This window comes from Meiothermus sp., assembly GCF_037443965.1.
Taxonomy (GTDB): domain Bacteria; phylum Deinococcota; class Deinococci; order Deinococcales; family Thermaceae; genus Meiothermus.
The window spans coordinates 1-57,671 of the sequence record NZ_JBBINI010000020.1 but is presented as its reverse complement, the minus strand read 5'-3'; the positions used below and the strand labels follow the sequence as shown (position 1 = coordinate 57,671).

Genomic DNA, 57,671 nt, shown 5'->3' with positions numbered 1-57,671 from the left:
TGGCACTCCTCTTTGTCGTCAGCTTCCAGCGGATGCGCGGTAAGCCTTTTAGCGTCAGCAGTCTCTCGAGCCAGTTGCTCGAGCGCAAGCTGCTCTTTTTTGGCTCGATCCCCTTTCACTGGGGCATTCTGATCATTCTGCTGGGGCACTTGCTGGCCGTTCTGGTACCACAGGGCCTCCTGTGGTGGAATGCCGTGCCCATCCGACTCTTTCTGCTAGAAATCACCGGCCTGGCCCTGGCCTTGTGGACGCTGGGGGGGCTGCTGGTGCTGCTCTACCGCCGGCTCTCCAACCGGCGCATCCTGGCCGTAACCCGCCCCTCCGATGTAATCGTGCTGCTGCTGCTACTGGTCTCGGTGGTTACGGGTGTTCTCACCGCCGTGCTGTACCGCTACGGCTCCTACTGGTTCCCCTCGGTCTTCACCCCTTACCTGTGGTCCATTCTCACCCTGCGCCCCCGGCCCGAGCTGGTAGCCGACCTGCCCTTCTGGATCCAGCTCCACGTCTTCAACTTCTGGGTCTTGCTGGCGCTGTTCCCCTTTACCCGACTGATTCACATCATCACCGTACCGCTGGGCTACTTGTGGCGGCCCTGGCAGTTGGCGATCTGGGTACGCAAACACCGCCGCCCCGCCGTACCCACCGCTGCCCGCCCATCTGCCCAGCCTCAAACTGCCGAAAAAGGGGGTGCTTATGGTACAGACTAACCCCCATGCCAATTCTTCCGAGCGCAAGCAGCGCCTGGAAGTGCTCACCTTCTCTACGTTGGGTTTCACCCTAATGTTTGCCGTCTGGTTGATGTTCGGGGTGCTGGGCATCCCCATCCGCAAGGAGTTCGGCCTGACCGACGTACAGCTTAGCTGGCTCTCGGCGGTGGCCATTCTGAACGGCTCCATCTGGCGGCTTGTGGCGGGCATCCTCACCGACCGCTACGGGGGCAAGGTGGTCTTTACCGCCATGCTGCTCTTCACTGCCATCCCGGCCTACCTGGTCTCCCAGGCCAGCAGCTTCGAAGCACTCCTGCTCTATGCCTTCCTGGTCGGCTTTGCGGGTAACGCCTTTAGTGTGGGCATCGCCTGGAACGCAGCCTGGTTCCCCAGGGAGCAGCAGGGGTTTGCCCTGGGGGTGTTCGGGGCCGGTAATGTGGGGGCCAGCGTCACCAAGTTCATCGGCCCGGCCATCATCGCTTCGGTACCGGCAGCAGGCTACCTAGGTGGGCTGGTACCGGGCGGCTGGCGTTTTGTGCCCTTTCTATACGCGGTGTTGCTGGTCTTGATGGCCCTGGCCATGTGGGTTTTTACACCCCGCATAGATCGCAAGCCCGGTCAGGGTCGGCCCCTCCTGGAGATGCTGCGCCCCCTCAAGAACATCCGGGTCTGGCGCTTTAGCCTTTACTATGTGGTGGTCTTTGGGGCCTACGTGGCACTCTCGGCCTGGCTCCCCAAGTATTACGTAGATGTTTTCGGGCTACCCCTCTACCAGGCCGCCCTGCTCACCGCCCTGTTTATCTTCCCGGCCAGTCTGTTGCGCCCGGTGGGGGGCTACTTCTCCGACCGCTACGGGGCCCGGCGGGTGATGTACTGGACCTTTGGCACCATGCTTTTTGCCACCTGGCTCCTGTCCATGCCCGACGGGCACATCGTGTTGTATCTGCCCAGCCGGATCGAGCCCGACGGCATGCGCGAGGTCATGCACTACACCATGACGGTCTGGCCCTTTACCCTTCTGATTTTCCTGGTCGGGGTAGCCATGGGCATCGGCAAGGCTGCGGTGTACAAGCACATCCCCGAGTACTTCCCCAAAGATGTGGGGGCGGTAGGCGGTCTGGTCGGCATGCTGGGTGCGCTGGGTGGGTTCTTCCTGCCCCCGCTCTTCGCCTACGCCCAGGCCTGGACTGGGTTGCCCCAGATGACCTTCGTGGTGCTGTTCATCCTCACCGCCATCAGCGCCATCTGGATGCACCTTACGGTTATCGCCATGCTCAATCAGGCTGCACCGCACCTCCGGGGCAAAATCGAGCACCACCCCGAGGGGCACTGAGGGCACGGGTCAGAAGATGCACAAGGCACTACGGGACGTACGGAGATAGCCAATGTTACCTGAACCCATCGAAATCTTGCTGCAAAGCCACAACCAAGGCCAGTTTTTCCCGCCCTTCGACCACCCCGTCCTGGCCGTGGTGACCTGTATGGACTTTCGCATCCACCTGCACATGCCCGAAAACTTCGCTTTCGTGTTGCGCACCGGGGGGGCCAACCCCGCACCCGTAGAGCCCTACCTGGCCTTCTCGGTAGCCCGCATGGGCATTGGGGCCATCGCCCTGATTGGGCACACCGACTGCGCGATGCAGTACCCCGACCCCTATGTGCTCAACCACCTACCCACCCACGAACACTATATCCAGCGCTACCGCGCCCAGATTGCCGCGCTGGCTATTGGCGAGGTAGAACCCTTTACCCGGCGCCAAGCCCGCAAACTGACCGCACGGCTGGGGCTTCCGGTCGTACCGCTTCTGTACCGCGTGGAAGACCACCGCCTGGTCGTTTTGGATGCCCATACCCCAGCACATGAGGCTGCTTGGGTGGGCCTCGAGAGGAACCCATGAACCCTTCCAAACCCCTTCCCACCACCTGGCTAACCCGATGGGAGCCCGAAGACCCCCAGTTTTGGGAAACCCAGGGTAAAGCCTTGGCCTGGCGTACCCTCTGGATTACCACCTTCAACCTAACCCTGGCCTTTATTACCTGGTTTGTGGTGAGCGCCCTGGTCGTGCGCCTACCCAACGTGGGTTTTCAGCTCAGCACATCGCAGCTTTTCTGGCTGGCCGCCATGCCGGGGCTGGCCGGGGGCACCCTGCGCATCATCTGGACCTTTTTGCCGCCCATCCTGGGAACCCGCCACCTGGTCACCTACTCCACGCTGCTACTGCTGGTGCCCTTACTGGGCTGGGCCTGGGCCGTGCAAAACACCGCTACTCCGTTCTGGGTTTTGATGGTGCTGGCTTTTCTGGCCGGGATTGGCGGGGGCAACTTCTCGGGCTTTATGCCCAGCACCAGCTACTTCTTCCCCAAAAAGCTACAGGGCACAGCCCTGGGGATTCAGGCTGGGGTGGGCAATTTTGGGGTTTCGGTGGTGCAGTTTGTGACCCCCTGGATTATCGGCTTTGCCCTATTGGGCTCGTTGCTGGGCGACCCGCAAACCTTCACCAAGGGCGAGGTCGGCAAACCCATCTGGCTACAAAACGCCACGCTGGTGTACGTGCCGCTGGTGCTGATGGGAGCAGCATTGGCCTGGCTCTGGCTAAAAAGCGTGCCGGTGCGGGCCAACTTCCGCGAGCAGTTTGATATCTTTGGCGACAAGCACACCTGGATCATGACCAGCCTCTACATCATGACCTTCGGCTCCTTCTCGGGTTTCTCGGCCACCTTCCCCCTGCTTATACGCACCGTGTACGGCAAGTTTGAAGGAGCCCCCGACCCCCTGGCCTTTGCTTTTCTGGGGCCGCTGGTGGGCTCGCTTATCCGGGTACTGATGGGCCCCCTCACCGACCGCTACGGCGGGGCCATCTGGACACAAGTAAGTGGCATTGGCTTGCTTATCTCGGCCATTGGCGTCACCTTCTTTCTGCGGCCCGTTTCCCTCGAGCAGTTCCCTTGGTTCGTGCTCTTTATGTTGCTGGTCTTCCTGTTTGCCGGCATTGGCAACGCCAGCACCTTCAAGCAGATGCCCATGATCTTCGAACCGCGCAAGGCCGGCGGGGTGATCGGCTGGACCGCCGCCATCGCCGCCTATGGCCCCTTCGTGTTCTCCTCCCTGATTGGGGCCATTATTGGCAGCACCGGCTCTGCTGTCGGCTTTTTCTATGGAGCTGCGGTTTTCTATGCCCTAAACGTGTTGCTCAACTGGTATTACTACACCCGCAGGGGCGCTGAAAAACCTTGTTAAGCTCCCCCTTCTATGCAAGCGGGTTCACACAAATCTGTTACCTAGAGGCCTCGTAGCAAGGCCTCTTTCACTTTGCGTACCCGGCCAGTGCGAATACCAACTCTGCGCGTATGTGCCACTAGGTGCGCACGAGGGTCTTTTCCTCAAGTCCCTTGCAGGAATCCTCGAGCTCCCATCACCCAACACCGGTCATTCCGACGAAGGAGGAATCTGATACGGCACGGACACGACCGATTTCCTTGACCACACCCCAACAGATTCCTCGGCCAGCTTTGCCTCGGAATGTGTGTTTTCCTCGTAAATCAGACTTGCCAGTAAAGCGCCAAAAACCGACAAAGATACTTGATTTATATTCTATAGCTTGCTAGCTTTGGGGATACGCGGCCCCAGGGCGGCCTGCTTGCGCTACGCACATGGTCTATGGTCTGTCCAAACCCATCCCCAAACCCCTGCTGGCAGTAGCGTTGCTGGTGGGCGCGGCGGTGCTGTTGCCGCTCCTATACCTGGTACTGCGGGCGGCCCAGGCCGAACCCCAGCAGCTTGCCGAAATTGTGCTGCGGGAGCGTAACCTGCAACTCTTGGGCAACACCCTGGCGCTGCTGGTGGGGGTGATTGCCCTCACCACGGCCCTGGCCCTCCCGCTGGCCTGGGTGACCAGCCGTACCAACCTGCGGGGCAAACGCTTCTGGACAGTTTTGTTGGTCTTGCCGCTGGCGGTGCCGGGGTACGTGGGGGTGTTTGGCTTCTTTGGGGCTACTGGGGCCGGCGGCTGGCTCGAGCACCTCCTGGGCTTCCCCTGGCCCCGGCCCACCGGCTACCTGGGGGCCTTGGGGGTGCTGACCCTTTTTACCTATCCCTATCTGTTTTTGAACCTGCGGGCGGCGCTTCTGGGGCTGGACGCGGGCCTCGAGGAGTCGGCCCGCAGCCTGGGGTATAGGGGCCTCGAGGTCTTCTGGCGGGTGGTGCTACCCCAGCTCAGGCCGGCCTTGTTTGCCGGCTGGCTCCTGATTGGCCTGCACGTGCTGGGCGACTTTGGGGTGGTCAGCCTGGTGCGCTTTGAGACCTTCAGTTACGCCATCTACTTGCAGTACTCGGCCTCCTTCGACCGGGTCTACGCGGCCTGGCTCTCGCTGATGCTCATTCTGCTCACCGGAAGCCTGCTCTGGCTCGAGGCCCGCCTGCTCAAAAACCTCTCCCTGAGCCGGGTGGGTCTGGGCAGCGCCCGAAAACCCCAACCGGTACGCCTGGGGTTCTGGCTGCTGCCCTCGCTGGGCCTGATGGCGGTGCCCATTGTGGGGGCCCTGGTGGTACCGCTCACCTCCATTGGGTACTGGCTGGCGCAGCACCCCAGCACCTATGTCAATGGCCTGGGGGGTATTCTGGAAGCCCTGCGCAACTCCGTGCAGGCCGCGGCTCCAGCCGCATTTTTGGCGGCCTGTCTGGCGCTGCCGCTGGCCTACCTGGGGGTGCGTTACCCAGGCCGGCTCTCGAGGCTCCTGGAGCGCGCTGCCTACATCGGCTATGCCACCCCCCCGCTGGCTTTTGCCCTGGCCCTGATCTTCTTCAGCCTGCGCGGGGTACCTTTTCTCTACCAGACCCTGGCCTTGCTGATTCTGGCCTATGCACTGCACTTCCTGGCCGAGGCCATCGGCCCCATCCGCAGCGCGCTCTACCAGGCTCCGCCCCGGCTCGAGGAGGCCGCCCGCAGCCTGGGCTATAAACCCTTGCAGGCTTTTTTGCGGGCCACCTTTCCCCTGCTGCGGCGGGGCCTGCTAGCCAGCATGGCCCTGGTTTTTTTGTCGGCGGTAAAGGAACTGCCCCTCACCTTCTTGCTGGCCCCGGTAGGATACTCCACCCTTTCAACCCGCATCTGGGGCTACACTTCAGAAGCGATGTTCGCAGAGGCCGCCCCCTATGCCCTCCTGATCGTGCTATTCTCGGCTGGACTGGTGGGCCTGCTGCTTTCCCAGGAACGACGATGAACACCCAACACGCCCTACGCCCCACCACTCCTACCCAAGCCCACACCCCCATCCTGCGGGTGCAGGGCCTGACCAAGCGCTTCCACCCCGACTTTCCCCCGGTAGTAGAGGACGTGGGTTTTACGGTGGAGCAGGGCGAGGTGTTTGCCCTGCTGGGCCCCTCGGGTTGCGGCAAGACCACCACCCTGCGGCTCATCGCCGGTTTCGAGCAGCCGAACAGCGGCCAGATCTGGCTGGAAGGGCGGGAAATTACTAGACTGCCCCCAGAGGAGCGGGGCATCGGCTTTGTGTTTCAGGACTATGCCCTATTTCCGCACCTGAGCGTGTTTGAGAACGTGGCCTTTGGTCTGCGTCGCCTGCGGGGCCCAGCGCGGCAGGCCCGCGTCCTGGAGGTGCTGGGTCTGGTAGGCCTTAACGTCTTCAAAGACCGCAAGCCCGGCGAGCTTTCCGGGGGCCAGCAGCAGCGTGTGGCCCTGGCCCGCGCCATCGCCCCCGGCCCCAAACTGGTACTGCTCGACGAGCCCTTCAGCAGCCTGGACGCCGCCCTGCGCCAGTCTACCCGCGACGAGGTGCGCGCACTCCTGAAGCAGGCGGGCATTGGGGCCATCCTGGTCACCCACGACCAGGAAGAAGCCCTCTCCATTGCCGACCGGCTGGCGGTCATGCGCAGCGGACAGCTCGAGCAGATCGGCACCCCCGAAGAGGTCTATCACCACCCCCGCACCCCCTTCGTAGCCCAGTTTCTAGGGCGCACCAACCTCATTCCGGGCGAAGCCAGGGGCCTCGAGGCCGAGACCCCACTGGGGCGTATCCTCCTCTCGGAGGAGGCCCAGGGCGCGGTGCTGCTCTCGCTGCGCCCAGAAGGGCTGAGCCTGGCAGCCCCGCTCGGACACCTGGGCATTTCCGCCAAGCAGTTGGAGGGCACCGTACTGGCTCGAGAGTTCAAGGGCCACGACATGACCTACCGCGTCCAGCTCGGCAGCCGCGAGTTGATTGTGCAGGAAAGCCCGGAAAGCCGCTTCTACCCCGGCGATAAGGTGCGGGTGCTGGTACGGGCCAAGGCCGTGGTGGTAGGGCGGGGTAGGTAGAACGCCCATGAAGCGTTGCCGATACAATGTCAATCGCTTTGGAAGACCTCGAGCTACCCAACCCCTCACTCAGGCGCATCCTGCTCACCCTCGAGTACGACGGAACCCATTTCGCCGGGCTTCAGACCCAGGCCCAGGGCGAGCGCACAGTGCAACAGGAACTCGAGGCCGCCCTTAGCAAAATTCCCGGTGCAAGGCCCAAAATATGGCCCTGTGGCCGCACCGATGCCGGGGTGCACGCCCTGGCCATGCCGGTGCATTACGACACCCTGGACAACATCCCCACCGAAAAAATCCCCTACGCCCTCAATTCCCTCCTGCCCCCCGATATCCGGGCCCTTGCCGCAGAGGAAGTCCCAACCGATTTTCACGCCCGCAAAAGCTGCCACTGGCGCGAGTACCGTTACCGCATCCTGCAGCGCCGCATGCCCCCCGCCTTAGACCGCCACCGGGTCTGGTGGATTCCGCATTCGCTCAACCTAATTCCCATGCGGCATGCGCTGGAATTCCTGGTAGGCACCCGCGACTTTCGGGCCTTCGCTGTAAAGGAAGAGCGCGCCACCATCCGGCAAATCTACCGTACCCATCTGGAAGTGTGGCCTACCGAGGGTGGGCGGGAAATCTGGATTGAGTTTGTGGGGTCGGGCTTTTTACGTGGCCAAGTGCGCAGCATGGTGGGCACGCTGGTAGAGATTGGGCTGGGCAAGCGCGACTCGAGCTCCATTGCCACCCTGCTCGAGGGTGGTACCCGCAAGGATGCAGGCACCACCGCTCCCGCCCACGGCCTCTACTTTGTACGTGCTGGCTACCAGCCCTACCACTAATGAGTGTGTTTGTTATCGGCCTTGCCAGTAAAGCCGAAGATACAGCCGCAACGCCTCTACAGGAGCCCTGGAGAGGTCTACGCCCAGACGCAACTGGTTATTCCAACTATAGGCAGCCCCGATCAGCAGTTTGCGCGGCTCTTGCAACCAGGCCTGAAACCGATCCTCGGGCAGAAAGGGGCTGTTCTCGCCCAGGTAGTCCCATTCAGGGTTCCACCATAAGAGCCCTTCAACCCGGCTTTTATCCAGGGCCTCCACCCAAGCTTGGGTATCGGCATCGCAAGGGCACTGCAGCACCAGAGCCAGCGCCTGGCCCAAGAGGAGCGGCAGGGATAGGGTGCTCCACAAACCCCGGTCCCACTGCCAAAAGAGCTCCACTTCCCGACCTTGCAGACCCAGGCGGGGAATGAGGCGGATGGAGGGCTCCTGTTCTCCCAAACCATTGGGTACCTGCACAACTTCAACAAATGTACCCACCTGGAAAATATCCGCCCTTCCCCCCACAAAACCCTGTCCCCCAGCCCACCCCGCGTTGGGCAAGTAGGCCAGCTCGAGACCCAGCCAGGGTGCCTCGGTGGGGTTGTAGCGGGTAAACACCCCCCAGCGTCCGTCCCGCCCCAGCAGGGTATCGTCCCAGGGACCGCTGTAGTCGCGGCGCTTGCCCAGGCTTAGCCCAAACTCCCCCCAATGCATCTCTGCAAAGGCCTCCAGGACGCCAAACTGCACCGATGTCTCGTACCACAGGCCGAGGTCGGCCTGGTAACGCACGCCCTCCCACCGGGTCTGGGCTTGCAGACGCGCACCCAGCGCCAGCCCCATATCGCCTGACCTCGACTGAATCGAGTAGCTCAGCCCCCACTGCACAAGCCCGGAGGGCCGCAGGCAGACCACCTTTTCTTCTGGAACCACGCAGTCCCACGAAACCCTGAACTCGGAACCATCCTGGGCAAAAACAAGCTGCGAAAAAGCCAAAAAACTTGCCAAGAACACAATACGCATTCCCCTACAATACAGCCCACCCGACCCAAACCCAGGCCGAAATCCACACCTAGCCAGCGGATAGCTTTAACCACGAGGCCTCCTGGCCTCCCGAATTCAGAACCCACCAGTTTACAACCTGCTGCGCGGGTCGAGGGCATCCCGTAGTCCGTCGCCCAGGTAGTTGAAGGCCAGCACCGTCAGGAAGATCATGAAGCCCGGCGCCAGGGCCAGCCAGGGTGCAGTGAAGATGTACTCCTGGGCTTTGGTGAGCATGTTGCCCCAGGTTGCTACGGGTGGTTGAATCCCAAACCCCAGGAACGAAAGCGCCGCTTCGGTCAGAATAGCTCCCCCGATTGCCAGGGTAGCGTTCACAATCAGCGGCGCCAGGGTATTGGGTACCAGGTGACGGAACATGATGCGGGCTTCCCCAGCCCCCAGGGCCTGGGCCGCCGTGGTAAACTCCTGCTCTCGCAGGCTCAATACCGCGCCCCGGATCAGCCGCCCCGTCCCGATCCAGCCAAACAAGACGATGATGGTGATGATGATAAAGACCGAGGCCGACTCCCCAAACACACCCTGTGCCCACTGCCCCACTACCCCTTGGGTGTCCCGCAAGAGTGCCGAGAGCACCAGTAGCAGGGGAAGCTCGGGGATGGTCAGCATGAAATCCATGAAGCGCGAGATAGCGACGTCCAAGTCGAGCTTACTCTGACCCAAAAGCCCCCAGCCCGCAATGAACAGAGCGACACCCCACACCAGGGCCAAACCCAGCAGCGAAAGCACGTTGTTGAGGGTGAGGGTACCCGAAAACAGCGCCTGGACGTTCGAACCCGACAATACCCAGGCCAGATCGGCGGCCAGGAACAATAACCCGTACAGAAGCACCCACGAAGCTACCCTCCACACCGCAAAAGGCCACGGCCTCCAGCCACCCGCAGCCTTGGCCAGGGGCCCCATGTAAAAACGAAGGGGACGACCCGAAAAGTAGCCGGCAATAACCCCCAGGGTAGTACCCAGCAAAGCCGCGGCAAAGGCAGCCACAAAGCCCACCAAGAGCGATATGCGAGCACCATAGATGATGCGGGAAAGCACATCGCGGCCTAGCTCATCGGTGCCCAACCAGTGCTCTCGAGTGGGACCCAGGAAGTAGTAGTCGGCCAGGTTTTCGCCCGAAGGTTGAGCCGTGGGACTGTAAGGCGCAATCCAGGGAGCAAAAATCGCCATCAGCACCAAAGCGATTACAACCCCCAGGGAAAACATTGCGGCCTTGTGCTTGCGGAAGCGGCGCCAGGCCAGCGCCCACGTGGACTGGGATTTTTGTTGAGAAGCGGTTGCAACAGCAGCCATAAAGCCCCCTAGCTATAGCGGATGCGGGGGTCTACCACCGCATACATCAAGTCGGCCAACAGGTTAAAGGTAGCCGTCAGCAAGGCCAGAAAAGCCAAAGCCGCCATTGCCACGTTGTAGTCTTTCTCCACCAGGGAGTCGAAAATGGCCCGCCCCATGCCGGGGTACGAGAAGATCGTCTCGGTGATAACTGCACCCCCAAAAACACCCGGAATCGCCAAACCCACCAGCGTCACGATGGGGATAAGGGCGTTGCGCAGGGCGTGTTTGTAGAGCACGATACGCTCACCCAAGCCTTTGGCTCGAGCCGTGCGCACATAGTCTTGGTTCAAGACCTCGAGCAAACTCGCCCGCATGTAGCGCGTCCAGGAGGCCATCTGGATGGTGGAGAGGGCCAGCACCGGCAGCACTAGCTTGAAAGCCCAGTCGCCGATGAACTGGAAGAAGGTGATCTCGCCGTTGAGCACCTGCGACCACTGGAAGTCGGAGATGCTCTGCACCGGGAACTTGGGGAACCACGGTACCCGCTCCGGCAACCACACTGCAAAAATGAACAGCAGCAAGATGCCCAGGAAGAAAATTGGCATCGAGAAGCCCACGAACGAGAAGAAGGTGATTATGTAGTCGGCTCGGCTGTACTGCCTCACCGCCGAGAAAATACCCACCGGAATGGCTACCAGCAAGGCCAGGGTGAGGGCCGCACCCGACAGGACGAGCGTGCGCGGCAGACGCTGACCAAAAATAATCTGTCCAGCCGGCGAGGCGTAGGTGCGCGACTGACCAAAGTCGCCCTGAAGGGCCCGCCCCAGCCATTTGAAATAGCGCACGTAAATGGGCTGATCCAGACCGTAGGCACGACGCAACTGCTCGAGCTGCTCGGCAGTGATCCGTGGGTTCTGCTGGCGCAACTCATCCAGTGGGTCTCCCGGCTGTAAGGCCAGCAGCGTGAAAATAACTACAGAAGCTGCAAACAATAACGGAATCATTTGCAGCAGTCGGCGAATCGTGTAAGCAAACACGCCCTATATTACCGCCCCATGACCCTTTTTGTATCTATCTGGCCTTTATACCCGTTATCCTCCAAATGGTTGATACCGTTTCCGCTTGAATCCTTCACCTGTGACTCCGTCCAACGGTGAAGGATTCAAGCCGACCGAAGGGAGTAGAAAAGCATTTCGGTAGTATCGTTTAGGCTTGCCGAAGTGAACGATACTGCCGAAATGCGTATGATTGGTGGTAGCCGTAGCACAAGCCCCCTCCATCTGGAGGGGGCTGGAGAAAAACCGGTGGGTGGACTTATTTGATGGGTTGGCCATATTTGGCCTGGTCATAGACCTTTTGGGCCCCTCGAGACTGCCAGCCAATCAGCCAGGGCTCGATGGTGGGGTAGGCCGAGTTGGCAAAGGTAGAAGAGACGTAGTTCAGCAATCCCACCCGGAAAACCCGCGCATCGGACTGGAAGTACATGGGAATCATGGCGACCTCGTTGGCCCAGATTTCCTGCATACGGGCGAACAACTGCTTACGCCGGTTTACATCGAACTCGGTAACCGCCTGGTTGCGCAAGCGGTCGAATTCCTCGTTGCACCAGCCCCCAAAGTTGAGGCCGCGGAAGCCGTTTTCACGGGTGGGCACATAGACCACCTTACCCTCCTCGTCGCGGCAGGCCGAGCGCACACCATCGTCGGCCTGGCCCATACTGAAGGCAAAGTGCAGGAAGCCTGTCCAGGTTCCTTCCTGGGCCCTCGAGCGGTACTGCGCTCCGAGTACAACTGCGCTGGGCGCGTTGTTGATGCGAACCGCAATACCCACCTGACGGTAGTTCTCGGCCACAAACTGCTGGATGCGCTCGCGCACCTGGTTACCGGCGGTGGTGGCCCACTCGATCTCGAAGCGCACCGTGCGGCCATCTACGGTGCGTTGCAGGATCCCATCGGGGCCGGGACGCCAGCCCAACTCGGCCAGCAGTTGGCGAGCGCGGTCGGGGTTGTAGGGGTATTTAGTCACATTTGGGTTGAACATGGGGTTTTGCGGGGCGACCCAGGTGTGCGAAACCGTGTACAGCCCTTCGAAGAAAGCCCGAGTGACGCCCTCGCGGTTCATGGCGTAAATCAGGGCCTGACGGGTCTTCACATTGTCGAGTTGGAGGTCTTTGACCCGCTGCACGTTGGTGAACTGGTTGATCTCTAGGTGCTCGAAGAAGGGGGTGGGCACCGACCAGATTTCGAAGCGGCCCGGTGCGCGGCTGGTGAGCTGCTTGCTGCGACCCTGGTCGAAGGAGATCGAGACGCTCGAGGCCGCATCAATCCCACCCCCCAGAATGGCCACCAGGAGCGAGTTGGTGTTCTGGATGATACGGTAGGTAACCCGCTGCACATACTTGTCTTCGCCACCTGGGGGCTTGATCCAGAAGCGCGGGTTGCGCTGCATCTCAATCGTGCTGCCCGGCACCCACCGAACCAGGGTAAAGGGCCCCGAGTAAACCATCCGGCCACTATTAAGGTACTGCGGGGTGGAAAACTGGGTAAAGAAGTTGCGGAAAATCTCGGCCTGCCGCGCGGCATCGGTGGTCTGGGCTGCCGCAGCTTTGGCCCTATCCCACTCCGAGCGCATGATGTGATTGGGGGCGTAGTAGACCTGGTTGATGTCCAGGTCGTAGAAGTAAGCCGGCTCGAGGCTCACCGTAAAGTTGCGGGCATCCCGCACCCGCAAAGTAGCTCGGTCGAAAAAGTCCACGTTGGTGGAGGGCACACCCCTGGTCTTGCCCATCTCGAAGTACAAGGCCACGTCCTCAGTGCTGATGGGCCGCCCGTCCGACCAGATCGCATCAGGCCGGATGGTGTAGTCGAGCTCGAGGCGACGCACCCCTGGACGCACGTTAACAAAGCGCAGGCGGTTGTTCTGCGCGGTCGGAACCTCCGTCACCACCACCGGGATCACATCCAGGTCGCGGTTGGTCTGCACAATAGGGGCAAACAAAAAGTTTTCGATCTCGAACTTGATGGACTGGTTCGAGATGGCATTCACCACATCTCCCGCCAGTACGCGGGGCTCCTGAGCTGCCCCGATTATCAGGCTGTTATCCTGGGGGCCTGCCAAAGCCAATCCACCCAGAACCATCAGCGCAATGAGCTTACGTTTCATCGCTCCTCCTCGTTAGCCAGTCTTTGGCTGGGCCTGATTGTATTGCCCCTTGGACGATTTGTGTACCCACTTGACAATCGGTCTTTATACGTGTATGCAGCTAGCTATTCAGCTTACGATCGCAGCCTTAATAAAGAGCAAAACCAGGGGACGTCCCCTGGTTTTGCGGTCTTTGAGTGAATTTTACTTGATGGCAATACCGCCGGCCTGGGCTTGGTCGTGGCGCTTAACCGCCCCACGGCTTGCCCAGCCAATCTCCCAGGAGTTCCAGCCGGGGTAACCGTTGCCGCCCGAGTAGGTCGAGGCCACGTAGTTGACCAGACCGGTACGGGTTACCAGGAAGTTGGAGCGGAAGCGCAAGGGCAGGGCGGGCAGTTCCTCGGCCCAGATCTCCTGCGCACGGGCAAAGAGCTGCTTGCGGCGGGCTTCGTCGAACTCGAGCACGCCCTGGCTGGTCAGACGGTCGAACTCGTCGTTGCGCCAGTTGCCGATGTTCTGTCCCGCGTAGTTGTTGTCCTTGCTGGGAATCTGCACAGCGCCGGTGTTGAGGTTCTTGTTCTGGAAGAGGCTACCATCTTCAGCCAGGCTGCTCACCCAGGCGAACATGAAGAACACCCACTTTCCTTCCTCGGCCCGCTGGATAAAGTCGTCGGCGAAGACCACCGCACTGGGGGCGTTGGCGGTTTTTACAGCAATGCCCACCTGGCGCCACTGCTCGATAAAGAGCTGCTGGGTACGCTCGCGGATGGCGTTACCGGCCGTGGTCACCCAGTCCAGCTCAAAGCGCACCGTACGACCATCCACGGTCCGTTGCAGGATACCGTCGGGACCGGGACGCCAGCCCACCTGGGCCAGCAGTTCACGGGCGCGGGCCGGGTTGTACTCGTACTTCTTCACATTGGGGTTAAAGAGCGGGTTGGAAGGCGCCACCCAGGTGTGCGAAACCGGCTCGGCCCCGTTGAAGAAGGCCTGCACCCAGGCGTCACGGTTGATGGCGTGCAACAGGGCCTGGCGGGTGCGCTTATCGTCCAGGGTCAGGTCGCGCACGCGCTGAACGTTGGTGAACTTGTTGATATCAATGTGCTCCCAGATGGCACCCGGGATGGCCCAGATATCGAAGCGACCGGGGGCGCGGGTGGTGAGCTGCTTGCTGCTAGCCTGGTCGGCCGAGATGCCCACGGTGGAGGTCGCGTCAATGCCACCACCCAGAATGGCCACCAGGAGCGAGTTGGTGTTCTGGATGATACGGTAGATTACACGCTGCACGTACTTATCGGCACCGCCCTGGGGCACGATGGCATTGAAATTGGGGTTGCGCGCCAGCTCGATGGAGCTGTTGGAAACCCAGCGCTGCACCCGGAAGGGGCCGCTGTAGACCATGCGCCCGGCGTTGATGGCTTGGTTCGAGCTGAACTGCTGGAAAAAGTTGCGGTACAGCTCGTTCAGGCGCTGGGCATCACGGTCGGGGTTGAGGGCAGCAGCCGCCGCCTTGACCCTCTCCCACTCGGGGCCCATCTTGTGCACCGGCGCGTACCCGATGGGCGAGCCATAGGTATCGTAGTAGTAAGCCGGCTCAAAGATGACGGTCATGTTCTGCTTATCGCGCACCCGCAGGTTGACCCGCTCCCAGTAGTCGGGGTTGGTGAGGGCCATCCCCTTGGCCTTGCCCACCTCGAAATAGAAGGCGAAGTCGTCGGTGTCCAGTGGATCACCATCCGACCAGCGCAGGTTGGGCTTGAGGGTGATGTCGATCTCCAGGCGGCGCTTGCCCCCGCCGATATCGGTCACCCGCAAGCGACGGTTAGCCAGCGTCGGCACCTCGGTGGCCAGCACCGCCTCGTTTTCAGCGCGCAGGTTCTGTACGATCAGGGGTGCAAAAAGGTAGTTTTCGATCTCAACCTTGATGGACTGGTTGGAGATCACACTCAGGAAGTCACCTCCCAGCACCCGCGGTTCTTGGGAAGCCCCAATCACCAGGCTATTGTCGGCTGGACCTGCCAGCGCTGCACCGGCCACCAAAGTTAGACCAAGTGCAACAATCTTGCTACAACGGTTCATCTAGCCTCCTTTGGGATTCTGCGCGGCAGAATCTTTTTTGCAATGGCATTTTGCCGCTACCATTATAGCCATCCAGGGACACCCGTCAAACCAGGGTTGATGAGTGGCCTCCGCCGATGGCTTGAGGTGTTTTTTAGGCCCGGGACGCAAATTCGACCGTACAAATGAAAACCATCCACCAAATGGCGGATGGTTGAGCCCATCAGAATATTGACTTGTAGTTTAAGTTACATTCGTTGAGGTTTTTTGAGTTGCCCGCTAGAAATTATGCCGGTGACAATCAAGACATGTATTACCTGTGAGCACGATAAATAAAAGCTTGGCAATGTGAATTAGCTGCTGCAGCAACCACCGCTGCCTTCGCCATCGGGTGCCTTGGCTCCATCGGTACGGAAGGAGTGCCCGCAGCCACAAGAAGAGGTGGCCTGGGGATTATTGACGCTGAAGCCACCACCCATCAGGTTTTCCACCCAATCCACCTGAGAACCCGCCAGCAACGGCAAGGACATCCGATCCACCACCAACCGCACACCCAGCATTTCTACAGTGGTATCACCCTCGAGCACCCGTTCATCTACCGCCATGCCGTACTGATAACCACTGCAGCCACCGGACTTGATAAACACCCGGATGGCCGCATCGGGCTTGTTGTACCGATTCAAAATCTCCTTGGCGCGCTCGGCCGCCAAGGGGGTAATGGAAAGCGCAGTCTGTTCCTGAACCACTATAAACCTCCTACCTCAAGATTAGCACGGCAACAAAGTCAAAACGTAAGCAGGTACACCCCCATCCATGGGTAGTATGTACGCATGGACATTGCCAAAGTTCAGCAAGCCCTGCAAGAAGCCCGCATCCCCGGTTGGTTACTCTACAGTTTTCAAGGCAGCAACGTATTGGCAATGGAAGCGCTGGGGCTACAGGGCCGGATGCTCAGCCGCCGCTTTGCTTATCTAATTCCGGCCCAGGGGGAGCCGGTGTTTATCGTCCATGCCATCGAGAAAACCAGTTTTCCTGACCTACCGGGCCGGTGGGTGGTCTTTTCGAGCTGGGAACAATTCGCCCAGGCCCTGCAAACCCATGTGGCTTCGCTGGGCCGCATTGCTATGGAATATCACCCCGGCGGGGGCATTCCTTACCTCTCACGCATTGACGCCGGAACCCTGGAGCTGCTGCGGGGTATGGGGCTCGAGGTGGTCTCTTCGGCGGAAATCCTGTTGCAGTTCCAAACCTGGACGCCCGCCGACCTGGCCGCTCACAAGCGCGCAGCCGCAGGGATCGAGGCAGCCCTTGAACACGCCCTGGGTTTTGTACGGGCCCGGCTCGACACCCCCCCCAGCGAGCTCGAGGTACAGGCTGAAATCAGCAAGGTGTTTGCCTCCAGAGAACTGATATTCGACCACCCTCCCATGGTGGCCTACGGCCCCAACGCCGCCAACCCCCACCACACCGTGGGGGAAAGCCGGCTCGAGCGGGGCCAGGTGATGCTGATTGACCTGTGGTGCAAAGAACCCGGCGGCCCCTATGCCGACGTAACCTGGATGGCCGGCTGGGATGTGTCCGATGAAATTCACCGAGCCTGGACGGTGGTGCGCACTGCGCGGGACACCGCGCTCGAGTTCTGCCGACAGGCCTATGCCTCCGGGCGGCAGCCCAGGGGGTTCGAACTCGACCGTGCAGCCCGGCAGGTGATCGAGCAGGCCAGTATGGGGGCCCACGTACTGCACCGCACCGGCCACCACCTGGGTTTTACTGCAACCCACGGCAACGGCACCCATCTCGACGACCTCGAGACCCACGACACCCGCCCCCTGATTCGCGGCCTGGCCTTTACCATCGAGCCCGGCGTCTATCCCGGCCCATTCGGTATCCGCAGTGAAATTAACGTCTTCCTGCACGAAACCGGCCCCGAGGTCACCACCCGCCTTCAAACCGAGATAGAGCGTCTGTAGAAGGTACTTGGCATGGATATCTTGGCCTTTGGTACCTAGCTTATGGCGTTGTATGCTTTCAACCGATGGAACGACCCTTGATGGTTTTTAGTGGGCAGTCCAACCTGCCTTTAGCGCAAGAGATCGCCGACAACTTGGGGGTTCCCCTGGGTAGAAGCACCACAGAGCGCTTCGCCAACGACTGCTTGTTTGTGCGCTATGAACAAAGCCTCCGCGAAGGCGATATATTCATCATCCAGTCGCTCACCCCACCGGTTCAAGACCACCTGGTGGAACTGCTAATGATGATAGATGCCGCCAAAAGCAGCAGCGCTGCGCGGGTTACGGCGGTGATTCCCTACTACGCCTACGCCCGCAGCGACAAGAAAGATGCCCCGCGCATCTCCATCGCGGCCCGACTGGTGGCCGATCTGATTCAGGCCGCCGGGGCCGACCGGGCGCTCACCATGACGCTCCACTCGGCCCAGGTACACGGCTTCTTCAAGGTTCCGGTAGACCACCTTTCGGCTGAGCCGGTGATTGCCAACTATTTCGCGACCCAGGTGGACAAGCTCGAGAACGCCGTGGTGGTAGCTCCCGACGCCGGCGATATCAAGCGGGCCAGCTCGCTGGCCCGGCGCTTGGCTTTGCCGATCGCCTTCATAGACAAACAACGCCTCTCCGACACCGAGGTGACCTCGAGGGGATTGGTGGGCGATGTGCGCGGTAAAACAGCCCTGGTAGTAGACGATGAAGTCTCGACAGCCGGCACCCTGGTACAGGCCGCCGAGTCGCTCACCCAAAACGGGGCCCAGGCGGTCTACGCCGCTTTCACCCACGGGGTATATGTGGGGCCGGCCATTGACCGTATCGAGAAAGGCCCCATCGTGGAAGTGGCCGCCACCAACACCTGTACCTACAAGGCACGGCCCAGCAGCAAAATCAAGCAACTCAGCGTGGGGCCGCTGTTCGCCGAAGCGATTTGGCGAATTCACCGGGGGGAGTCGGTCTCGAGCCTATTTACCTAAACCTTCAGTGGTACAGGCTCGCACCTGCGGTCTCGAGCTCATCTACCCAGCCTTCTCGGCCTCGCGAGGCCGGATGGCTTCGGCAATAAAAGCCCACAATATGCCGACCAGCAGCCCCAAGACCCCTGCAATGACAGTGAACAGCAGGGGCCTTGGAAAGCTAGGGCGAAGCGGTTCGGCTGGAGGTACGAGCACCTGCACCAGCAGAGCCTGGCTGACCAACTGGCCGATTGCTTGGGGTTGCTGTAAAAAGTCGGTCAGGGTGCCGATGCGGGCCTCGAGCTGGGCAATTTGCGAGCGCAGGCGCGACTCGTCGAGGCTCAGGCTGGTGTAGGCGGGGTTGGCCGCCCGCGCCGCCTGGGGATCGTTGCCCCGGGCCTCGAGGCCCGCGGCTACAGTTGCGTTGGAGGCAGCACGGTCGGGGGCCAAGCGCAACTGGGTCTGAATGCCCTTGAGTCCATCCTGCGCAGCCCGCAGGTCGAGTTGGGCCTGGGTTTGGGCCGCCCGAATATTGGCGCGGGCTCCTTCAACTAGACTATCTTCCAGATACTTACGGGCCACACTAAGGATACGTTCCGCTCGAGCCCCAGCCTCAGCAGACGTGCGGCCCTGCGCAGTGAGAAAAAGCAGTCCGCGCCTGTCATCGAAGCGGGCGCTGTAAAAACGGGTGGGGTCGGAGACCTCGAGCTGCTCCGCTAGCAAGCGAGTGTTTTGCAAGTCCACGAATCCCTGGGCTAGCCCTGGTAGGGAGGGTAGGTTGTTGAGGAGGCCCTGGCTGGACTGGTTGGCCAAACTGAGGCTCACTACCACCTGGCTGGTGTAGGTTTTGGGCCAGAGAAGGCTCCAAAGCAAAGTAACTAAAGCCAAGGCTACCCCTAGGCCTAGTATTTGCCACACCCGCCGTTTGAGAACCAGATAGATGTCGCGTAGAGATATGTCGTCGGAGGTTTCGGGCACTTGCTGTCTCACTGCATCATATTATCAGCCTTTTTGGGTTGGGTACATCAACATAACTCTCACCACGGTGGCTCCGGGAGGAGCAATACAAAACTTCTCTACAGTAACGTTGCCTAAATCTCGAAATCACCTACTATAAATATATGCAGGTTCTGGAATCCCTAAACTTCCCTGACACCAACAAGCTGATCTCTATAATTATGCCTGTGCACAATGGGGAAAAATACATTAGGGAGGCAGTTGAGTCCGTATTTTCCCAAAGTTATACAAACTGGCACTTAATCATCGTTAATGATATGTCAACCGACAATACTCGATACATACTTGAGGAATTTGCTTCATCTTCCTTTAAAAACAGAATTGAAATTATAGAGAATAAAGAAAACCTAGGCGTAGCTCTTTCAAGAAATAGAGCCATTTCTCAAGCTAGTGGAGATTGGATAGCCTTTCTTGATGCCGACGATGTCTGGCATCCCAACAAACTTAGAGAACAAATACATATAGCAAGGTTAAACAGTTCCTTGGTGGTTTTCTCTCCCTACTATGTAATGAACGAGGAGGGAGTCGTAAATGGGATAGTTCATAACAAGCCCATTATTGAATTGAAAGACATGCTGCACTTTAATCCGATTGGAAATCTAACTGGGATGTACAAAAGCTCAATACTGGGAAAGTTTTTACAAAAAAAGATTAAACATGAGGACTATATCATGTGGTTCGAGGTTATAAAAAAGGCTGTTCGAGCCTACTCGACCCCAAATCCATTGGCCTTTTATCGCAAGACTTATCGTAGTGTATCTGCATCAAAAACCAAGGTAATTAGATGGCAATGGAATATATACCGAGAAGAGTTTCAATACGATTTTTTTTCAAGCTTACTCAGTTTGATGATCTACGCGGGTCATAATTTTACCAAGGTGAAATCCTTGAAGCAGTCTCTACACTACAAGTGTTATTTTACAAAAGGACTTGTTGAGATATGACGGTGTTGCTAAGCGTTTTCGGCTTGACACTTTTGATCTGCTTTGCGCTTAGCTTGGCACTAAGCATCAGGCTATTTGGCATAGCATCCACACCTTCGCTCTTCCTATATTCGCTAGCCCTCTTTCAAGTCATTCCAGTTTTGTACGGGCTATACACTGGATACTACCAATATGACCTAACCAGGCAAATAAACATGCTCTCCATGGGCATCGTTGCCTTTACCATCGGTTATTTGCCTTTTGGGTTAGCCCGGCGCAAATCGCTGAAAAAGAAATCGTCCGATTTATCCCCAAAGGAATCTCGCACTGTTTTCAAGGTAGCGCTGTATTTTAGCTTGCTACTTTTCCCAATAACCGCAACGCTCGCTGTACAGTTTTTTTTGAGTCGCCGAGGGGGACAATATGGGCTCACCGAGCCTATTAGCAGTTTAGAGCAGCTTTTTTTCTATGCAGCGCTAAGCTTTTTTTGTTTAGCGCTCAGCGTGAACTTAAAACACATTCCACTCAAGTGGATTTTGCTTTTGGTAGTTATAGTTTTACTTCCACGTCTGCTTATCTCCTTGGTTTACAGCCGGATCTTTATCTTTTTAGCCCTAGTACCGCTCTTATATTCTTTGTATTTTAGTCGCTTGAACTATAAATTGTCTCCCTCAAAAGCTACGGTGGCTTTTGGTGTGCTGACTTTATTCATAATCTTGCCTGCACTGACAAGGGATACCAGCATAATGGCTTCACCGCAGCGTTTTGAGGCTCTCATTATGAATGGTTCGTCCATACCTATTCTTGAAAAATACGAGCGATACGATATACAACGTGATCAGTCGTATGTATTCGCTTCCGTAGTTCTAAAAGCCATTCCCTTTTCAATACCACTCCCAGAGAACTATCGCGTGAATGTGTGGGGCATTGAGGGGGCTGTGGCCACCCTGGATAGAGTTCTGAGCAGTTACGAGAATCAAGCGCGAGAAGATGTGTTTTTTGGCACGGGATCGAACTATTTACATGAGCTATACATAGACTTTGGCTGGCTTGGGGTGATTATTGGCAGTATACTTGTGGCGCTGGTGGCTTCCTATATGGAATACAAAGGGGTTCAGTCACTTTTTTTTAGGTTTATTTGGCTGAATGTGCTTACCAGCTTTCTTTTCCTACCCCGTAGCAACGTGGGTTACTTTTTAGAAAAGCTACCCTTATACATCGCCTTTTATGTGCTCGCCTGGCTTGCCATTAAGCTTCTCAAGGAATCTACTGAGGCCACAAAAGCGACTTATGCAAAAACCCAAAGTAATCATCACCTCCAGTAAAAAGACGGGGGGTGTTCAAACCTTCTCCCAAGCCTTGGCATCAGCCCTGAGCCATCTTGGTTATGAGTGTACGTTAGTTGATTCAATCCAAGAACTGCTCAAACCCGCTATGCTGCATCAGTTGAGACAACCAGGAGTCGTGCTTATATCGTCATTAGGTTTCGGGGTCTTCAATTTATTTGCTCGTAGCTCAATATACGTGCTGCACGGTTTTCCTCGTTTGGATGACGCTGGCTTGTTTGGTTTTATCGAAGTAGCTCTTGCTACAAAGATTTTTGCACGCTGGGCCACACGGGTTACAGCTATTAGTCAACTTACGTATTTAGCTAATGCTGCCTTCTTTGGAATCCGTAGCCATCGGGTTATTGGAAACCCTTTTATCTTACAGGCAGGCCTCGCTCGTAAAGAGGCCAAGGACAAGATCATCAGGGTTCTCTATGTGGGACGGTTGGTGGGTGTAAAGCGGGTCGAGCAAGTCGTCCGCGGGTTTCTCCTAGCCGTCCAGCAAGAGCCAAGGCTGCATCTTGAAATTGTCGGCTCTGGGCCAGAAGAACATTCCTTGAAGAAGTTAGCCGATCACCCTTGCATCTCTTTTACCGGCTCCATGCCCAATGCTGAAGCCTTAGCCAAGATGAGCCAGAGTGATATCTTCATCTCCCTGGCCGAGGGCGAGCCCTTTGGAATCACATTTCTAGAAGCACTAGCATCCGGCTGCTACCTGGTTTGCCCTACCTCGGGCGGGCATTTGGACTGGGTGGTGGACTATTCACAGGTTGCCTATGTCAAAAACATTTTTGACCCCACAGAGGTCGCACAAGCCATACTGGAGGCAGTTAAGAAGCTCAACTGTCCAAGGAAGCCCTTTGATGCAGATTGGAACCTGAACGTTGCGCGGAAATATGACGCGCTGATCCTCGAGGCCGTGAATGAAAAGGCTCGAAAAAATACTTCGTAGCAACATTGATATTTTATTTTTTCAGATATCCAACTTTGCTTTTAGCCCTCTGCTCTATTTCTTGCTTGGAAGCGGGCGCTTGGAAAATGGGTTGGATTTGCTCAAGACCATCTATCTTATAGAGGTTTATCTTGCTGTACCTGCAGTTATTTTTTACTTTAACCAGCGTAAAATCTCGGCTTTGGTAGATATTTTCGGAAAGCCGCTATACGATGCAATTGCCGTCGTAAAAATATTACTCAGTGTGGCTACAGGTCTTGTAATGGTTTTTGTTTCAAAAGCCATTGAGCTCCAATTACTATCTGTATTCATTTTGTGCCTGGTAGGAAACGCCATTACGCCTCATTGGCTATTGAGCCAGTATAGCTACACGCGTTTCACACTGGCCGCATTTATCTTCCGTTTGGGTGTCCTTGCCGCTACCTTTTTTGGTTTCGAGCAGCTTCTGTTGCCCCTATACACAGTTAGCTTGTTGGCACCCGGCCTCTTTGCTTACGCGTACTTTCGAAACAAGATTTCTAAGGGCTCTGGAGCCCCTGTCTGGCCTGTTGTTGCCAGCATTGGAGCCTCTGGATCAATTAGTTTAGTGCGAACCTTCGCTACTTCTACATTGCTTTTCTCAATAATAGGCCTTGTTTCACCAAACACACTATCCATATACGCGACCTTGGAGCGAGTAATTCGTTCGGGCTTTTCATTTATGGTGCCTTACATTTTACGTCTGAATCTGCGAAGGGGTATCCATATGAAAACCCAGCTTTTGCCCATTTTGCTACTCGTAGCAGGGGCTCTGACCATTTATTTTTTTCATGCTCACTCTTATTTACTTTTATTACTGCTGGCCGTTATGATTCTTTCTCTTGACCTTATAGCCTTTATATTTAGTGAGCAGGTAGGTTCGAATCTGGCCTCGAGGTCATATTATATCGTCATCATCGGGCTTTTCGTGGTCTCGTTTTTTGGATTCTATTCTTTTTTGGTCCTGCTTGCTCTTCTGGCTTTGCTACCTTTTCTGGTTCGTTCAAGTGAGCACATGGCATGAGATGGCTCTTGGTTACAGCAACTACCATAGGTGTGTTTTTACCTCACCTATGGTCGGTACTGGTTATTCTAAGGGCCGTTCCACTTATTCGAGCGGCTACTTCGAGGCTCGAGCCTCTTCTGTTACCCGCCATTTTTGCTCTTTTTCGCCTTGTGGAGAATTTGGGCAGAGACCCTTGGTTTGGCCTTGGCGAGATGGTGTACGTTTTAGTGGTTGGTTTTTCTCTCCTAGTGGTGCTCCACAATTACACAGTTTATGATAGAAACGCCCTCCTGAAAGGCATACTTTTGGGCAGCACCATTCTCGCGGTTTTTTCAACACTCAACTTTTTTGATCAAATCTATTTGATAAAACCCTGGACGGTATATCCTTCCGAAGCACGTATTTTGAAAAGAAATGCCTTTGAAGCCCTTAGCTCAAACGCGATTGTGACTAAAGATTTGGGTTATGTGGGCCCCGGTGTCCTCAAAGCTTCCATGCGTTTGCGTCATATAGATACCAACAACCGAGAACTGAAACTTCCCGTATCATTTGTACGAGAAAGCAGTCCTATTACTCCTAGTGCATTTTGTACAGTCACTACAAAAGAAACAACCTGCACAATTAATGTGAAACTTGAGAGGCGCGAAAGAACAGTGCTATGGCTTGGAGGGTGGGATAGCTGGCAAAGTAAGAATTCCTCGATACTCGAAGCATCAGCCTTAAGGCTTTTTTATCTGGAACCTCCACCTATAGCGCAAATTCTATTCAACAGTGGACGTAGCGCCGGATTCACATTCAATCCAAACGCTTTAGGTTTGGCTTCGTTGGTCTGTATTTTGTTAGTGGCTTTGCTCAATAGAGCACCTTGGCATACGGTTATCTTGAGTTGTATTCCGCTCTTTGTCTTGCTGCTACAGTCCGGTAGCCGTGCCAGTCTGGCTGGATTGGTTCTGTTTATTTTGATACTGCTGATTAGGCACCCTGCATTGAAAAGGTCTGTGGGCTACATGACCCCCATCATCATCTTGTTGGTGATATTTTGGGGGTTCCGCTCCACTCCCGAACCAACTATTACACTACCTCGGATTCTCAATCCCTTTGAGGACGTCTATCGTGAGTCGAGGGTATCGTTATACGTCGCGGTAATTGAACGGATAGGCCTGAGCTTTATTGGCACCAGGGATATTGGGTCGTTACTACATGATATACAAAGTGATCTCGGGCTAGGAACGCTCGAGCATACTCACAGCTTGTGGCTCCAAATATATATAGCCAGCGGTATTCTCGGTTTATTAATCTTCCTGGCTGGGTTCATTTTGGTAGAGTACCGCCTAAGCCAGAAACAGCTACACGTAGCTCAGGCAGCATTTTTTTCTTTATACTGCGTTTCTTTTTTTGACTATTTCGCTTTTTATCCGCCTTATTATATTCTTCTGTTTGGGCTCGGATACCTGGCCCTGTCGCCGAAAGCTGGTTCCGTTCATTATGACTAAGTCATTTACAAAGTCTCTCAGCCATTGGGAGTCGCCACCCATCATAGCTCTGACTCTTTACTTTGCTCTTTGCATAGCAAGCCTAATAACGCTGGGGCACATCAGGCTCTGGGAGGTATTTACTTATCCTTCGTATGGAGGATTGATTGTACTCCTCGTTATTGCTGGTTTATGTTCTCTCTGGCTTTCAAGCAGGTGGAGTCGGCATCCACACACCAGTGGCTTGCTGGCCAGTGTATGGGCCATGGTTATACCATTTCTAGCACTGGCCGCTGCTTTTTTTATCTTTGGCTGGTGGTATTCTCGCCCATTCTATTTGGCATTTTTTTTGGTACTCTTTGTTATTAATTTCATTAGTTTATTAATTAAATCACGGCGAATGATCAAAGTGGCTGTCACATCTCCTGATGTCGCTGAAACCATTAAGTCGGCAGGTGAAAAAAATATTGAGGTTTTATACATCAACGATTCTCAGAAAGCCGATATAATTGTTACAGATCTGCAGCACAGTTTCTCGGATTCTTCGAGACAAACTTATAGTAACTTTGCAGCCCAGGGTAAAGAAATTATAGATATTGCTACGTTCCTGGAGGAGATCACAGGAAAAGTAGATATATCCTCTCTGTCTAAAGAAGCTGAGATTTTACTCAGGCCCAAAGACTATATTGGTATCAAGCGCGTCTGGGAAACAGCTCTGGTTCTTTTGACCTTTCCCATTTGGGTGTCTTTGGCAGTACTCACAGCTCTGCTGGTACGGCTCGACTCCAAAGGCCCCTTACTATTTAAGCAGCGACGTATCGGTTTGTATGGGCAACCTTTCGAAATGTACAAATTTCGTAGTATGTACGCCGACTCCGAATCAAATGAGCCCAGATTCGCTCAAGTTGGAGATGCTCGAGTTACAAGGGTTGGGGCTATATTGAGGAAATTTCGACTCGATGAAATCCCACAACTATGGAATGTAATAAAGGGCGATATGAGTCTTATCGGACCCCGCCCAGAGCAAGAAGCGTTTGCAAAACAATTCGCTGAAGAGATACCCTTTTTTGAAACGAGACATTTCGTTCGTCCAGGTCTAACTGGATGGGCACAGGTTGTGTACGGCTATACGTCTGATCAAAGCGGAGCTAAAGAAAAACTGGCATATGACCTTTACTATGTAAAAAATTTTTCGTTCTGGCTTGACTTACTAATCATAATAAAAACACTTTCAGTAATTTTCCGTGGGTTTGGTGCCAGATAGCTACAGAAAGCAATAAGCGCGAATCAGGATTAGTCAAAGGTTTGACGGGCTAATTACAACCAGCCCAAACGTTATTTGCTCATTCACACCTCACCTCTGACAACCCTGGCTCGAGGCGAGGCTCCCCTCGCAAGGCCTCGGCCAGGATAGCCCATAAGAGGGCCGAGAAGAATCTCAGGGTAATAGCCCAGAATCCCAATTAGCAATCAAGCCACGCCAGCGGCCTATGTCCAGCGATACGTCCTCGGGCAGCACCACCAAGGCTTCCTGGCGGCGGGCTGGCTGAACATCGGGACGGGTGCGCAGGGCCAGCTCGTATGCCGACTTGCGCTCGGTGGCGATGTGGAGGGTGGAGTGGGGGATGCGATGGAGGTTCCGAAGGGCCAGGGCAATCTGCGGGGCGATGACCTCGAGGTAGTCCTGGCTGGTGAAGAGATCGGTATAGGCAGTGGGATACGGCCAGGGCGAAGGGCGGAAAGAGGTGCGGATAATCAGGTGATCCGGGAGCAGTCGCACCAGCTCCTCGGCTACCAGCTTGGAAAGCGCGTAGTAGTTGCGCACCGGCCCCACCGGGTCGTCCTCCCGGTAGCCCCCCACATCCCCCCAAAACACATAGTCGGTCGAGATGTGAACAAAGCGCAGGTCGTACCCCAAAGCAGCCCGAACCAGGTTGCGGGTGCCCTCCACATTCACCCTCCAGCAAAGGGCTTTTTCGATCTCGGCCTGGGCAACATTGGTGTAGGCCGCTGTATGCACCACGACTTTTGGCTGGTAATTCGCAAAAGCCTGCTCGACACCGGACAGATCGGTGATGTCCAGCTCGGCTCTACTGGGTGCGGTCAGCTCGGGCAGAAGCCCCCGCAACGCCGTTCCCAGGCGGCCCGCTCCGCCGGTCAGCAGTATTCCCCCAGTTTCAGCGCTGCCCATACCAGGTCTGCATGAGGCTCTGGTGCTCTTTTTTCGCGCGCACCCGCTGCCACCAGCCGGGGTTCTGCACGTACCATTCGATGGTCTCTGCCAAACCCTGGCTAAATCTGTACCGGCGCACCCAGCCCAGGGCCTCGGCCTTGGAAGGGTCTACCGAGTAGCGGTAGTCGTGGCCGGGCCGGTCGGCCACGAATTGTTTTAGAGACAGGGGCTTGCCCAGCGCCTCCAGGATAGCGTCGGCAACCTGCACGCCCGAAATTTGCTCGCGGGCTCCCAGGTTGTAGGCCTCGCCGCTGGCGCCCCGGTGCAGAACCAGGTCAATACCGGCGGCGTGATCCAAGGCGTGCATATAGTCGCGCACCGCCGAGCCGTCGCCGTAGATGGGCAGGGGCCGGTCTTCCAGGGCGTTGGTGATGAACAAAGGGATGATCTTCTCGGGGTACTGGTAGGGGCCGTAGGTGTTGGAGCCGCGCGTAATTACCACATCCAGCCCGTGCGAGATACCGTAGGCCAGCACCAGGTGTTCGGCCCCGGCCTTGGAGGCTGCATAGGGCGAGCGGGGCCGGAAGGGGTCGGTCTCGAGGGAGTGGCGGTCGCTCCCCCGGAGGTCGCCGTAAACCTCGTCAGTGGAGACGTGGAGGAAACGGCGGACTCCCGCTTTGCGGGCCTCCTCCAGAAGCACCAGGGTTCCCTCTACGTTGGTTCTAACGAAGGGTCGAGGGTCTAAAAGCGAGCGATCCACGTGGCTCTCAGCGGCAAAGTTCAGTACAGCATCGGCCCCTTGCAGGGCTTTGTGGGCATCGGCGGGGTTGGCGATATCGCCCTGGATGAACTCAATCTGGTTTAATAGAGCTTCCAGATTCTCCAGGTTGCCCGCATAGGTCAGCTTGTCCAGCACCACAATCTGCCACTCGGGATGGGCCGACAGGGCATAATGCACATAGTTGGCACCAATAAAGCCTGCGCCTCCCGTTACCACCACGCGTTTAAAATTCATCACAGCCCCTCCTCTAACCCTTGTCGTCGGCCCACAGATCGGCCCCAAAAAAGTCCCAGGGCAGGCGGCCCTCGTTGGGGTCGGAGGGGTTGAACTGGTCGTTCATGGCGTAGAGCAGCAGCGCACCCTGGTGGCCCGCTCGGTAGCCGTGGGCTACGCCCACGGGGATGTACAGGAGCGCGGGCGCCTCACCGGAAAGCAGGAAAGAACGCTTTATACCTTTGGTTGGGGAGTCGTCGCGCACATCCACCAACCAAACCAGCAAGGCCCCCTGCACCACACACCAAAGCTCGTCCTGGATGCGCTTGGGGTGGAGGTGAAAGGCATTGATACGGCCCGGTACTGCCCAAGAGATTGAGAACTGGCGGGCCTCGAAGGGCACCGGAAGCCCCTCCACCCGCCCATCCTTCAGGCGCAGGTACTCCATGAAGGCGCCCTCGAGGGCACGCTGCTTTATGAGGGGCTGAAACACAACACCCTCTGGGGTGGGCGGGTTTGTGTAATACTGGTACTTCAGGGCAGTCTGGGCTTTTTCATCCAGTTTCATACCGAACTTAATCCTAAAGCATCTACCAGCAAGGACGCTGGGTTGGGCTTAATGAGTAAAGACCTCTCGATAATCGTCATATCCCACAATGCCCAGGCCATTCTTGGCGAGTGCTTGAGGCGACTCGAAGTTTGCTATCCAGAAGCAGAAAAACTAGTGGTGGACACAGACTCCAAAGACGGTAGCGCGGACTGGGTACGGCGGCAACACCCCAGCGTAAATGTGCTCCAGGTGCCCAACCGCGGCTACGCCTACGCCGTCAACCGGGGCCTCGAGGTGGCCCAGAGGCCGTGGGTGGTGGAGATGAACAGCGACGTGTACCTGGAGCAGGGCGACCTCGAGGCCCTGCAGATGGCTTTAGAGGCCAACCCCAGGGCTGCGATGGCGGGGCCTACTCTGTACACACCCGAGGGACGGCTGCAATCGTATGGGCCGCTCTATGCCCCCTATTACTGGAACCTGCGCCGCCCCAGGGCCGTCAGTTGGGTATCCGGTGCGCTCATTATGGCCCGTACGTCCTCCCTGCAGGAGATTGGCGGGATGGACGAGCGCTTTTTTTTCTACAACGAAGACCTCGAGTGGTGCACCCGGGCCCGGCGCAAGGGCTGGCAGGTTTTGCTGGTACCACGCCGGGTGCTCCACCTGGGGGGCAGTTCCACCCCCAACGACCCCCGCTTCATCGCCGAGGGCTACCGGGGAGGCCTGCTCTTTGCCCGCGACTATTTTCCCGCCCTGCACGGCCTGCACAAAAAAACGGTCTGGCTCGAGGCCCACCTTCGCCGCTGGCTCGACCCCAATCCCTTGCGGCGGCAAGGCTACGGGCTGATCTTGCAGATGCTACAGGACAGATCACTAGACGTCTCCCCATTTCTGCGCGAGCCAGCACACGGGCTTAGTGAAGAAAGCTAAAGCCGCACCCGGCTGCGATCCCCCAGCACCAGTTGCAGGGTATGGCGGCGGGTGTTGCCCTGGCCGTCCACCACCACCCCCTGCCCCAGCACGCTGCTGTCCAGGCGGTAGGGCAGCCGGTAAACCTGGGCCTCGTCCATCAGGATGGAGTACTCGACTTCGCTGGCAATCACTTTGGCATTCTTCCCGATAGCCGTGTAGGGGCCAATAAAGCCATCTTCCACCAGCGCCCCGGCCCCGATGTAGGCCGGACCCCGCACGGTGCTGCGCACGATGCGGGCCCCCGGTTCCACCACCACCTCGCCCACCACCTGGGAATCGGCCAGCTCGCCCTCCACCCGGCGCACGAGGCTCGAGAGGGCCAGCCGGTTGGCATCCAGCAGGTCTTCGGGCTTGCCGGTGTCCTTCCACCAGCCGCGCACCTGGTGGGCCACCACCCGCTTTCCTTCATCTACCAGCCCCTGGATGGCCTCGGTAATCTCGTACTCGCCACGACCCGAGGGCTTTAGTTCGTTGATAATGGCATGAATAGCTGGGCCGAACAGATACACCCCTACCAGGGCCAGGTTGGACGGCGGGTCTTGGGGCTTCTCCAGCAGCCGAGCCACCTGTCCGGCCTCATTCAGCACCACCACCCCGAAGGCCCGTGGGTCTTCGACCGGGGTGAGCAAGACGATGGCCTCCGGGCAGGTTTGAAGATACTCTTCCACAAGGTGTTTGATGCCGCCCGAAAGCAGGTTATCGCCCAGGTAGAGCACGAAAGGGCTATCGGATAGAAAACCCTGGGCGGTCTTGACCGCGTGGGCAATGCCCAGCGGCGCTTCCTGCACGATGTAGGTGAGGCGAACCCCCCAGCGTGAGCCATTGCCCAGGGCAGCCCGCACCTCGTGGCCGGTCTCCGGGCTAAGGATGACCCCGATATCGCGGATGCCGGCTTCCAGCAGATCCTCTACAGCATAAAACAGGTTGGGCTTGCCGGCGATGGGAATAAGCTGCTTGGCCCGGGTGTGGGTTAGGGGGCGCAAACGTGTCCCTTGGCCCCCAGAGAGAATGAGTCCCTTGAGTTCCATAGTCGTGCTCAGTTTATAAGACGGGGGGGTTTGAGGGGGCCTTTTCCATCCGATGCTCCGAAACCCTTGGGAAACCAGAAAAGACCCTGGTGTAAAATGCGGTTCGTTGCACAGCATGACTGCCCGAATCCGTCCAACATCAAGCATCACCCTGTGCGCTACAAACCGAGTCGGGATTCTTGGAGGGTTTCAACATGATCCAGTCCAGAAACGATGACGGCTCCATCCTCACCCTGCAAACACCGCCCACTTTTACGGTTTTGGGACAACCCACGGCTGGCCTCGAGGCCCTCTCGCTTCAACTACCCAAGGTCTTGCAGGCCAAGGGCTACCGCTTTGAGCCCGAGGCCGAGCATCCGCGGGCCGTCCTGAACTTTATCCATGCCGAGCGCCCCACCCCCTACCGGCGCAAGGCCCAGGGGACGATGGTGATCTCCTTCCTCGAGCTGCCCCAGATGCCCCCCAACCCCATCGCCGGGCTGTACAGCTATCTGGTGCGGGCCCTTTCCAACATGCTGGTGGTCTATGTGCCGGGGCAGGGGGCTTATTTCCTGACCCTCGAGCTCGGCCAGTACCACGAACCGGAGGGGCCGGGTCTCGCCGAGCGCATCTTCGAGCGGATCCACCCCATTGCCTCCTCGGTGCTGGTGGTGAACAACCACTTTGAACCCGACCTCGAGCCCGAACTCTGGCAGGGCGACGCTCTAACCAAGAGCCTGAGCGCCGCAGGCCGCAAGCTGGCCGAGTGGGACTTGCTCCCGGCTGCTTTTCCCATCGAGGAAATTCTGCCACCTGAAGACTTCCGCCACGTCAAGCGTTTATATGGTATTGGCGGGCTGTCCTACGGCAACCTGTCGGTGCGCAAGGACGAGCGACGCTTCTGGATGTCGGCCAGCGGGGTGGACAAGGCCAACCTGCGCGAGGTGGGGCGGGACATCCTGATGGTCACCGACTACGACCCCATCCAGAACGCCATGCGCCTCTCGGTACCGCCGGGCCTCGAGCCGCGCCGGGTGAGCGTGGACGCCATCGAACACTGGATGATTTACCGCGAACACCCCCAGGTGGGGGCCATCCTGCACATCCACGCCTGGATGGAAAATATCCGCTCCACCCAGTTCAACTACCCCTGCGGCACCTACCAATTGGCCGATGCCGTAGCAGAAAAAGTTCGAGAGGCCCCCGACCCCAGCCGGGCGGTGGTGGGCCTTAAGAACCACGGCCTGACCATCACCGGACACAGCCTGCAAGAAATCCTTGGGCGCATCGAGGGCCGCCTCTTGCGCCAGGTACCCATGTCCTAAGCGTAGCCGAGCAGTAAAACCAGTCGCCAGATTATCTCGAGAGTATTGACCAAGCCCTTCTACCTCAGGGCGCGTCTGGGGGTGAGGGCATGCGCAATAGATGGCTGCGGGTATATACCTCCATCCGCTCACGAAGCGCCTTGGCTCGTTCCATCAGAGGAATGCCGTTTCCGCTCAATTGGGCCTGGAACTCCAGCGCGATCAACTTGCCAGGGGTGAAAGAGCGGCCATCGGGGTTGGGAAATAGGCTGTTTAGCAGATGGAAGTCTTCGTCCGAACGCCAGCCCACCTCTTTCTTAAGCTGATCTAGGTAACCCCACTGAAAGCGCTCCTCGCTGAGCTGCCCTGCAATATAGCGGTGCAATAAATCCAGGTAGACATAGAGCCCCACCACCGCGGGGTTTCGTACGGGTTTGCCGATATGAACCGGCAGCGATTGCATCAGCAGGGGTTCTAGATAGTCGGGGTTGATTTTCCAGTTGTCGAGGTCGAAGAGGGGCCTGGCCTGACGAAAAAGTATGAATTGGGGGCTTTGGTGTTTGATACCGGTGCGGGTCTCGACATAATCGGAAGCCGGGCGGTCCTCGGGGATGCGGATGATACCAATAGCTACGTCGGGGCGGGGCTCGAGGTACTTCTGCACGTACTGCATGGCCTCGAGGGTCTTGTCGGTGGTGCTGGCCTTGAAAATCGCCGCGAGTTCGTGATGCTCCAGAAAGGCATCCACATCCTCGAGCGTTTTGAGGGGGAAGACCCGTTCACGCAGGCTCATAAATGATTATGTTAGCCGGTAGGCGCCGGGGAATCCGTGGGTTGTGCCCCGGTTTTAGGCCATCAAGGATGGCTTCCGGCCCTAGACGAGCTGCTCTGTGCCCTCTGCATTCAAAGTGTGACCAATAACAAAGGTGATTCTCATGCTTTGCGTTACCCTAAACTTTGGAATGGAACGACTTCCCGCCTCCCGGACTTTGCCTTTACTGCCAATACTGCTGACCCTGCTGCTGCTCGCGAGCGTGCTGATTGGTGTCTATTTTGTATCTCCTGGCTTCAAGGAGCGTATGGATGGAGTCTATGGCTTGCTTTCCAGCGGTAATCAGCAGGCGATACAGGCTTGGGTGGCCGGGCTGGGCTGGCTGGGCCCCCTGAGCATTATCGGACTGATGATTGCCCAGACCCTGGTCTCGGTGGTGCCGATGGCCCTGGTCATGCTGGTCTCGGTGCTGGCGTTTGGGCCGGTATTCGGCGGCATTTTGGGTTGGGTCGGGGCCATTATCGCGGCCATGGTGGGCTATGGCCTCGCCAGGCTGCTGGGGCCGGTGGTGGTGGATCGCTTCGTTAGCGAGGATATCCGCCGCAAAGTGGAAACCCAGGTCGAGCGCTACGGCCCCTGGGCCATCATCGCGCTGCGGCTGTCCTTCCTGGTGCCCACCGACAGCGTGAACTTCGTGGCCGGACTGGTCAGGATGCACCCCCTCAAGTTTTTGCTGGCCACCGCAGTGGGGGCCCTGCCCGTAACGGTGGTGATCGCCTGGTTGGGCGCCGATTTCTCCCGGCTGGGGCCCTTTCTCCTGGTGGCCACCCTCGTGGGCCTAGCCGCCTTGGGAGGTTGGATTCTTTACGATCGCACTAGACTACAGCGCAAAACCCGCCCCAGCGAGAGCGAATCAGCCTAGATCTCCCACCAGGGCTTCCATCCCCTCCATCGCACCCATTCGGAGGGAGTAGTCGGCCTGGCTCGAGAGGGGGGTGGGGTTGGGGTTAATCTCGATCAGATAGGCACCGCTCGAGTGGGCCAGCCGCCCCAGGCTGGCTGCCGGTTCAACCTCAGCGCTGGTTCCAATCACCAAAGCCACCTCGGCTTCAGCAAACGCCCGACAGGCCTGCTCAAAAGCGCCTGCCGGCAGCAACTCCCCAAACCACACCACATCCGGGCGGCCCCGGGCCTTGCAGCTCGGGCAGTAGGGCGGCGGCACAAAATGGGCCGGGTCGGGGAGCGGAAACCGCTCTCCACAGCGCTCACAGCGACCCCTGGCAATGTTGCCGTGCAGTTCGACCAGGCGTTGGGAACCGGCCCGGCTGTGCAGGCTGTCCACGTTCTGGGTCACCAGTAGGAAGCCCTCCCCTATCCGCTGTTCCAGCAGGGCCAGCAAGGTATGGGCCCGGTTGGGCTGGGCTTGCATGACGTTCTGGTAGCGCCAGGCATACCACTCCCAGACCTTCTGGGGGTCGCGGCCATAGGCAGCGGGCGTAGCATAATCTTCGATGTTGAAATCCTTCCATAAACCCGCGGCATCGCGAAACGTAGGAATGCCGGAAGGTTGGGAAACGCCCGCTCCGGTGAGCACCGCCAACCGACGGGCCTCCCGCAGGCGCTTGCGAGCGGCTTCCAGGTTCATGCCCACAGTGTACGCGGGGGAAGGGACTCCGTAGAATACAGGTAGCCTGTGCGACTCTACACCGCCCAAGCCATGCGCGAGGCCGACCGGAAGGCCACCGAGCTGGGCTATCCCAGTCTGCTCTTGATGGATACGGCCGGAAGGCGCTCGGCCAAACGTTTATTGCAGTATTTTGAGGACCGCAAGGCAGTGGTGCTGTGCGGCAAGGGCAACAACGGGGGGGACGGGCTGGTGGCGGCCCGCTGGCTAAAGGTCGGGGGGGCGGAGGTCGAAGTTTTCGCTGCCGAAGGGCAGGTAGGCGACGCGGCCCTGGCCCGGCAGGCCTTGCAGGCCCACGGCATAGCCATCCGGCCCCTGGAGGAATGGCAGCCCGAGCGAAACACGGTAATCCTGGATGCCCTGTTTGGCACGGGTTTGCGAGGCCCACTGGAAGGGCCGTATGCCCGGCTGGTCGAGCAGATCAACGCTTCCGGGCTGCCGGTGGTGGCCATTGACCTTCCCTCGGGCCTGCCCTACTCGCCCCATGTCCGGGCCAGCCTCACCGTGGCGCTGGCAGGGCTCAAGAACGAGCATCTGTTCTACCCACACCGCGCCGCCTGTGGGCGCATCCTGGTAGATGACCTGGGGATGCCACCGGAAGCCCTGAGGAATGAAGCGCTGCCGGAGCTCTTGCACAGAGCGCAGATGCAGAAGCTCCTGCCCAAACGGGCGGGCAATGCCCACAAGGGCTCGGTGGGACGGGTACTGGTGGTGGGGGGCTACCTTAGCTATACCGGTGCGCCCAGCCTGGCGGCCCTGGGGGCCTACCGAACCGGTGCTGGACTGGTCACCGTAGCCTATCCCGCCGACTGCGAGGTGCAACCGCCTCTGGAGGCCGTGCGCCTCCCGTTGTTCGAGTGGAACACCGCCAACCTTCAGCGGGGCCGGGCGGAGGCGGTAGCGGTCGGGATGGGTGCGGGCGACGGAGGGGTACAGGCGGCCCTGGCCGCGCTGGGTCTGCAGCGCCCCACTGTACTGGACGCCGACGCCCTGCACGAGCGGGTGCTGCGAGCCTACAGCGAAGCAGCCCTCCCGACCGTGATAACCCCCCACCCAGGGGAGGCCGGCCGACTGCTGGGGCTGCCCAGCGAACAGGTGGCCCGCTTCCCCCTCGAGGCCGCCCAAACCCTAGCCAAGCGCTATCCAGGGCTGGTGGTGGTGCTGAAGGGTGGGCCCACGGTGCTGGCCTGGCAGCCCCAGGGGGCCCTCACTTCAACGCCACAACTCGCGGTGAACAGCACAGGCAACCCCCATATGGCCACCGGCGGGATGGGCGATGTGCTCTCGGGGGTGGTCGCTGCCCTGCTGGCTGCGGGCCTCTCGGCCTGGGATGCCGCCCGGCTGGGGGTGTACCTCCACGGGCTGGCCGGCGACCTGGCAAGCAAACCGGGTCTGCTGGCCCACGAGGTCGCCGAGGCGCTGCCTAAGGCCCTCGAGCGGCTGCAGGCGGGCCAGGTCAGAGATTTCTGGGAGCCCGAATAGTCCCCAACAGCAGCACGCTCATGGCGGACATCCACAAAATATCGTAGGCCACGATGGACCACTGGGCCGGCGGTACACCACCCAGCACGTAAACCACTCGAGCCAGGCTGCCCAGCACCAGCGCCCACACCACCCCTTGCAGGTAGCGCCCGATGCGGCCTCCGGCCAGCACCGGGGTCTGCTGGGCGAAAAGCAGGGTCAGATAAAACGCAACGCCGGCATAAATCAGTTCGACTACGTTCAACGGGCGAACCAGGGTGGTGAGGGCTGCAAGCAACAGTCCGCCCAGCAGGGCCATCAAAGCCAGGCGTTGGGAAAAGCCCAGCGGATACAAACCCTGGCGCTCCATGCTCAAGGGCAGGAGTGTTCCCATCAGCAAGAAAAGAGCCACCCCCATCAGATAGATTCCCTCGCGGAGGGCCAGGGTGTCCACGGGGGTTGCTATACTGAGGGTGAACAACAAATCGCCGATCCCCAAAAACAACAGCCCCAGCGCAAGCCCCACGAGCGCCCGGCGCACAATCGCCGGTGATTGTGTAGCAATCTGCCATAGCGCATAGGCGCCCACAAAATTCGACAGGCTCACCACCAAGTTGCGCAGGTAGGTATCGCTCACCAAACCCACCAGCCACAAGAGCCAAAGGAGTCCCAACAAACCAAAGATCGCCATGAACCCTGCTATCATACGGCTTTTACCTTCACAACTTGTCAAGAGTTGGGATTGTCCTTTGCTCCAGAAGTTTATTTTAGCTGTATACATCTGCACCCAGTCACGTCTCATGCGCATTTCGGTAGTATCGTTCACTTTGACGAGTCTGAACGATACCACCGAAATGCTTTTTTACTCCCTTCGGTCGGCTTGAATCCTTCACCTCTGACTGCGGCGGGCGGTGAAGGATTCAAGCGGAAACGGTATCAGACGTATACGTCTTTGGCCACGTGTGTTCCGAGGGGTTTCAAGTTTCCAGCAACCAATGTGGGCGCACTTAACAAAGATTAAGCCGTTCAGGAATAAGAAAATTCTTTATGCCTGACAAGCTGTTGCTGCCCATCCAGGCGTTTATGAGGGGCGCCGCGGGTTCGGAAAGGCACCATTCGGGATTGCGCCCTGCTTTCTGCGAGAGATTACACGGTTCCGTCTGGGTACCCTCTACGCGTATAGCAGGTCAACCACCACATAGGTCTGGCCGCCCTTGGGGCTTTTGACCTGCACCTCGTCGCCCACTTTTTTACCCATCAAGGCCTGGCCCAAGGGGGATTCGTTGGAAATTTTGCCGCTGAACACATCGGATTCGTGGCTGCCTACCATGGTGACGCTCATGCGTTGGCCGGTGGAGGTCTCGAGCTCCACCGTCACGCCGATCTGCACCTCGGTGGGGACGCCGTTGCCCGACTCCACCAGTTGAACCCGGCTCAGGATGTCCTCGAGCTCGGCAATGCGGCTGTTGTTTTGCCACATGGCCCGTCTCGCCTCGTCGTAGCCCGCATTCTCGCGCAAATCGCCCTCGGCGATGGCCCGGCCCATCTCATCGGCGATCTGTTGTACTTTTTCGGTTTTTAAGTAGGCAAGTTCCTGCTCGAGCCGCGCTTTTCCCTCAGCGGTCAGGTATACCGGCTTTTTGTCTGACATTAAACAAAACCTCCAAAGGTCTACTTGCCGTAGACCCAAACTCAAGTATAGTACAGCGCCGATTAGGTGGCTGTTGCCAGCGGCGCTGTGCGCTGCTAGAGGGCATAAATCGAGCCGACGGTGCAAACCACCCTCACAAAAAACTGGCTGGTTGCAGGGTGGAAGTTTTACCGCCCAAGACTGGATAAACGCCAGGCCGATTTTCCGAGTAACGTTTACAGCCCCGCTTCGGGGTGGAATAAAATGGGCCCATGCGATGGATGGCGGGCATTCTCCTCTTCGGCATGACCCTGGCCCAGGGTCTAACCGTGCCACCCGAGGGCCGCGTTGGAGAGCCCTTGGAAATTCGCGGGGCAGATTTTCCTCCGGGCCGGTACAGCCTCAGGATCGAGTCCGATGCCATCACCAACGAGATAGACCTCGAGACCTTCAACGGCAGTATCGCCACCGCCTGGACACCCCCCAAGGAAGGGGTCTACAGGTTCCGCATTCAGGTAGGCGAGCGTGTGGTGGAGGCAGAGACCAGGGTACTAGCCGCCCCTCCTGCACCCGCCACAGAGCCCAGCCCATCCCCTCCCACACCCCCCGCCCGGCCCGAGACCGTGACCCCCACCCTTCAGCCCGACGGGCTGGTGGTGGGCAACTGGAAGCTGCCGCTAAAAGGCGAGTGGATCGGGCCCAGGCTGCTCGGCACCCGGGCTTTTATCGCTCGAGGCCCGCTGGTGCTGGAGATAGACCTGCAAAACCCCAGGGTGGTGGCACAGCACTATCCTCCGGGGGATGTTCGGGCTTTGGAGGCCGACGCCGAACTGACGGTGCTGCTCGAGGATGGACGGCGGCTGGGCCTGGGGGCTTTTGCGGGCAAACCCTTCGAGGGCCGCTGGGAGAACCTGTCGGTCATCCGTGAATACACACTGACCCTAAACACCGCCGGGGCTACCGCACTGGACCAGAGTCCAACCTCCCCAAAACCCTACTGGTATTACTTCAGCCGCGAGGCAGCCAGCCTGAGCGCAGCCGACCTCGAGACCACCGGGCGGGATTTACTGCAACGCGGCCACCGCCCCGAGCTGGCCTGGGGGGAGGGCGTGATGCGCTGGCTTCGGCCCTGGCTAGCCCAGATACGCGCCGCGCGCGGCCAGGGGTTGGAGCAAAGCCTGGTCTGGTCCGAGTTTTTCTTGAAGTACCTGCCCCAGGTACCCGGCACCAAGGCCATGCTCTGGGAGCAGGTGGGCTGGCTCGAGGCCCAGGGGCGGCCCGACCTGGGGCAGCGCTACCGCGAAGCCTTGCGCCAGGTGGCAAGCTGGCAGAACCCCCTCAGCTCGGCCAACCTGGCCGCCGCTACCTGGGGGTTGTTGGGGTTGTACGGCCTGATGCTGCTTTACCTGACCCTGATGTACCTGCCCGCCCAGTTGCGTGGTGTACGTCCCAGTGGAGGCTGGCTGGCTGGCTGGCTTCGTCACCCCTTGCTGCGTTTGCGCCACAGCGTGCTGGCCTATACCACTGTGGGCGAGCGCACCTTGCTGCTGCTGCTTTTCCTACTGGCCGTGCTGGCGATGTTGGGCTGGGGCTTTATGTCCCGCTCCGAGAACCTGATCGCACAGGATAGCCTGACCAGGGGAACCCTGCGCTCGAGCGCTGCGCAAGAAACCCTACGTGGTTTTGCCAACACGGCCTCTCTGCGGGGCCTTCTGGCCTATGCCCAGGCCAAGGAAAACCCAGACGAAGCCCAGCGGCTCTACGAGGCGGCCCCTCCCTGGGTCTATGTCTTGCTGGGGCGCGGCACTCCCGAGGCGCTGGCCCAGGCCTACCGGCGGGCCCCCTCTTCAGCCGCCGTGCGCGAGGTTCTGGGCATCGGCGGCGACCTCTGGACCCCCGTCTACCGCGACGCCGGGGTAGCCCGCGAGGCCGTTCCGACGCCAAGGATTATCACCGCTACGGTAGCGCTGAGTGGCCTTCAGGGCCTCACCAGCGATTTTCTGGCGGTCTGGCGGGATCTCCCCATCTGGCCCAGTCCGCTGTGGGCCTGGGGAACTGCCATCGCGGTTCTGCTGCTGACCCTCTACCACCTGCTGTGCTTTTTCCTGCCCAGACCCAAAGGGGTGGACGGCAACCTGGCCTGGCGCCGCGGGGTGCAGCTCTTCTTTCCAGGCAGCCCCACCTACAGCCAGGGCTGGGGCCTGATGGTGCTGCTGCTCTTTGCCGGGGGCCTGTGGTTGTGGCGGGTGGGCAACGGCTGGGGAATTGTCCTGGCGGGTATGGCCCTGGGGTTCCACCTTTTGCTGTGGTTCTTGCTGGTGTACCGCGGCAGCCGTTGATACCAACAGGATAGAGATTACCCACCTCGCACAGCAGGCACGGCGCATCTCCCCCGCCGGGGTTCAGGTTCATTTTGCGATACAATCACCTCGTTTTGAGGAATGCCCGCATGATCATCCCGCCCCTACCCACCCCCTTCGACCAAAACGGCCGCCTCGACACCGAAGCCTTCCGCGCACTGGCCCAGGCCATCGAGCCCCATGTAGACGGCCTGCTGTTCTACGGCTCCAACGGCGAGGGCGTCCACCTGACCCGTGAAGAACGGGCAGCGGGCCTGGCCGTCCAGACCCCTCAGAAGCCCGCCATGGTGGGCCTGATGGAAGAAACCCTGGCCCAGGCCGCCATCGCCCTCGAGGAGGCCGTCCACCTTGGGGCCAAAGTGCTGATCACACCCCCCCGCTACTACGAGGTCAACCTGGGCCACGACGGCCTGCTGCGCTACTTCGGCGGGATTGCCGATATGGGCCGGGCCGAGGTCTGGCTTTACCACGTGCCAGCCAACACCAAAGCCCAGCTACCCCTGCCGGTGGTGGCCGAGTTGGCCCGGCACCCCAAGATCGGAGGGCTGAAAGACTCCAGCGGGGAACTGGCCCGCATGGCCTTCTACGCTTCGCAGAACCTGGGCATCCAGCTTTATACCGGACATGCCCCCACCTTTCTGGGGGCTTTGGCGCATGGAGCCCACGGGGGTATTCTGGCCGTATCTAACCTGGCCCCCAAGCCCTACAAAAAGCTGCTCGAGCTCTGGCGGGCCGGCCAGGTAGCCGAGGCCCAGGCCCTGCAGGCCGAGCTCGAGCCCTTTGGCCGGGTGCTGGCCCAGGGGGGTTTTGTGCTCCTGAAGCAAGCCCTGCGTCACCTGGGCCTGCCCGGAGGCTACCCCCGCCCCCCCTACCCCGCCGAAAGCCCGGTCTGGCCCAACTTCAAGCCCCTTCTGGAAGCCTTCAAAGAGCGGGGCTGGACGGTGGGTTAAGGCCCGTTTAGTGAAAAATCGGCGCTGCGCGGCCCCAGATTGGGTAAGCTCAACTGGGAGGCAACCATGAAGCGATACGCACGGTGGCTCTTGTTCGGACTGGCATTGCTGCTAAGCGCTTGTGTACCCCAGGCGGTGCGGCCCCAGGCCCCCCAGGTCGAGCTATTGCAGTTCAACCTGGTTTCCATAGACCCCTTCAGCGGGCGGGGCGAGTTTGACCTGCGCCTGCGCCTGACCAATATCAACGCCTTTACCCTGCCCCTGCTGGACAGCACCCTCACCGCCGAGCTGGGGGGCTCGCAGTTTCGCCTGACCCTGCCGGCTCTGGAAATCCCTGCCGGGGCCAGCCGCGAAGCCCAGACCCGCCTGGTGGTGCCCCTGGTGGAGGGCACCCGTGCCCTGGCCAGCCTGGTGGGCGGCCAGAGCACCCGCTTCCGCCTCCTGGGTGAGCTGCGGGTGCAGCTAGGCCCGGCGGTGGTTCCGATTGGGCCCGTGACGCTCTTGGACCGCGAGGTGCGCATCCAGTTCACCTTCCGGCTCCCCACCATCCGCCTGGTCGAGATCCGGCTGGATGGGCTGGCCATCCGGCTGGTGCTGGAGGTAGAGAACCCCAACCCCATCGGGTTCACCTTAGAAGGCCCGCTGCGCCTCCTGATTGGCGGGCGGAGCGTGGCCGAGAGCGCGTTCAACCTGGGGCTCGGGCCCAATGGACGCAACCGGGGCGAGCTGCGCCTGGGTTTGTCGGGGCTGCCGGGGCTGGGAGGTGTGAGCGTAGATCTGGGGCTTACGGCCCGCATTCCGGGCATCCTGGATCGGCCAGTGGTGCAGGTTTTGCAGGGGGTGTTGCGTTAAGCAACTGGCTGTACCGGCTCAGCACGGCCTGAACCCAATGGTGGTCAATTGTTACCCATGCCCGAGGTGCCACTTGAGCTGGTTCGGATTTTTCATGATCCAAACCTGCTACGGCTGCTCGAGGCCCTCAAACCCACGCCCCTGAATAAAGCAGCGCGGGCTTTTGTTTGGGTATTGAGCTGTGTCAGGATAAATTTGCGGGGTCGCCGGGCAGCAGTGCTCACGTGCCTGGCGCAATTCCCAGCGGCAAAGATCCCAGCACTCCAGCAGCATGGGCCGGTACGGCTCTGGTGCTTTGCCAGGCCACTGATACCATTTCCGCTTGAATCCTTCACCGTTGGACGGAGTCAGAGGTGAAGGATTCAAGCCGACCAAAGGGAGTAGAAAAGCATTTCGGTAGTATCGTTTAGGCTTGCCAAAGAAAGCGATACTGCCGAAATGCGTATGAATTCGCATACCACGACCTGCGATTGCAGAAGGCAAATAAACGCCTTCAAACCTTATTCCAGCCCCCCCACCGCCTGCTCAGCCACCCGCACCAGTTCGCCGGAACGAATCAGTTCGCACAGGCGGCCCAGCTCGGGCTTCAGATAGCGGTCGCGGTCGAGGTGGGGGATCTCCTGCCGGATGCGGCGGTAAACCGCCTCCACCCCCCGGCCCGGCCGCAGCGGGGCGTGGAAGTCGAGGGCCTGGGCCGCCGAGGCCAGCTCGATGGCCAGCACCCAGAGGGTGTTCTCGAAAATGCTGCGGGCCTTGCGGCAGGCGATGGTGCCCATCGAGACGTGGTCTTCCTGGTTGGCGCTGGTGGGAATCGAGTCCACCGAGGCGGGGTGGGCCAGCACCTTGTTCTCGCTCACCAGGGCCGCCGCGGTGTACTGGCTGATCATCAGGCCGGAGTTGAGGCCGCTGCCCTCGGCCAAAAAGGCTGGCAGGCCCGAAAGGGCCGGGTTCAGCATCTGTTCGATGCGGCGTTCGGAGATGTTGGCGAGTTCGGCCAGGGCCATGCCGGCGTAGTCGGCGGCCAGGGCCAGGGGCTGGCCGTGGAAGTTGCCGGCCGAGAGGGTGCGGCCCTCCTCGGGCAGGATCAGGGGGTTGTCGGTGACGCTTTGGAGCTCGCGCAGCAGCACCGCCCGCACATGCTCGAGCGCATCGCGGCTGGCCCCGTGCACCTGGGGGGCGGCCCGCAGGCTGTAGGCATCCTGCACCTTGTCGCAGTCTATGTGCGAGCGCATAATCTCGGAGTCCTGCAACAGCCGGCGCACATTGGTGCAGGTCGCGCGCAGGCCGGGGTGGGGGCGCAGGCGGGCCACCGCCGCATCAAAGGGCCGGTGGCTGGCCTTCAGGGCCTCCACGCTCATGGCCACCGCGATATCGGCGGTTTTGAGCAAAATCTCGCTATCCAAAAGCAAAAGGGCCAGGAGCGAGGCCATGGCCTGGGTACCGTTGATCAGGGCCAGCCCTTCTTTGGCCTGCAACTCCAGCGGCGCCAGGCCCACCGTCCGCAGCACCTCTGCCGCGGGCCACACCCGGCCCTGGTAGGCCAGCTCACCCTCGCCAATCAGGGGCAGGCACATGTGGGCCAGGGGGGCCAGGTCGCCCGAGGCCCCCACCGAGCCCTGCGAGGGCACCACCGGAATCAGCTCGTGGTTCAAAAAATCTAAAAGCCGCTCCACCACCTCCACCCGCACCCCGGAGTAGCCCAACGCCAGGCTCTGGGCCCGCAGCAAAAGCATCCCCCGCACCACCTCCGAAGGAAACGGCTCCCCCACCCCAATGGCGTGCGAGAGCAGCAGGTTGCGCTGCAGCAACCGAAGGTCTTTGGCCTCGATGCGCACCGTGGCCAGCTTGCCGAAGCCGGTGTTAAGGCCGTACACGGGCTGGTTTTGCTCGACGAGGTGTTCCACAAAGGCCCGGCAGCGCTCCAGGCGCACCCGTGCGGCCTCGCTCAGGCGCACCGGCACTTTTTCCCGCACCACCCGGCGAAAGTCGGCCAGGCTCAGTTCTGTATCCAGTTCTAGCATCCCTTCCTCGCTTGACCCATCGCCGGGCAAGGTTGTATATACAAGTGAGAGGATAAACGGTGAAATACCTGCGCGTCAAGGAAGCCGTGTTGCAGGAGCTGCGCAAGCCCAGCCCCGCCTTCCCCCTATCGGAGAACAGCCTGGCCCGCCGCTTCGGGGTGAGCCGCATGACCGCCCGCCGGGCCTTGCAGGAGCTCGAGCAGGAGGGGTGGCTCCGGCGTGCCCAGGGGCGCAGCAGCACCCCCGCCCCCCGGCGCTTTAGCCAGGGCTTCCTGCGGGTGCGCCCTTTCTACGAGTTCGCTCAGGCTCAGGGGGCCAGGCCCCGAACCCAGGTGATGGCCGCCGAGCTGCGCCCCACCCCCCCGGAGGTGCGGGCCCGGCTGGGGGTGAAGCAGGCGGTTTATGTGGAGCGGCTGCGCTTTCTAGACGAAGAGCCGGTGCAGCGCGAGGCGCGGTATCTGAAGGCCGAGCTGTGCGGGGGCATCCTCGAGCACGACCTCACCAGCGAGTCCATCCACGATCTGCTGGTGCACACCCTGGGCCTGCCCCTGACCCGGGTCTGGCAGCGGCTGGAGGCGGTGGCCTTGGAGCAGGAGGTTGCCCGCCTGCTCCAGCAGCCCGAAGGCGCACCTGCCCTGCGCCTCGAGCGGGTCACTTACACCCTAGAGCAGCCCGTCACCTGGGTGGAGTACCTGATGCGGGCCGACCGCTACTACCTGGAAGACACCTTTATCCCCCAAGGAGAACGCCCATGAGCTACCAAGCCCCCCGAGGAAACCAGCGCACCGCCCCAGGCTGGATTCAGGAAGCCGCCAAACGGATGCTCTTAAACAACCTCGACCCCGAGGTGGCCGAAAAGCCCGAGGAGCTGATCGTCTACGGTGGGCGCGGCAAGGCAGCCCGCAGCCCCGAGGACTTAAAGCGCATCCTGGCGGTGCTCGAGCGCCTGCAAAACGACGAAACCCTGCTGGTGCAGTCGGGCCGGGCGGTGGGGGTCTTCAAAACCCAGCCCCTGGCCCCCCGGGTGATCCTGGCCAACTCCAACCTGGTGCCTAAGTGGGCCACCTGGGAGGAGTTCGACCGGCTCGACCGGCTGGGCCTGATGATGTACGGCCAGATGACCGCCGGAAGCTGGATCTACATCGGCACCCAGGGCATCCTGCAGGGCACCTACGAGACCTTTGCCGCCGCGGCCCGCAAACACTTTGGTGGCTCGCTGAAGGGCACCATCACCGTGACGGGCGGGCTGGGCGGCATGGGCGGGGCCCAGCCCCTGGCCGTCACCCTCAACGGCGGGGTGGCGATCTGCGTGGAGATAGACCCCGAACGCATCCAGCGCCGCCTGGACACCGCCTACCTCGACGTGCGGGCCGACTCGCTGGATGAGGCCCTGCGGCTGGCCGAGGAGGCCAAACGCAAAGGCCAGCCCCTCTCCATCGGCCTGCTGGGCAACACCGCCGAGGTGCTGCCCGAGATGGTGCAGCGGGGCTTCACCCCCGAGCTGGTCACCGACCAGACCAGCGCCCACGACCCCCTGTACGGCTACATTCCCATCCTCAAAGCCGACGAAGACCCGGCCCTGCTGCGCCAGCACGACCCCGAGGGCTACAAAAAGCGCGTGCTCTACGATATGGCCACCCACTGCCGGGCCATCGTGGAGATGCAAAAGAACGGTGCGGTGGCTTTTGATTATGGCAACAACCTGCGGGCCTTCGCCAAGCTGGGGGGCTTCGAGGAGGCCTTCAGCTACCCCGGCTTTGTACCGGCCTTCATCCGCGACCAGTTCTGCGAGGGGCGGGGGCCTTTTCGCTGGGTGGCCCTCTCGGGCCAGCCGGAGGACATCTACAAAACCGACCAGGCCATTCTGAAGCTCTTCCCCGAGGACGAGGGCCTCTTTCGCTGGCTCAGCGAAGGGGTCAAGAAGTTCAAGTTTCAGGGCTTGCCGGCCCGCATCTGCTGGCTGGGCTACAAGGAGCGCGATAAGGCCGGGCTTTTGTTCAACGAGATGGTACGCAAGGGTGAGCTCGAGGCCCCCATCGTGATCGGGCGCGACCACCTGGACGCCGGCAGCGTGGCCTCCCCCTACCGCGAGACCGAGGCCATGCTGGACACCTCCGACGCGGTGGCCGACTGGCCCATCCTGAACTTCGCCCTGAACGCAGTCTCGGGCGCAGCCTGGGTTAGCTTCCACCACGGTGGCGGGGTGGGGATGGGCTACAGCCTGCACGCCGGGCAGGTCACGGTGGCCGACGGCTCGGAGGAGGCCGCCTACCGCCTCGAGCGCGTCCTGACCAACGACCCCGGCACCGGCGTGATGCGCCACGCCCACGCTGGCTACGAACAGGCCAAAAAAGTCGCGCAGGAGCGCGGGCTCGATCTGGCCGGGTGGGAACAGGCGGGATGAAACAGGTATTTACCGGCATCGCTGAGCTATACACGCCCAACAAGAGGCTCGAGCAAGCCGCTTTGGCCGTACAGGGCGGGCGGTTTGTCTGGGTGGGAACCGAGTCCAGCCTACCCAGCGAATATCAAAGCTGGCCCCGAACCGACCTGGGCGGGCGCGGGGTGGTGCCCGGCATTGTGGATGCCCACACCCACCTGGTATATGGCGGCGACCGGCTGGGCGAGTACCTACAGCGCGCACGGGGCGAAAGCTACGAGGCCATCCTGGCCGCGGGCGGTGGGATTTACGCCACAGTTCGGGCCACCCATGCAGCATCGGAAGATGAGCTTTACGAACGGGCGTGGGCTCGAGCCCACATCTTCCTGATCCAGGGGGTCACCGCCCTGGAAATCAAGAGCGGCTACGGCCTCCGGCCCGAGGGCGAGCTCAGGATGCTGCGGGTGATCAAAAAACTCCAAGAAACCCTGCCCCAGCGGGTCTTCCCCACCCTGCTGGCCCACGTGGTTCCCCAGGGCTGGGCACGCGAGGGGTACGTGGCGATGTTCTGTCAGGAACTCATCCCCGAGGTGGCCCGCAGCGGCCTGGCCGAGGCGGTGGACGTGTTTTGCGACCAAGGGGCTTTTACCCTGGAGGAAACCCGAAAAATCCTCGAGGCCGCCCTGTCCCACGGCCTCCGGGTCAAGCTCCACGCCGAGCAGATCGCTCACACCGGGGCCACTAAACTGGCAGCGGAACTGGGGGCTTTGTCGGCGGACCACCTCGAGCAGTCCACCCTCGAGGATTGGCAAGCCCTCGCCAAAAGTGGAACGGTTGGAACCATCCTGCCAGGGGCCGCGGTGATCCTGCGCAAACCCTTCCCCAACGCCCGGGCCATGTGGGATGCGGGCGTAAAAGTAGCAATTGCCACCGACCACAACCCCGGCAGCAGCCCGCTTTTTAGCCCCTGGCTGGGGATGCAACTCGCTATTAGCCTGGGTGGCTTGAGCGCCGAGGAAGCCCTGATAGCCCATACCGCGCACACCGCGCTCGCCCTGGGGCGGGCAGACCTGGGCCGAATTGAGGTGGGAGCACAGGCCGATTTTGTGGTGCTGGACTCGAGGAGGGCGCTCGAGGCGCTCTACCGCTGGGGTCATCATCCCCTATGGAGGGTATTTATAGGTGGAGTTAATACCCCCACAGTCTAACGCCCAGCTCACGTCGTCGCCCATTCTGCGGAGAGAAGCGCCGCCTGCTCCAGCACCGTCTGCGTCGCCTTCTCCTGCTTGTCCGGCGGATAGCCGTACTTGCGCAGGATGCGCTTGACCCGCACGCGCAGTTGCGCGCGCACGTTTTCGCGCAGCGTCCAGTCAATGGTCACGTCCGCGCGCACGGTGCGCACCAGTTCCTGCGCGATCGTGCGCAGCGTCGCGTCACCCAGCACCTTGACCGCGCTGTCGTTGGTCTCCAGCGCGTCGTAGAAAGCCAGTTCCTCCTCGGTGAGTCCCAGGGCCTCGCCGCGCGCATTGGCCTCGCGCATGTCTTTAGCGAGAGCAATGAGCTCCTCGATCACCTGCGCCGCCTCGATGGCGCGGTTCTGGTAGCGGCGGATGGTCTGCTCCAGCATCTCCGCGAACGACCGCGCCTGCACGACGTTCGTGCGCCGCCGCGAGCCGATCTCCCCCTTGAGCAGCTTCTGCAGCAGCTCGACCGCGAGGTTCCTTTGCGGCATGCCGCGCACCTCGGAAAGAAACTCGTCCGAAAGAATCGAGATGTCGGGTTTCTTCAGCCCCGCTGCCGCAAAGATGTCGATCACCCCTTCCGGCGCCACCGTGCGGGCGATGATGCTCCGCACGGCGTGATCCAGTTCTTCCTCCGGCCGCGCCGCGCCCTGGGCGCGCTTGGCCAGCACCGACTGCACGGCCTGGAAAAACGCCACATCGTCGCGGATGGCGAGCGCCTGCTCGTGCGGCACCGCCAGCGCGAACGCCTGCGAAAGCTCGCGCACCGCGCGCAGCAAGCGTTCCTTGCCGTTGTCCTGCGCCAGGATGTGCTCCTGCGCGGCCGGCAGCAGCGCAAGCCGCTCGGTCGGTGTGCCCGTGGTCCAGCGCGAGCGGTCGAAGCCGTGGAACAGGCCGCAGCAGATCTCGTACTTCTCCAGCATGAGGGCGACGGCTTCCTCCTGGGAGATCGCCGTCCGGCCCGTTCCGCCACTTTCCGTGTAGGTCGCCAGCGCCGCCTTGAGTTCGTGGGCCAGCCCGAGGTAGTCCACCACGAGCCCACCCGGCTTGTCGCGGAAGACGCGGTTCACGCGGGCGATGGCCTGCATGAGCCCGTGGCTCCGCATCGGCTTGTCCAGGTACATCGTGTGGAGGCTCGGGCAGTCGAAGCCCGTCAGCCACATGTCGCGCACGATGACGATCTTGAAGGGGTCCTTCGGGTCGCGAAACCGGTTGGCCAGCGCTTCGCGCCGCGGCTTGTTGCGGATGTGCGGCTGCCAGTCGGGGGGATCCGAGGCGGAGCCGGTCATCACCACCTTGATGGCGTCGCGCGCATCGTCTTCGTCGTGCCACGCGGGCCGCAGCTTCACGATCTCGCGGTACAGCTCGACGCAGATCCGCCGGCTCATGCAGACGACCATCGCCTTGCCGTCCAGCGCCTCCAGGCGCCGCTCGAGGTGCTCCACGATGTCCTGCGCCACCAGCCGCAGGCGCTTCTCCGCGCCGACGATTGCTTCGAGCTGCGCCCACTTGGTCTTGAGCTTTTCCTTGCGCTCGACCTCCTCGCCCTCGGTGGCCTCTTCGAAGTCTGGGTCGATCCTCGGCCGCTCTGCCTCGTCGAGCGCGAGCTTGGCCAGGCGGCTCTCGTAGTAGATCGGCACGGTGGCGCCGTCCTGCACGGCCCGCTGGATGTCGTAGACGCTGATGTAGTCGCCGAACACCGCGCGCGTGTTGGCGTCCGCGAGCTCGAGCGGCGTGCCGGTGAAGCCGATGAACGATGCGTTGGGCAGCGCATCGCGCATATGGCGCGCGAAGCCGTCGATGAAGTCGTACTGGCTGCGGTGCGCCTCGTCGGCGATCACCACGATGTTGCGCCGTCCGGAAAGCCGCGGGTGCCGGTCGCCGCGGTCCTCGGGGAAGAACTTCTGGATGGTGGTAAACACCACGCTGCCCACCTGCACCGACAGCAGCTCGCGCAAATGCGCGCGGCTTACGGCCTGCACCGGCGGCTGGCGCAGCAAGTCCTGGCAGCGCGAGAACGTCCCGAAAAGCTGGTCGTCGAGGTCGTTGCGATCGGTGAGGACGACCAGGGTAGGGTTCTCCATCGCCGGCTCGCGGATGATGCGCCCCGCGTAGAACGCCATCGTCAAACTCTTGCCACTGCCCTGCGTGTGCCAGACCACGCCCACGCGCCGGTCGCCGGGCGCGCCGCCGGGCCTGCGGCCCGCGTGATAACGCCCCTCCGCGGCATCGCGGGCTTGAGCGAGTTCCGCTGCGCGCAAGGTCTCCGCCACTGCCATACGCACCGCGTGGAACTGGTGGTAGCCGGCCATCTTCTTGACGATGCGGCCGCCGTCGTCCTCGAACACGATGAAGTCGCGCACTAGGTCGAGAAAACGCCGCGGCTGAAAGACACCCTCGAGCACCACCTGAAGCTCCGGGACGTGGCTGCTGGCGAGCGTCTCGCCGCCGATGGTGCGCCAGGGTTTGAACCACTCGCGCCCGGCGCCGAGCGCGCCCACGCGCGCCTCAACGCCATCGGAGACGACCAGCACCGCGTTCAACGCAAAGAGCGATGGGATCTCGACCTGGTAGGTCTGGAGCTGCTGGAACGCGGTCCAGATGGTCGCCTCCTCGTCGGCGGCGTTCTTCAGCTCCAGCACCGCCAACGGCAGGCCGTTGACGAACAGGACGACGTCCGGCCGTCGCGTGTGCCTGTTCTCGACCACCGTGAACTGGTTGACCGCCAGCCAGTCGTTGGCCTGCACATCGTCGAAGTCAATCACGCGCGCCTGCGCGCCGCGGATCGTGCCCTCGGCGTCGCGATACTCGACCGCCACGCCGTCCACAAGCAGGCGATGCAGCGCCCGGTTGCGCTGAATCAGGTCCGCCCCTTCGGGCCGCGTGAGCTTGCGGAAGGCGTCCTCCAGCGCCTCCGCCGGCAGCGCGGGATTGAGCCGGGCCAGCGCGTCGCGCAAGCGCTGCGCCAACACGACCTCGCTGTAGTCGCGCCGCTCGGCGCCGGGCTGATCCGGCGCGATGTCCGGCCCGTGCGCGATCTGCCAGCCGACCGCTGCCAGCCAGGCCAGAGCGGCGGACTCGACGGTGGATTCTGTCATAGACGCCATGGCTCATCCTTGGGGTGGCTCGCCGCCCGCCTTGCCGGGACGAAATCTGGATTTTCCCGATCCAATAGCCATTGGAGCGGATTGTTCACAATGTATTCCCGAATGCGATTCAACGATTCCATATCGCGGATAGTGTGTTCGTAATAATTGCGCTGCCAAAGGGGCATGCCAGGTATGCCGCGGTACTCATTGACGCGTTTGGTTGCGGCAGATTTGAACGAACGAACAATCGTGGAAATGGAATGTGCCCGGGGTTTGCCGAATCGTTCGATCTGTGGTTGTAGGGGCACGGCATGCCGTGCCCCTACATGCCATTCCGCCAACACAAGGATGCCATGCACGTGATTGGGCATGATCACGAATTCATCCAATTTGGCGGCGGGGAAATGGTGCGGTATGTCCAACCAACATTGCCTGATGATCGTTCCTGCCGTATTCAATCGCATTTTCCCATCTACCACCTCCCCAAATAGACATTCGCGGTCATGGGTACAAATGGTGATGAAATACGCGCCGGCCTGCGTGTAATCGTACCCCTTCAGGCGAATGCTGCGGCGGTGGTGTTGTTGGGGGTTGTAGGTCATAGCCCTCGCTCCTTCAAAAACCGCTCCGCATCCTTCACCCGCAGCTCGCCGGAGATGAGCTTGGGCAGCAGCGCGTCGCGCAGGGCGGCGAGGGTGCGGGATTCCGCGGCGGCTTCTCTGGCCCGCGCGAACATCGGGCCAACGGCAAGGCCGAAGGCCCTCGCGATCGGCTCGGACGGAACAGGCAGTAAGAAGTGGTCGAGCGATTCCGCGGCCACACGCTGCCGTCCGGTTGACCCTGTCATGCTCTGGATCGCGAAGTCACGGAACCCATCGCTGCGAGCGAGGCAGTACGCAAACTCCGCTGGAAGGCGCGCCTTCGGATGCAAGACGATGTACTCGGTGGAACCCCAGCCCACCTGGCCGTCCTTGAGGAAGTCCACGAAAGCCGTCTTGCCGTTTTCCAAGCACGGCGTGATGCGCGCCACCAACGTGTCGCCATTCACGAAGCGCATCCCGGAACCGAAGGGGCGATCGATGACCGCATCTGGCGAGTGGCCTCGCGTGGGCATGTTCGCCATGTCGAGGTACGGGGCCACCTCTCCCTTGCGAAGTGACCGGGCCGGGTTGACCTCGATGACCTCGGGCAGCGCCTTCACCTCCCACCCCTCCGGAATCTCGCCGAGCTCTGAGTCGACGAGGCGGTCGGGGAAGAGGTCGGCGAGGGGCTGGGGGAGCCCAGGGTCGCGGCCCTTCATCGTGGCGCGGACGGGGTCGAAGTCGACGAACCACGACTTGAACAGGGCGCGGGCCATCGCCTCCAGCGTCTCGCTCATCCGCCGGTTCAGCTCGATCTTGTCGTCCAGCGTGCCGAGGATGTGGGCGATGGCGCGTTGTTCGGATACGCTTGGGTAAGGAAATCGAAGGGATCGAATCAGAACGCCGCTAAGGTTCTGCTGTGCAGCCCCGGTGGCCAAGTGCTTGAGCTGCGAACGCGCGTGAAGTAGTTGATAGAAAACGAATCGATAGTTTGCCAAGGTCTCGTCAACGACCAATGCGCAACAGGCTTGATTGCAGGTCATTGGACGGCGTAGCAAGCCAAGCTGACCGACGGTCGCACCATACATCGCGACCAAAATAGTGTTGGCGGGCAGCACTTTTGCGGATGATTCCGCTACAGCCCGCTCGCTGATGGACTCTTCCGTGCGATCAATCCATTTGTCCTGAAGCTCTTGCGTCTTCACCCAAGGCCACGTTCCGTCGATGTAGTAGGTGGGGTCACGTCTGCTTGGTGTTCCGCCACTGGTTATGCGTGCGCACACGTCTTCAAGTGAGCGGATGCACCAATCCCCGGGCGCAATCACACCGAGCTCAGTTTCCATAGCCCAGCTCCTTTAGGTTTTTCCACATTGCTTCGTCCAGCTTCGCGGCCTCGGCCTGCTGCTCGCGCAGTTGCGCCACGAGCCGCCTCATCTTCTCCTCGAACGGCTCGCCATCATCCTCCTGCGCCTCGGCGCCGACGTAGCGCCCCGGCGTGAGCACGTGGCCGTGCTTGCGCACTTCGTCGAGCGTCGCGCTCTTGCAGAAGCCGGGCACGTCCTTGTACTCGCCCGCGTCCTTCTCGCCGCGCCACGCGTGGTAGGTGTTGGCGATGCGGGCGATGTCCTCGTCGGTGAGTTCGCGGTGGGTGCGGTCCACCATGCGGCCCAGCTTGCGGGCATCAATGAAGAGGATCTCGCCGCGGCGGTCGCGGAAAGTGCCGTTCTTGCGGTCGCGCGCCAGGAACCACAGGCACGCCGGGATCTGCGTCGAGTAGAAGAGCTGGCCCGGAAGTGCCACCATGCAGTCCACGAGGCCGGCTTCGATCAGGTTCTTTCTGATCTCGCCCTCGCCCGACTGGTTGCTCGACATCGAGCCGTTGGCGAGCACGAAACCGGCAACACCGGTCGGTGACAGGTGATGCACGATGTGCTGCACCCAGGCGAAGTTGGCGTTGCCCGCGGGCGGCACGCCGTACTGCCAGCGCTTGTCGTCGCGCAGCCGCTCGCCGCCCCAGTCGGAGACGTTGAACGGCGGGTTGGCGAGGATGAAGTCGGCCTTCAGGTCGGGGAAGCGGTCGTTGTGGAAGGTGTCGCCGTGCTCGATCTGGCCTTCGATGCCGCGGATGGCGAGGTTCATCTTGGCGAGCCGCCAGGTGGTGTAGTTGGACTCCTGGCCGTAGATCGAGATGTCGGGCTTCGGCCCCTTGCCGGACTTGCCGCCGTTGCCGTTGCCCGTGGCGTGGGCGCGGATGAACTCGACCGACTGCACGAACATGCCGGAAGAGCCGCAGCAGGGGTCGTAGACGCGACCGCGATAGGGCTCGAGCATCTCGACCAGCAGCTTCACCACGCAGCGCGGCGTATAGAACTCGCCGCCCTTCTTGCCCTCGGCGGTGGCGAACTGCGACAGGAAGTATTCGTACACGCGGCCGAGCACGTCCTTGGCGCGGGCGTCCTCGTCGCCGACTGATGTTGCTGATGAGGTCGATCAACTGCCCGAGGCGCGTCTTGTCGAGCGCGGGCCGGGCGTAGTCCTTCGGCAGCACGCCCTCGAGCGCCGGGTTGTCGCGCTCGATGCCGGCCATCGCATCGTCCACGAGTTGGCCGATGGTGGGCTGCTTGGCCTGGGCTTTGAGGTGTGCCCAGCGCGCCTCGGGCGGGACCCAGAAGACGTTCACCGCCCTGTATTCGTCCGGGTCTTCCGGATCGGCGCCGCTTGCCTGCTCGGAGACGAGCTTCGCGTGGAGCTCCTCGAAGGCGTCGGAGATGTACTTGAGGAAGATCAGGCCGAGCACGACGTGCTTGTACTCGGCGGCGTCCATCGAGCCGCGCAGGGCGTCGGCCATCTGCCAGAGTTCGGCCTGGTAGCCGAGGGTGGCCGAGGTCGCGGTCGTTTTGCCGGTGTTGTTCTTTTGCTTCGCCAATGGCTACCTCTTCCGGTCGTCTGGCAGGCGTCGTGTCTTGGGGGCGTCTAACGCTTGAATTCAGCTGCACCGCGAAGCGGCGTCGGCTTGAATGAATTGTAAGGCGGCGGCTCCGATGCCATGACCGCCAACTGGAACAGTCTCATGGTGCTCGTCAAATGCTGCAATCAGTGGTCTGCCACGGGCAATGGCATCTTGGACGGACGGCAGTGATAGAGACGCCTTGTGGCTCTCTTGGCTGTCCCAAACCTCTGTGATCCAGATTACGTCAGGATCTTTGGGGTCTTGAGCGACAACATAACTCAGGCAGCCCGGCATGCTTGAAGCACCTTCAACGAGAATGGCCATCAATGCGTCACGTTGTCCCGGTTTGGCCCACATCTTGCCGATTAACCCATACATGCTTTTTCTCCAGTGGTTGAAGCCAGTGATGAAGCAGTGAGTGCCACGCAGCCAGCGACGGCTGTAACGACAAGTGTTCGTCTGCTGAGATGCATGTGAGCCGCCTAACGCTCAGCATCAGCGGCGGCGCGCAGCGCCGTCCGCTGCATGCGGTTGTTAGCCCCACGATTTATTATCTTTTTATTCGTACCTCTCTGAAGGTTCGTTGATGAATGTCGCTTCATAATCCTGGCGGCTCAAAACCGTGTCGTATAACCCGATGTACTTTTCATCATGCTTATTGACGCCTGTGTAGACCAAGCTCGAATCTTCGTAGCGTTTGAATTTATACACCGCATCATTCATCAGGCCGCTGTTAAAGACATTGAGGCTAACCAGAAGCTCAAAATCTTCAACATTAAGGCCAGTTACGCGCTTGAAAAGCCCCGGCTCGAGTTTGGTGATGACATCGCGCAGCGTGTGTTCTCGATAATCGGTCAGATACATGAAGATGGGAATGCGAGTGGCAAACTTGATGAGTTTTTCCTGAATCATCTTGCGTCTGCTCTTGTATTCTTTTTCGGCTTCGCTCAGTTCCTGCTTCTCTTCTCTGGTCAGTTGCCGGTCGTTGGCTTCACGCCTGGCCTTTTTGACCGCCTCGGAACGGTTGATGATAGTTTCAATATCCTGATTCAAATTGCGGAAGCCTTCGATGCTCATTAAGGCGGCCATGGCTTTCTCGTTTGCCATCAGGCGCGCCAGGGTATCGTTGTCCACATTGACCAGCAGGGCGCTTTCCCAACGGCGGGCGAGCAGGGTAGCGGTCGTGCCGCTCATCGCCATATCCAGAACGCCGGCGGCATCAATCTGTTTCATGGAACTGCCATCGTAAGCCAGCACGGGCAGGAAGCGGATGAACTCGGCGACTTTCGCCTCCGGGCTGGTGGTTTCGTCCACGTTCAGGCGGCTGGCGTACTCGGCAATCTGCCGCAGGGCGCGGTCGGGGGCAAAGTCGAAGACGTAGCACTCGTGTTTGATGATTTCTTCAAGGTTGGGGTTTTGCCCATCGGGATTTTTGACCGTCCACGGAGATTGCACGCGGAAAGCCGCCTGAAAGTAGGTTTCGGGGCTGGAGCAGTTACGCAGCATGAAGATGCCCGTCCAGGGCCGGACGGTGACGCCGGTGGTGAGTTTTCCGCAGGTGAGCGTAATGGTCTTGGTCTTCAGCGGGTCGCCCATCGCTCGTAAGACCGGTTCAAGGGCAGCGACCCCAATTCCAGCTTCTTTGCCTGCGGCTATAATCACCTTGTAATCATGGTAAAAGCGGTTTTGCCGCTCGGCCAGAAGGTTGGCCATCGCATGACAGGCCGCAACGCTGGGCAAAAACCACAGCGTGTGCGAAAGGACATTCAAGAGCCGCCGATCCGAAAACGGCAGGGGTGGCCGGCGTTCTTTGCCGAGTTTCAGGTTATCCACGGTAGTGGGCAGAAAGGCGCCGCGGATTAAATCGAGCCATTTCTGCACTTCGTCCGCGTATCGGAAGCGGGCAGAGGGACCCTCGCCGGTGGCGGAAAAAAAGGTGTTCAGGTCGAACTCGTCAAATTCGCCTTGCAGGGCGATTTCGCGGATTTCATCCGGCAGTTGGTAGGTCAGCAGCACCATGCGCGGCAGCATGGCATAGGGGTTGTCCGCGCCTTGCCAGGATTCTTTGGCTTGCTGTTCGTCGGAATAGGTCCAGTTGAAAATCTGTTCTTCGATAAACTCGCCTGAGGCGATGGCGCGGAAGGGCGTGCCGGAAAGATAGAGGTAATGATCGCTGGTGATGGGCAGAAAATCTTCCAGTTCTTCGTTGGCTTCTTTGAGAAATTCCGCTGCCTCGCCCTGGGCAAAGCGGATTTCCTCCGCTTCTTCCCCTTCGAATAAGTCTTTGGCTTTTTCGCGCCAGGCGCCGTAGTGGTATTCGTCCAAGATGACGCAGTCCCAGTGAGTGGTGTGCACCCACTCGTTCTTGGTTTTGATGCCGCCGGTGCTTGTATTTTTGCCCAGGTAATCTTGAAACGAGCCAAAACACACCAGAGGGCGATTTTTGTCGTACTGGGGCGAACCGCTAGCGGGCAGGTCTTTGCTAGCGATGAACTGCCAGCCGCTAAAATCCACATGGCTTTTCAGGTCCGCTTCCCAGGCGCTTTGCACGGCGGGCTTGAAGGTCAGCACCAGCACCTTTTTCCAACCCATTTTCCTTGCCAGTTGGTAGGCGGCAAAGGTCTTGCCGAAGCTCATCTTGGCGTTCCATAGAAAGTGCGAAGGCTTGCCGGTGGTTTTCGGGTTGAACTGGCCAAAGTACGCCGCTGTCCTTTCCACGGCCTGCTGTTGTTCTGGCCGCATGGAGAAGTCGAGGGTGCGCTGCTCCTCGTTCAGCTCACCGCGTTGAATGGCCAGGATGGCGGCGCGCACGTCCTCCACGGTACACCGAAACCACTCGCCTTGCGGGTTGGGAAGGCCTCGCTCGCGCAGATAGCGGTGCACGTCGTGGTCGGTGAAGGTCGTGCCGTCGCTCTTCATCGCCGATTCCTCCAGCACAATGCGGTACGGCGGGTCTCCTGGGCGGGCGGTGGGATACTGCGCCGCCACCCGTTCGCGCACGTCTTTGGTGGTGTAGCCAATCTTGAGCAACCCCGCATACTGCGGGTGGGTGTCCTCGTAGGCGTAGATTTTGGGCGCAGCCGCCGGGCGCGGCGGGAAGAAGTCATTCGGCATCGGCGTCCTCTCCGTTGTCCATAGAGTGGCTTTCGTCGCCGTTGTCCATGGGGCGCACCATCTTTTCAATGAAGGCAATCTCTTCCTGAGTTAACCCGTATTTCTTGTAGAGTTTTTCATCGGTCCAGGGTTCAGAGAAATCTTGTAGGGGGACAAAGGAATACACTTTTTGAGGTGCGTGCTGTGTGTTCTTGAGCAACAGTACCAAAAAACGGAAAAAGCGCGTACGAATGTAGCTTATAACATTAGGGCATTGCTCTTTTGCCTCAAATGGACCAATAACCAGATAAGTTTCAGAACAACAAGTTCCCGGCTCTCCTAAAAAAGGTTTGCCTGTAACCCAAAAAGACTTGGAAATCCGTTCCCCATATGCTGCTGAAATATAAACCTTGTATTTATCTACCCATTCTTGGTTCTGGGTAATTTCTGTTTTTGATACATACCTTCGTGTGCTACTTGACCTACCCCAGGGGATGTAAAAAAGAGGGGGTGCTATGGAAACCCACAGAGAGCACCCCCTGTACTATCTTGACGCAGAAACCCTCCTGGTGGCTACCTACGTCTGGGTG

General features: G+C 59.9%; 48 protein-coding genes and 1 pseudogene (1 of these 49 running past the window's edge). 25 read left to right on the top strand and 24 right to left on the bottom strand.

The features are described from left to right. From narI to truA, 7 genes are all read left to right on the top strand, one after another. Positions 1 to 707 carry the 3' portion of a respiratory nitrate reductase subunit gamma gene (gene narI, locus WKI89_RS11530; protein ID WP_337869774.1) on the top strand. The gene continues 46 nt to the left of window position 1, outside the view, so only the last 707 of its 753 coding nucleotides appear in the window; the start codon falls outside the window, past its left edge; its stop codon occupies positions 705 to 707. Then, complete coding sequence (locus WKI89_RS11525; RefSeq protein ID WP_337869773.1) at positions 694 to 2,040, top strand: nitrate/nitrite transporter; 1,347 nt, start codon at positions 694 to 696, stop codon at positions 2,038 to 2,040. The genes narI and WKI89_RS11525 overlap by 14 nt, the downstream gene beginning before the upstream one ends. Before the next feature lie 52 nt (positions 2,041 to 2,092). Continuing rightward, a complete protein-coding gene (locus tag WKI89_RS11520; RefSeq protein ID WP_337869772.1) occupies positions 2,093 to 2,605 on the top strand; it encodes a carbonic anhydrase in 513 nt (170 codons plus the stop codon). After that, positions 2,602 to 3,945 (top strand): nitrate/nitrite transporter, encoded by a 1,344-nt coding sequence (locus WKI89_RS11515; RefSeq protein WP_337869770.1) that lies wholly within the window; start codon positions 2,602 to 2,604, stop codon positions 3,943 to 3,945. Before WKI89_RS11520 ends, WKI89_RS11515 begins: the two co-directional genes overlap by 4 nt. A gap of 413 nt (positions 3,946 to 4,358) precedes the next feature. After that, positions 4,359 to 5,927, top strand: a complete 1,569-nt coding sequence (locus WKI89_RS11510) for an iron ABC transporter permease (protein WP_337869768.1) — start codon at positions 4,359 to 4,361, stop codon at positions 5,925 to 5,927. Next, entirely contained in the window at positions 5,924 to 7,015 is a 1,092-nt protein-coding gene (locus WKI89_RS11505) for an ABC transporter ATP-binding protein (RefSeq protein WP_337869767.1), read from the top strand. The genes WKI89_RS11510 and WKI89_RS11505 overlap by 4 nt, the downstream gene beginning before the upstream one ends. Before the next feature lie 26 nt (positions 7,016 to 7,041). Next, on the top strand, positions 7,042 to 7,839 hold the full coding sequence (gene truA / locus WKI89_RS11500) for a tRNA pseudouridine(38-40) synthase TruA (RefSeq protein ID WP_337869765.1): 798 nt from the start codon (positions 7,042 to 7,044) through the stop codon (positions 7,837 to 7,839). A 12-nt stretch (positions 7,840 to 7,851) separates the two neighbouring features. Here truA and WKI89_RS11495 read toward each other — a convergent pair whose 3' ends face one another. From WKI89_RS11495 to erpA, 6 genes are all read right to left on the bottom strand, one after another. Continuing rightward, positions 7,852 to 8,838 (bottom strand): hypothetical protein, encoded by a 987-nt coding sequence (locus WKI89_RS11495; RefSeq protein WP_337869764.1) that lies wholly within the window; start codon positions 8,836 to 8,838, stop codon positions 7,852 to 7,854. A gap of 111 nt (positions 8,839 to 8,949) precedes the next feature. After that, positions 8,950 to 10,167 carry an ABC transporter permease gene (locus WKI89_RS11490; RefSeq protein ID WP_337869763.1) on the bottom strand — a complete coding sequence of 406 codons (1,218 nt, stop codon included), beginning with the start codon at positions 10,165 to 10,167 and terminating at the stop codon, positions 8,950 to 8,952. Positions 10,168 to 10,175: 8 nt separating this feature from the next. Continuing rightward, positions 10,176 to 11,186 carry an ABC transporter permease gene (locus WKI89_RS11485; RefSeq protein ID WP_337869762.1) on the bottom strand — a complete coding sequence of 337 codons (1,011 nt, stop codon included), beginning with the start codon at positions 11,184 to 11,186 and terminating at the stop codon, positions 10,176 to 10,178. 277 nt (positions 11,187 to 11,463) lie between these two features. Further along, positions 11,464 to 13,311, bottom strand: coding sequence for a peptide ABC transporter substrate-binding protein (locus WKI89_RS11480; protein ID WP_337869761.1), 1,848 nt, complete (start codon positions 13,309 to 13,311; stop codon positions 11,464 to 11,466). Positions 13,312 to 13,494: 183 nt separating this feature from the next. Beyond that, positions 13,495 to 15,369 (bottom strand): peptide ABC transporter substrate-binding protein, encoded by a 1,875-nt coding sequence (locus WKI89_RS11475; RefSeq protein WP_337869759.1) that lies wholly within the window; start codon positions 15,367 to 15,369, stop codon positions 13,495 to 13,497. A gap of 332 nt (positions 15,370 to 15,701) precedes the next feature. Continuing rightward, positions 15,702 to 16,097 carry an iron-sulfur cluster insertion protein ErpA gene (gene erpA, locus WKI89_RS11470; RefSeq protein ID WP_337869788.1) on the bottom strand — a complete coding sequence of 132 codons (396 nt, stop codon included), beginning with the start codon at positions 16,095 to 16,097 and terminating at the stop codon, positions 15,702 to 15,704. 81 nt (positions 16,098 to 16,178) lie between these two features. Here erpA and WKI89_RS11465 point away from each other — a divergent pair, with 81 nt between their 5' ends. Together WKI89_RS11465 and WKI89_RS11460 are read left to right on the top strand one after the other, a co-directional pair. Next, positions 16,179 to 17,318, top strand: a complete 1,140-nt coding sequence (locus WKI89_RS11465) for a M24 family metallopeptidase (RefSeq protein WP_337869757.1) — start codon at positions 16,179 to 16,181, stop codon at positions 17,316 to 17,318. Positions 17,319 to 17,383: 65 nt separating this feature from the next. Then, complete coding sequence (locus WKI89_RS11460) at positions 17,384 to 18,325, top strand: ribose-phosphate pyrophosphokinase (protein ID WP_337869755.1); 942 nt, start codon at positions 17,384 to 17,386, stop codon at positions 18,323 to 18,325. 42 nt (positions 18,326 to 18,367) lie between these two features. Here the strand turns inward: WKI89_RS11460 and WKI89_RS11455 are convergent, their stop codons facing one another. Continuing rightward, a complete protein-coding gene (locus tag WKI89_RS11455) occupies positions 18,368 to 19,294 on the bottom strand; it encodes a Wzz/FepE/Etk N-terminal domain-containing protein (RefSeq protein WP_337869753.1) in 927 nt (308 codons plus the stop codon). Between the two features lie 131 nt (positions 19,295 to 19,425). Between WKI89_RS11455 and WKI89_RS11450 the strand changes: the two genes are divergently transcribed. The 6 genes from WKI89_RS11450 (at position 19,426) to WKI89_RS11425 (ending at position 26,284) form a co-directional block, all read left to right on the top strand. After that, positions 19,426 to 20,265, top strand: a complete 840-nt coding sequence (locus WKI89_RS11450) for a glycosyltransferase family 2 protein (protein WP_337869751.1) — start codon at positions 19,426 to 19,428, stop codon at positions 20,263 to 20,265. Further along, on the top strand, positions 20,262 to 21,569 hold the full coding sequence (wzy, locus tag WKI89_RS11445) for an O-antigen polysaccharide polymerase Wzy (RefSeq protein ID WP_337869749.1): 1,308 nt from the start codon (positions 20,262 to 20,264) through the stop codon (positions 21,567 to 21,569). The genes WKI89_RS11450 and wzy overlap by 4 nt, the downstream gene beginning before the upstream one ends. Continuing rightward, entirely contained in the window at positions 21,535 to 22,524 is a 990-nt protein-coding gene (locus tag WKI89_RS11440; protein ID WP_337869747.1) for a glycosyltransferase family 4 protein, read from the top strand. The genes wzy and WKI89_RS11440 overlap by 35 nt, the downstream gene beginning before the upstream one ends. Continuing rightward, positions 22,496 to 23,566: a hypothetical protein gene (locus WKI89_RS11435; protein ID WP_337869746.1), complete on the top strand. Its 1,071-nt coding sequence runs from the start codon at positions 22,496 to 22,498 to the stop codon at positions 23,564 to 23,566. Before WKI89_RS11440 ends, WKI89_RS11435 begins: the two co-directional genes overlap by 29 nt. After that, positions 23,563 to 25,041, top strand: a complete 1,479-nt coding sequence (locus WKI89_RS11430; protein WP_337869745.1) for an O-antigen ligase family protein — start codon at positions 23,563 to 23,565, stop codon at positions 25,039 to 25,041. The genes WKI89_RS11435 and WKI89_RS11430 overlap by 4 nt, the downstream gene beginning before the upstream one ends. A 142-nt stretch (positions 25,042 to 25,183) precedes the next feature. Then, positions 25,184 to 26,284: an exopolysaccharide biosynthesis polyprenyl glycosylphosphotransferase gene (locus WKI89_RS11425; RefSeq protein WP_337869744.1), complete on the top strand. Its 1,101-nt coding sequence runs from the start codon at positions 25,184 to 25,186 to the stop codon at positions 26,282 to 26,284. A gap of 174 nt (positions 26,285 to 26,458) precedes the next feature. On the opposite strand, the gene WKI89_RS11420 is transcribed toward WKI89_RS11425, so the two are convergent. The 3 genes from WKI89_RS11420 to WKI89_RS11410 are packed head-to-tail and all read right to left on the bottom strand — an operon-like array spanning position 26,459 to position 28,755. Further along, entirely contained in the window at positions 26,459 to 27,211 is a 753-nt protein-coding gene (locus WKI89_RS11420; protein WP_337869743.1) for an NAD(P)-dependent oxidoreductase, read from the bottom strand. Next, the gene (gene rfbB, locus WKI89_RS11415; protein WP_337869741.1) at positions 27,198 to 28,208 is read right to left on the bottom strand and encodes a dTDP-glucose 4,6-dehydratase; all 1,011 of its coding nucleotides are present in this window, start codon (positions 28,206 to 28,208) and stop codon (positions 27,198 to 27,200) included. The genes WKI89_RS11420 and rfbB overlap by 14 nt, the downstream gene beginning before the upstream one ends. 13 nt (positions 28,209 to 28,221) lie before the next feature. After that, positions 28,222 to 28,755: a dTDP-4-dehydrorhamnose 3,5-epimerase family protein gene (locus WKI89_RS11410; RefSeq protein WP_337869739.1), complete on the bottom strand. Its 534-nt coding sequence runs from the start codon at positions 28,753 to 28,755 to the stop codon at positions 28,222 to 28,224. Between the two features lie 51 nt (positions 28,756 to 28,806). Between WKI89_RS11410 and WKI89_RS11405 the strand changes: the two genes are divergently transcribed. Then, positions 28,807 to 29,664, top strand: a complete 858-nt coding sequence (locus WKI89_RS11405; RefSeq protein ID WP_337869737.1) for a glycosyltransferase family 2 protein — start codon at positions 28,807 to 28,809, stop codon at positions 29,662 to 29,664. Here WKI89_RS11405 and WKI89_RS11400 read toward each other — a convergent pair. Then, entirely contained in the window at positions 29,661 to 30,734 is a 1,074-nt protein-coding gene (locus WKI89_RS11400) for a glucose-1-phosphate thymidylyltransferase (protein ID WP_337869735.1), read from the bottom strand. The two genes, WKI89_RS11405 and WKI89_RS11400, sit on opposite strands and share 4 nt — an antisense overlap. Positions 30,735 to 30,928: 194 nt before the next feature. On the opposite strand from WKI89_RS11400, the gene WKI89_RS11395 reads away from it, so the two are divergent. Further along, the gene (locus WKI89_RS11395) at positions 30,929 to 32,038 is read left to right on the top strand and encodes a class II aldolase/adducin family protein (RefSeq protein ID WP_337869733.1); all 1,110 of its coding nucleotides are present in this window, start codon (positions 30,929 to 30,931) and stop codon (positions 32,036 to 32,038) included. 64 nt (positions 32,039 to 32,102) lie between these two features. Here the strand turns inward: WKI89_RS11395 and WKI89_RS11390 are convergent, their stop codons facing one another. After that, positions 32,103 to 32,810, bottom strand: coding sequence for a monothiol bacilliredoxin BrxC family protein (locus tag WKI89_RS11390; protein ID WP_337869731.1), 708 nt, complete (start codon positions 32,808 to 32,810; stop codon positions 32,103 to 32,105). A gap of 169 nt (positions 32,811 to 32,979) precedes the next feature. Here WKI89_RS11390 and WKI89_RS11385 point away from each other — a divergent pair, with 169 nt between their 5' ends. Further along, complete coding sequence (locus WKI89_RS11385) at positions 32,980 to 33,711, top strand: TVP38/TMEM64 family protein (protein WP_337869729.1); 732 nt, start codon at positions 32,980 to 32,982, stop codon at positions 33,709 to 33,711. On the opposite strand, the gene WKI89_RS11380 is transcribed toward WKI89_RS11385, so the two are convergent. Further along, entirely contained in the window at positions 33,703 to 34,434 is a 732-nt protein-coding gene (locus tag WKI89_RS11380) for an NAD-dependent deacylase (RefSeq protein ID WP_337869727.1), read from the bottom strand. The two genes, WKI89_RS11385 and WKI89_RS11380, sit on opposite strands and share 9 nt — an antisense overlap. Positions 34,435 to 34,482: 48 nt before the next feature. On the opposite strand from WKI89_RS11380, the gene WKI89_RS11375 reads away from it, so the two are divergent. Next, positions 34,483 to 35,955: an NAD(P)H-hydrate dehydratase gene (locus WKI89_RS11375; RefSeq protein WP_337869725.1), complete on the top strand. Its 1,473-nt coding sequence runs from the start codon at positions 34,483 to 34,485 to the stop codon at positions 35,953 to 35,955. Here WKI89_RS11375 and WKI89_RS11370 read toward each other — a convergent pair. Continuing rightward, complete coding sequence (locus WKI89_RS11370; RefSeq protein WP_337869723.1) at positions 35,930 to 36,625, bottom strand: hypothetical protein; 696 nt, start codon at positions 36,623 to 36,625, stop codon at positions 35,930 to 35,932. The genes WKI89_RS11375 and WKI89_RS11370 overlap by 26 nt on opposite strands. 480 nt (positions 36,626 to 37,105) lie before the next feature. Further along, positions 37,106 to 37,585 carry a transcription elongation factor GreA gene (greA, locus tag WKI89_RS11365; protein WP_337869722.1) on the bottom strand — a complete coding sequence of 160 codons (480 nt, stop codon included), beginning with the start codon at positions 37,583 to 37,585 and terminating at the stop codon, positions 37,106 to 37,108. 251 nt (positions 37,586 to 37,836) lie between these two features. Between greA and WKI89_RS11360 the strand changes: the two genes are divergently transcribed. From WKI89_RS11360 to WKI89_RS11350, 3 genes are all read left to right on the top strand, one after another. After that, positions 37,837 to 39,903, top strand: a complete 2,067-nt coding sequence (locus tag WKI89_RS11360; RefSeq protein WP_337869720.1) for a hypothetical protein — start codon at positions 37,837 to 37,839, stop codon at positions 39,901 to 39,903. Positions 39,904 to 40,013: 110 nt separating this feature from the next. After that, positions 40,014 to 40,874, top strand: a complete 861-nt coding sequence (locus WKI89_RS11355; RefSeq protein WP_337869786.1) for a dihydrodipicolinate synthase family protein — start codon at positions 40,014 to 40,016, stop codon at positions 40,872 to 40,874. 66 nt (positions 40,875 to 40,940) lie between these two features. Then, positions 40,941 to 41,726 carry a hypothetical protein gene (locus WKI89_RS11350; protein WP_337869719.1) on the top strand — a complete coding sequence of 262 codons (786 nt, stop codon included), beginning with the start codon at positions 40,941 to 40,943 and terminating at the stop codon, positions 41,724 to 41,726. A gap of 500 nt (positions 41,727 to 42,226) precedes the next feature. Here the strand turns inward: WKI89_RS11350 and hutH are convergent, their stop codons facing one another. Further along, on the bottom strand, positions 42,227 to 43,747 hold the full coding sequence (hutH, locus tag WKI89_RS11345) for a histidine ammonia-lyase (protein WP_337869717.1): 1,521 nt from the start codon (positions 43,745 to 43,747) through the stop codon (positions 42,227 to 42,229). Positions 43,748 to 43,806: 59 nt separating this feature from the next. Here hutH and WKI89_RS11340 point away from each other — a divergent pair, with 59 nt between their 5' ends. From WKI89_RS11340 to hutI, 3 genes are read left to right on the top strand one after another with little or no spacing between them, the layout of a single operon-like run. Beyond that, on the top strand, positions 43,807 to 44,502 hold the full coding sequence (locus WKI89_RS11340) for a GntR family transcriptional regulator (protein WP_337869716.1): 696 nt from the start codon (positions 43,807 to 43,809) through the stop codon (positions 44,500 to 44,502). Then, complete coding sequence (gene hutU / locus WKI89_RS11335; protein ID WP_337869714.1) at positions 44,499 to 46,151, top strand: urocanate hydratase; 1,653 nt, start codon at positions 44,499 to 44,501, stop codon at positions 46,149 to 46,151. Before WKI89_RS11340 ends, hutU begins: the two co-directional genes overlap by 4 nt. After that, complete coding sequence (gene hutI / locus WKI89_RS11330) at positions 46,148 to 47,335, top strand: imidazolonepropionase (RefSeq protein WP_337869711.1); 1,188 nt, start codon at positions 46,148 to 46,150, stop codon at positions 47,333 to 47,335. The genes hutU and hutI overlap by 4 nt, the downstream gene beginning before the upstream one ends. A gap of 8 nt (positions 47,336 to 47,343) precedes the next feature. Here the strand turns inward: hutI and WKI89_RS11325 are convergent, their stop codons facing one another. The 8 genes and pseudogenes from WKI89_RS11325 to WKI89_RS11290 all read right to left on the bottom strand — a co-directional run bounded on the left by WKI89_RS11325 (position 47,344) and on the right by WKI89_RS11290 (position 57,301). Then, the gene (locus WKI89_RS11325) at positions 47,344 to 50,466 is read right to left on the bottom strand and encodes a type I restriction endonuclease subunit R (RefSeq protein ID WP_337869709.1); all 3,123 of its coding nucleotides are present in this window, start codon (positions 50,464 to 50,466) and stop codon (positions 47,344 to 47,346) included. Beyond that, positions 50,463 to 51,059 (bottom strand): transposase, encoded by a 597-nt coding sequence (locus WKI89_RS11320; RefSeq protein WP_337869707.1) that lies wholly within the window; start codon positions 51,057 to 51,059, stop codon positions 50,463 to 50,465. Before WKI89_RS11320 ends, WKI89_RS11325 begins: the two co-directional genes overlap by 4 nt. Continuing rightward, positions 51,056 to 52,381 carry a restriction endonuclease subunit S gene (locus WKI89_RS11315; RefSeq protein WP_337869705.1) on the bottom strand — a complete coding sequence of 442 codons (1,326 nt, stop codon included), beginning with the start codon at positions 52,379 to 52,381 and terminating at the stop codon, positions 51,056 to 51,058. Before WKI89_RS11315 ends, WKI89_RS11320 begins: the two co-directional genes overlap by 4 nt. Beyond that, positions 52,371 to 53,477 carry an SAM-dependent methyltransferase gene (locus tag WKI89_RS11310; protein WP_337869703.1) on the bottom strand — a complete coding sequence of 369 codons (1,107 nt, stop codon included), beginning with the start codon at positions 53,475 to 53,477 and terminating at the stop codon, positions 52,371 to 52,373. The genes WKI89_RS11315 and WKI89_RS11310 overlap by 11 nt, the downstream gene beginning before the upstream one ends. A gap of 100 nt (positions 53,478 to 53,577) precedes the next feature. After that, positions 53,578 to 53,862: pseudogene (locus tag WKI89_RS11305) on the bottom strand (type I restriction-modification system subunit M N-terminal domain-containing protein); the annotation flags it as partial. Positions 53,863 to 54,024: 162 nt separating this feature from the next. After that, positions 54,025 to 54,366: a putative quinol monooxygenase gene (locus WKI89_RS11300; protein ID WP_337869701.1), complete on the bottom strand. Its 342-nt coding sequence runs from the start codon at positions 54,364 to 54,366 to the stop codon at positions 54,025 to 54,027. 180 nt (positions 54,367 to 54,546) lie between these two features. Beyond that, the gene (locus WKI89_RS11295) at positions 54,547 to 57,102 is read right to left on the bottom strand and encodes a GIY-YIG nuclease family protein (protein ID WP_337869699.1); all 2,556 of its coding nucleotides are present in this window, start codon (positions 57,100 to 57,102) and stop codon (positions 54,547 to 54,549) included. Further along, on the bottom strand, positions 57,092 to 57,301 hold the full coding sequence (locus WKI89_RS11290) for a hypothetical protein (RefSeq protein WP_337869697.1): 210 nt from the start codon (positions 57,299 to 57,301) through the stop codon (positions 57,092 to 57,094). The genes WKI89_RS11295 and WKI89_RS11290 overlap by 11 nt, the downstream gene beginning before the upstream one ends. Positions 57,302 to 57,671: the final 370 nt, after the last annotated feature.

Coding starts and splice junctions, on each gene's coding strand:
- WKI89_RS11525 (WP_337869773.1), top strand. CDS start 694: ATGGTACAGACTAACCCCCATGCCAATTCTTCCGAGCGCAAGCAGCGC.
- WKI89_RS11520 (WP_337869772.1), top strand. CDS start 2,093: ATGTTACCTGAACCCATCGAAATCTTGCTGCAAAGCCACAACCAAGGC.
- WKI89_RS11515 (WP_337869770.1), top strand. CDS start 2,602: ATGAACCCTTCCAAACCCCTTCCCACCACCTGGCTAACCCGATGGGAG.
- WKI89_RS11510 (WP_337869768.1), top strand. CDS start 4,359: ATGGTCTATGGTCTGTCCAAACCCATCCCCAAACCCCTGCTGGCAGTA.
- WKI89_RS11505 (WP_337869767.1), top strand. CDS start 5,924: ATGAACACCCAACACGCCCTACGCCCCACCACTCCTACCCAAGCCCAC.
- truA (WP_337869765.1), top strand. CDS start 7,042: ATGTCAATCGCTTTGGAAGACCTCGAGCTACCCAACCCCTCACTCAGG.
- WKI89_RS11495 (WP_337869764.1), bottom strand. CDS start 8,838: ATGCGTATTGTGTTCTTGGCAAGTTTTTTGGCTTTTTCGCAGCTTGTT.
- WKI89_RS11490 (WP_337869763.1), bottom strand. CDS start 10,167: ATGGCTGCTGTTGCAACCGCTTCTCAACAAAAATCCCAGTCCACGTGG.
- WKI89_RS11480 (WP_337869761.1), bottom strand. CDS start 13,311: ATGAAACGTAAGCTCATTGCGCTGATGGTTCTGGGTGGATTGGCTTTG.
- WKI89_RS11475 (WP_337869759.1), bottom strand. CDS start 15,369: ATGAACCGTTGTAGCAAGATTGTTGCACTTGGTCTAACTTTGGTGGCC.
- WKI89_RS11465 (WP_337869757.1), top strand. CDS start 16,179: ATGGACATTGCCAAAGTTCAGCAAGCCCTGCAAGAAGCCCGCATCCCC.
- WKI89_RS11460 (WP_337869755.1), top strand. CDS start 17,384: ATGGAACGACCCTTGATGGTTTTTAGTGGGCAGTCCAACCTGCCTTTA.
- WKI89_RS11450 (WP_337869751.1), top strand. CDS start 19,426: ATGCAGGTTCTGGAATCCCTAAACTTCCCTGACACCAACAAGCTGATC.
- wzy (WP_337869749.1), top strand. CDS start 20,262: ATGACGGTGTTGCTAAGCGTTTTCGGCTTGACACTTTTGATCTGCTTT.
- WKI89_RS11440 (WP_337869747.1), top strand. CDS start 21,535: ATGCAAAAACCCAAAGTAATCATCACCTCCAGTAAAAAGACGGGGGGT.
- WKI89_RS11435 (WP_337869746.1), top strand. CDS start 22,496: ATGAAAAGGCTCGAAAAAATACTTCGTAGCAACATTGATATTTTATTT.
- WKI89_RS11430 (WP_337869745.1), top strand. CDS start 23,563: ATGAGATGGCTCTTGGTTACAGCAACTACCATAGGTGTGTTTTTACCT.
- WKI89_RS11420 (WP_337869743.1), bottom strand. CDS start 27,211: ATGGGCAGCGCTGAAACTGGGGGAATACTGCTGACCGGCGGAGCGGGC.
- rfbB (WP_337869741.1), bottom strand. CDS start 28,208: ATGAATTTTAAACGCGTGGTGGTAACGGGAGGCGCAGGCTTTATTGGT.
- WKI89_RS11410 (WP_337869739.1), bottom strand. CDS start 28,755: ATGAAACTGGATGAAAAAGCCCAGACTGCCCTGAAGTACCAGTATTAC.
- WKI89_RS11405 (WP_337869737.1), top strand. CDS start 28,807: ATGAGTAAAGACCTCTCGATAATCGTCATATCCCACAATGCCCAGGCC.
- WKI89_RS11400 (WP_337869735.1), bottom strand. CDS start 30,734: ATGGAACTCAAGGGACTCATTCTCTCTGGGGGCCAAGGGACACGTTTG.
- WKI89_RS11395 (WP_337869733.1), top strand. CDS start 30,929: ATGATCCAGTCCAGAAACGATGACGGCTCCATCCTCACCCTGCAAACA.
- WKI89_RS11390 (WP_337869731.1), bottom strand. CDS start 32,810: ATGAGCCTGCGTGAACGGGTCTTCCCCCTCAAAACGCTCGAGGATGTG.
- WKI89_RS11385 (WP_337869729.1), top strand. CDS start 32,980: ATGGAACGACTTCCCGCCTCCCGGACTTTGCCTTTACTGCCAATACTG.
- WKI89_RS11380 (WP_337869727.1), bottom strand. CDS start 34,434: ATGAACCTGGAAGCCGCTCGCAAGCGCCTGCGGGAGGCCCGTCGGTTG.
- WKI89_RS11370 (WP_337869723.1), bottom strand. CDS start 36,625: ATGGCGATCTTTGGTTTGTTGGGACTCCTTTGGCTCTTGTGGCTGGTG.
- greA (WP_337869722.1), bottom strand. CDS start 37,585: ATGTCAGACAAAAAGCCGGTATACCTGACCGCTGAGGGAAAAGCGCGG.
- WKI89_RS11360 (WP_337869720.1), top strand. CDS start 37,837: ATGCGATGGATGGCGGGCATTCTCCTCTTCGGCATGACCCTGGCCCAG.
- WKI89_RS11355 (WP_337869786.1), top strand. CDS start 40,014: ATGATCATCCCGCCCCTACCCACCCCCTTCGACCAAAACGGCCGCCTC.
- WKI89_RS11350 (WP_337869719.1), top strand. CDS start 40,941: ATGAAGCGATACGCACGGTGGCTCTTGTTCGGACTGGCATTGCTGCTA.
- hutH (WP_337869717.1), bottom strand. CDS start 43,747: ATGCTAGAACTGGATACAGAACTGAGCCTGGCCGACTTTCGCCGGGTG.
- hutU (WP_337869714.1), top strand. CDS start 44,499: ATGAGCTACCAAGCCCCCCGAGGAAACCAGCGCACCGCCCCAGGCTGG.
- hutI (WP_337869711.1), top strand. CDS start 46,148: ATGAAACAGGTATTTACCGGCATCGCTGAGCTATACACGCCCAACAAG.
- WKI89_RS11325 (WP_337869709.1), bottom strand. CDS start 50,466: ATGACAGAATCCACCGTCGAGTCCGCCGCTCTGGCCTGGCTGGCAGCG.
- WKI89_RS11320 (WP_337869707.1), bottom strand. CDS start 51,059: ATGACCTACAACCCCCAACAACACCACCGCCGCAGCATTCGCCTGAAG.
- WKI89_RS11315 (WP_337869705.1), bottom strand. CDS start 52,381: ATGGAAACTGAGCTCGGTGTGATTGCGCCCGGGGATTGGTGCATCCGC.
- WKI89_RS11300 (WP_337869701.1), bottom strand. CDS start 54,366: ATGTATGGGTTAATCGGCAAGATGTGGGCCAAACCGGGACAACGTGAC.
- WKI89_RS11295 (WP_337869699.1), bottom strand. CDS start 57,102: ATGCCGAATGACTTCTTCCCGCCGCGCCCGGCGGCTGCGCCCAAAATC.